This is a genomic window from Candidatus Defluviibacterium haderslevense (assembly GCA_016712225.1).
In the GTDB taxonomy this organism is placed as follows: Bacteria; Bacteroidota; Bacteroidia; order Chitinophagales; family Saprospiraceae; genus Vicinibacter; species Vicinibacter haderslevensis.
This window is the reverse complement of sequence record JADJRL010000003.1, coordinates 2,357,914-2,415,584: the sequence shown is the minus strand read 5'-3', so window position 1 is coordinate 2,415,584 and position 57,671 is coordinate 2,357,914. Positions and strand designations below refer to the sequence as shown.

61 protein-coding genes and 1 pseudogene (1 of these 62 running past the window's edge) are annotated in these 57,671 nt (G+C 32.9%); all 62 read left to right on the top strand.

Features of this window, described 5'->3' with window-relative positions; all coding sequences use genetic code 11:
• Positions 1 to 763: the 3' portion of a DUF262 domain-containing protein gene (locus IPK88_09565; protein MBK8243662.1), read on the top strand. 401 nt of this gene lie to the left of the window's left edge; the window shows 763 of its 1,164 coding nt (coding positions 402–1,164); its start codon lies beyond the left edge, outside the window; it ends in the stop codon at positions 761 to 763.
• A 124-nt stretch (positions 764 to 887) separates the two neighbouring features.
• Positions 888 to 1,628: a hypothetical protein gene (locus IPK88_09560; GenBank protein ID MBK8243661.1), complete on the top strand. Its 741-nt coding sequence runs from the start codon at positions 888 to 890 to the stop codon at positions 1,626 to 1,628.
• Positions 1,629 to 1,818: 190 nt separating this feature from the next.
• Entirely contained in the window at positions 1,819 to 2,121 is a 303-nt protein-coding gene (locus IPK88_09555) for a hypothetical protein (GenBank protein MBK8243660.1), read from the top strand.
• 178 nt (positions 2,122 to 2,299) lie between these two features.
• Positions 2,300 to 3,124: an alpha/beta hydrolase gene (locus IPK88_09550; GenBank protein ID MBK8243659.1), complete on the top strand. Its 825-nt coding sequence runs from the start codon at positions 2,300 to 2,302 to the stop codon at positions 3,122 to 3,124.
• A 341-nt stretch (positions 3,125 to 3,465) separates the two neighbouring features.
• Positions 3,466 to 3,750 (top strand): helix-turn-helix transcriptional regulator, encoded by a 285-nt coding sequence (locus IPK88_09545; GenBank protein MBK8243658.1) that lies wholly within the window; start codon positions 3,466 to 3,468, stop codon positions 3,748 to 3,750.
• A 5-nt stretch (positions 3,751 to 3,755) separates the two neighbouring features.
• Positions 3,756 to 5,732 (top strand): hypothetical protein, encoded by a 1,977-nt coding sequence (locus IPK88_09540; protein ID MBK8243657.1) that lies wholly within the window; start codon positions 3,756 to 3,758, stop codon positions 5,730 to 5,732.
• Complete coding sequence (locus IPK88_09535; protein MBK8243656.1) at positions 5,732 to 6,061, top strand: nucleotide pyrophosphohydrolase; 330 nt, start codon at positions 5,732 to 5,734, stop codon at positions 6,059 to 6,061. Before IPK88_09540 ends, IPK88_09535 begins: the two co-directional genes overlap by 1 nt.
• A complete protein-coding gene (locus tag IPK88_09530; protein MBK8243655.1) occupies positions 6,051 to 8,258 on the top strand; it encodes a DUF2075 domain-containing protein in 2,208 nt (735 codons plus the stop codon). The genes IPK88_09535 and IPK88_09530 overlap by 11 nt, the downstream gene beginning before the upstream one ends.
• Positions 8,259 to 8,361: 103 nt before the next feature.
• Positions 8,362 to 8,544, top strand: coding sequence for a hypothetical protein (locus tag IPK88_09525; GenBank protein ID MBK8243654.1), 183 nt, complete (start codon positions 8,362 to 8,364; stop codon positions 8,542 to 8,544).
• Between the two features lie 17 nt (positions 8,545 to 8,561).
• Positions 8,562 to 8,804: a hypothetical protein gene (locus IPK88_09520; protein MBK8243653.1), complete on the top strand. Its 243-nt coding sequence runs from the start codon at positions 8,562 to 8,564 to the stop codon at positions 8,802 to 8,804.
• A 3-nt stretch (positions 8,805 to 8,807) separates the two neighbouring features.
• Positions 8,808 to 9,350: an SH3 domain-containing protein gene (locus IPK88_09515; protein ID MBK8243652.1), complete on the top strand. Its 543-nt coding sequence runs from the start codon at positions 8,808 to 8,810 to the stop codon at positions 9,348 to 9,350.
• Positions 9,351 to 9,355: 5 nt separating this feature from the next.
• Positions 9,356 to 10,789, top strand: a complete 1,434-nt coding sequence (locus IPK88_09510; GenBank protein MBK8243651.1) for a hypothetical protein — start codon at positions 9,356 to 9,358, stop codon at positions 10,787 to 10,789.
• Positions 10,790 to 10,792: 3 nt separating this feature from the next.
• Positions 10,793 to 11,140: a hypothetical protein gene (locus IPK88_09505; GenBank protein ID MBK8243650.1), complete on the top strand. Its 348-nt coding sequence runs from the start codon at positions 10,793 to 10,795 to the stop codon at positions 11,138 to 11,140.
• A 20-nt stretch (positions 11,141 to 11,160) separates the two neighbouring features.
• Positions 11,161 to 13,659, top strand: coding sequence for an Hsp70 family protein (locus tag IPK88_09500; protein MBK8243649.1), 2,499 nt, complete (start codon positions 11,161 to 11,163; stop codon positions 13,657 to 13,659).
• The gene (locus IPK88_09495; protein ID MBK8243648.1) at positions 13,656 to 14,114 is read left to right on the top strand and encodes a hypothetical protein; all 459 of its coding nucleotides are present in this window, start codon (positions 13,656 to 13,658) and stop codon (positions 14,112 to 14,114) included. The genes IPK88_09500 and IPK88_09495 overlap by 4 nt, the downstream gene beginning before the upstream one ends.
• Complete coding sequence (locus tag IPK88_09490) at positions 14,107 to 14,406, top strand: hypothetical protein (GenBank protein MBK8243647.1); 300 nt, start codon at positions 14,107 to 14,109, stop codon at positions 14,404 to 14,406. The genes IPK88_09495 and IPK88_09490 overlap by 8 nt, the downstream gene beginning before the upstream one ends.
• Before the next feature lie 398 nt (positions 14,407 to 14,804).
• On the top strand, positions 14,805 to 19,466 hold the full coding sequence (locus IPK88_09485; GenBank protein MBK8243646.1) for an AAA family ATPase: 4,662 nt from the start codon (positions 14,805 to 14,807) through the stop codon (positions 19,464 to 19,466).
• A gap of 190 nt (positions 19,467 to 19,656) precedes the next feature.
• Positions 19,657 to 20,481, top strand: coding sequence for a hypothetical protein (locus IPK88_09480; GenBank protein ID MBK8243645.1), 825 nt, complete (start codon positions 19,657 to 19,659; stop codon positions 20,479 to 20,481).
• Positions 20,482 to 21,022: 541 nt separating this feature from the next.
• Complete coding sequence (locus tag IPK88_09475) at positions 21,023 to 21,373, top strand: hypothetical protein (protein MBK8243644.1); 351 nt, start codon at positions 21,023 to 21,025, stop codon at positions 21,371 to 21,373.
• A gap of 72 nt (positions 21,374 to 21,445) precedes the next feature.
• Positions 21,446 to 21,784 carry a hypothetical protein gene (locus IPK88_09470; protein MBK8243643.1) on the top strand — a complete coding sequence of 113 codons (339 nt, stop codon included), beginning with the start codon at positions 21,446 to 21,448 and terminating at the stop codon, positions 21,782 to 21,784.
• A gap of 63 nt (positions 21,785 to 21,847) precedes the next feature.
• Positions 21,848 to 24,076: a TonB-dependent receptor gene (locus tag IPK88_09465; protein ID MBK8243642.1), complete on the top strand. Its 2,229-nt coding sequence runs from the start codon at positions 21,848 to 21,850 to the stop codon at positions 24,074 to 24,076.
• Entirely contained in the window at positions 24,069 to 24,353 is a 285-nt protein-coding gene (locus tag IPK88_09460) for a hypothetical protein (GenBank protein ID MBK8243641.1), read from the top strand. Before IPK88_09465 ends, IPK88_09460 begins: the two co-directional genes overlap by 8 nt.
• Positions 24,354 to 24,675: 322 nt before the next feature.
• Positions 24,676 to 25,110, top strand: a complete 435-nt coding sequence (locus IPK88_09455) for an Rrf2 family transcriptional regulator (protein ID MBK8243640.1) — start codon at positions 24,676 to 24,678, stop codon at positions 25,108 to 25,110.
• Between the two features lie 5 nt (positions 25,111 to 25,115).
• Positions 25,116 to 25,439: a cupin gene (locus tag IPK88_09450; protein ID MBK8243639.1), complete on the top strand. Its 324-nt coding sequence runs from the start codon at positions 25,116 to 25,118 to the stop codon at positions 25,437 to 25,439.
• A gap of 11 nt (positions 25,440 to 25,450) precedes the next feature.
• Positions 25,451 to 26,182, top strand: a complete 732-nt coding sequence (ric, locus tag IPK88_09445; GenBank protein MBK8243638.1) for an iron-sulfur cluster repair di-iron protein — start codon at positions 25,451 to 25,453, stop codon at positions 26,180 to 26,182.
• A pseudogene (locus IPK88_09440) lies at positions 26,175 to 26,474 on the top strand (phosphoribosylpyrophosphate synthetase). The gene ric and the pseudogene IPK88_09440 overlap by 8 nt, the downstream one beginning before the upstream one ends.
• A gap of 15 nt (positions 26,475 to 26,489) precedes the next feature.
• Positions 26,490 to 26,945, top strand: coding sequence for a hemerythrin domain-containing protein (locus IPK88_09435; GenBank protein MBK8243637.1), 456 nt, complete (start codon positions 26,490 to 26,492; stop codon positions 26,943 to 26,945).
• A gap of 2 nt (positions 26,946 to 26,947) precedes the next feature.
• Positions 26,948 to 28,192, top strand: coding sequence for an NAD(P)/FAD-dependent oxidoreductase (locus IPK88_09430; protein MBK8243636.1), 1,245 nt, complete (start codon positions 26,948 to 26,950; stop codon positions 28,190 to 28,192).
• 197 nt (positions 28,193 to 28,389) lie between these two features.
• Positions 28,390 to 30,231 (top strand): tetratricopeptide repeat protein, encoded by a 1,842-nt coding sequence (locus IPK88_09425; GenBank protein ID MBK8243635.1) that lies wholly within the window; start codon positions 28,390 to 28,392, stop codon positions 30,229 to 30,231.
• 182 nt (positions 30,232 to 30,413) lie between these two features.
• Positions 30,414 to 31,247, top strand: coding sequence for a hypothetical protein (locus IPK88_09420; protein MBK8243634.1), 834 nt, complete (start codon positions 30,414 to 30,416; stop codon positions 31,245 to 31,247).
• A 170-nt stretch (positions 31,248 to 31,417) separates the two neighbouring features.
• On the top strand, positions 31,418 to 32,362 hold the full coding sequence (locus IPK88_09415) for a hypothetical protein (GenBank protein ID MBK8243633.1): 945 nt from the start codon (positions 31,418 to 31,420) through the stop codon (positions 32,360 to 32,362).
• A 187-nt stretch (positions 32,363 to 32,549) separates the two neighbouring features.
• Positions 32,550 to 33,320, top strand: a complete 771-nt coding sequence (locus IPK88_09410) for a hypothetical protein (protein MBK8243632.1) — start codon at positions 32,550 to 32,552, stop codon at positions 33,318 to 33,320.
• 137 nt (positions 33,321 to 33,457) lie between these two features.
• Positions 33,458 to 34,267 carry a hypothetical protein gene (locus IPK88_09405; GenBank protein MBK8243631.1) on the top strand — a complete coding sequence of 270 codons (810 nt, stop codon included), beginning with the start codon at positions 33,458 to 33,460 and terminating at the stop codon, positions 34,265 to 34,267.
• 197 nt (positions 34,268 to 34,464) lie between these two features.
• Positions 34,465 to 34,989: a hypothetical protein gene (locus IPK88_09400; GenBank protein ID MBK8243630.1), complete on the top strand. Its 525-nt coding sequence runs from the start codon at positions 34,465 to 34,467 to the stop codon at positions 34,987 to 34,989.
• A gap of 7 nt (positions 34,990 to 34,996) precedes the next feature.
• Positions 34,997 to 35,170 carry a hypothetical protein gene (locus IPK88_09395; protein ID MBK8243629.1) on the top strand — a complete coding sequence of 58 codons (174 nt, stop codon included), beginning with the start codon at positions 34,997 to 34,999 and terminating at the stop codon, positions 35,168 to 35,170.
• A gap of 177 nt (positions 35,171 to 35,347) precedes the next feature.
• Positions 35,348 to 35,956, top strand: a complete 609-nt coding sequence (locus IPK88_09390; protein MBK8243628.1) for a hypothetical protein — start codon at positions 35,348 to 35,350, stop codon at positions 35,954 to 35,956.
• Positions 35,957 to 36,119: 163 nt separating this feature from the next.
• Positions 36,120 to 36,431, top strand: coding sequence for a hypothetical protein (locus IPK88_09385; GenBank protein MBK8243627.1), 312 nt, complete (start codon positions 36,120 to 36,122; stop codon positions 36,429 to 36,431).
• 68 nt (positions 36,432 to 36,499) lie between these two features.
• On the top strand, positions 36,500 to 36,826 hold the full coding sequence (locus tag IPK88_09380) for a hypothetical protein (GenBank protein ID MBK8243626.1): 327 nt from the start codon (positions 36,500 to 36,502) through the stop codon (positions 36,824 to 36,826).
• A gap of 197 nt (positions 36,827 to 37,023) precedes the next feature.
• Complete coding sequence (locus IPK88_09375; GenBank protein MBK8243625.1) at positions 37,024 to 37,515, top strand: hypothetical protein; 492 nt, start codon at positions 37,024 to 37,026, stop codon at positions 37,513 to 37,515.
• Positions 37,516 to 37,698: 183 nt separating this feature from the next.
• On the top strand, positions 37,699 to 38,499 hold the full coding sequence (locus tag IPK88_09370; GenBank protein MBK8243624.1) for a hypothetical protein: 801 nt from the start codon (positions 37,699 to 37,701) through the stop codon (positions 38,497 to 38,499).
• A 189-nt stretch (positions 38,500 to 38,688) separates the two neighbouring features.
• On the top strand, positions 38,689 to 39,522 hold the full coding sequence (locus IPK88_09365) for a hypothetical protein (GenBank protein MBK8243623.1): 834 nt from the start codon (positions 38,689 to 38,691) through the stop codon (positions 39,520 to 39,522).
• Positions 39,523 to 39,734: 212 nt separating this feature from the next.
• On the top strand, positions 39,735 to 40,259 hold the full coding sequence (locus IPK88_09360; GenBank protein ID MBK8243622.1) for a hypothetical protein: 525 nt from the start codon (positions 39,735 to 39,737) through the stop codon (positions 40,257 to 40,259).
• A gap of 7 nt (positions 40,260 to 40,266) precedes the next feature.
• A complete protein-coding gene (locus IPK88_09355; protein ID MBK8243621.1) occupies positions 40,267 to 40,440 on the top strand; it encodes a hypothetical protein in 174 nt (57 codons plus the stop codon).
• A gap of 176 nt (positions 40,441 to 40,616) precedes the next feature.
• Positions 40,617 to 41,123, top strand: a complete 507-nt coding sequence (locus IPK88_09350) for a DUF1648 domain-containing protein (GenBank protein ID MBK8243620.1) — start codon at positions 40,617 to 40,619, stop codon at positions 41,121 to 41,123.
• 106 nt (positions 41,124 to 41,229) lie between these two features.
• On the top strand, positions 41,230 to 42,543 hold the full coding sequence (locus IPK88_09345) for a hypothetical protein (protein MBK8243619.1): 1,314 nt from the start codon (positions 41,230 to 41,232) through the stop codon (positions 42,541 to 42,543).
• Between the two features lies 1 nt (position 42,544).
• A complete protein-coding gene (locus IPK88_09340) occupies positions 42,545 to 44,299 on the top strand; it encodes an ATP-binding protein (GenBank protein ID MBK8243618.1) in 1,755 nt (584 codons plus the stop codon).
• 186 nt (positions 44,300 to 44,485) lie between these two features.
• Positions 44,486 to 44,893 carry a hypothetical protein gene (locus IPK88_09335; GenBank protein ID MBK8243617.1) on the top strand — a complete coding sequence of 136 codons (408 nt, stop codon included), beginning with the start codon at positions 44,486 to 44,488 and terminating at the stop codon, positions 44,891 to 44,893.
• Positions 44,890 to 45,246 carry a hypothetical protein gene (locus IPK88_09330; GenBank protein MBK8243616.1) on the top strand — a complete coding sequence of 119 codons (357 nt, stop codon included), beginning with the start codon at positions 44,890 to 44,892 and terminating at the stop codon, positions 45,244 to 45,246. The genes IPK88_09335 and IPK88_09330 overlap by 4 nt, the downstream gene beginning before the upstream one ends.
• 155 nt (positions 45,247 to 45,401) lie before the next feature.
• Positions 45,402 to 46,211 carry a hypothetical protein gene (locus tag IPK88_09325; protein ID MBK8243615.1) on the top strand — a complete coding sequence of 270 codons (810 nt, stop codon included), beginning with the start codon at positions 45,402 to 45,404 and terminating at the stop codon, positions 46,209 to 46,211.
• 279 nt (positions 46,212 to 46,490) lie between these two features.
• A complete protein-coding gene (locus tag IPK88_09320; protein ID MBK8243614.1) occupies positions 46,491 to 46,853 on the top strand; it encodes a hypothetical protein in 363 nt (120 codons plus the stop codon).
• A gap of 266 nt (positions 46,854 to 47,119) precedes the next feature.
• Positions 47,120 to 48,481: a TIR domain-containing protein gene (locus IPK88_09315; protein ID MBK8243613.1), complete on the top strand. Its 1,362-nt coding sequence runs from the start codon at positions 47,120 to 47,122 to the stop codon at positions 48,479 to 48,481.
• Positions 48,482 to 48,706: 225 nt separating this feature from the next.
• On the top strand, positions 48,707 to 48,988 hold the full coding sequence (locus IPK88_09310; GenBank protein MBK8243612.1) for a type II toxin-antitoxin system RelE/ParE family toxin: 282 nt from the start codon (positions 48,707 to 48,709) through the stop codon (positions 48,986 to 48,988).
• A 2-nt stretch (positions 48,989 to 48,990) separates the two neighbouring features.
• Complete coding sequence (locus IPK88_09305) at positions 48,991 to 49,290, top strand: HigA family addiction module antidote protein (protein ID MBK8243611.1); 300 nt, start codon at positions 48,991 to 48,993, stop codon at positions 49,288 to 49,290.
• Between the two features lie 158 nt (positions 49,291 to 49,448).
• Positions 49,449 to 49,673: a type II toxin-antitoxin system HicB family antitoxin gene (locus IPK88_09300; protein MBK8243610.1), complete on the top strand. Its 225-nt coding sequence runs from the start codon at positions 49,449 to 49,451 to the stop codon at positions 49,671 to 49,673.
• Positions 49,674 to 49,679: 6 nt separating this feature from the next.
• Positions 49,680 to 49,889, top strand: coding sequence for a type II toxin-antitoxin system HicA family toxin (locus tag IPK88_09295; protein MBK8243609.1), 210 nt, complete (start codon positions 49,680 to 49,682; stop codon positions 49,887 to 49,889).
• A gap of 189 nt (positions 49,890 to 50,078) precedes the next feature.
• Positions 50,079 to 50,705: a class I SAM-dependent methyltransferase gene (locus IPK88_09290; protein ID MBK8243608.1), complete on the top strand. Its 627-nt coding sequence runs from the start codon at positions 50,079 to 50,081 to the stop codon at positions 50,703 to 50,705.
• Positions 50,706 to 50,878: 173 nt separating this feature from the next.
• Complete coding sequence (gene arsA / locus IPK88_09285) at positions 50,879 to 52,657, top strand: arsenical pump-driving ATPase (GenBank protein MBK8243607.1); 1,779 nt, start codon at positions 50,879 to 50,881, stop codon at positions 52,655 to 52,657.
• 228 nt (positions 52,658 to 52,885) lie between these two features.
• Positions 52,886 to 53,374, top strand: a complete 489-nt coding sequence (locus IPK88_09280) for a DinB family protein (GenBank protein MBK8243606.1) — start codon at positions 52,886 to 52,888, stop codon at positions 53,372 to 53,374.
• A 265-nt stretch (positions 53,375 to 53,639) separates the two neighbouring features.
• The gene (locus IPK88_09275) at positions 53,640 to 53,966 is read left to right on the top strand and encodes a hypothetical protein (GenBank protein ID MBK8243605.1); all 327 of its coding nucleotides are present in this window, start codon (positions 53,640 to 53,642) and stop codon (positions 53,964 to 53,966) included.
• A gap of 274 nt (positions 53,967 to 54,240) precedes the next feature.
• Positions 54,241 to 55,089 (top strand): hypothetical protein, encoded by an 849-nt coding sequence (locus IPK88_09270; GenBank protein MBK8243604.1) that lies wholly within the window; start codon positions 54,241 to 54,243, stop codon positions 55,087 to 55,089.
• Positions 55,090 to 55,245: 156 nt separating this feature from the next.
• On the top strand, positions 55,246 to 56,337 hold the full coding sequence (locus IPK88_09265; protein MBK8243603.1) for a hypothetical protein: 1,092 nt from the start codon (positions 55,246 to 55,248) through the stop codon (positions 56,335 to 56,337).
• Positions 56,338 to 56,518: 181 nt separating this feature from the next.
• Complete coding sequence (locus tag IPK88_09260; protein ID MBK8243602.1) at positions 56,519 to 57,601, top strand: nuclear transport factor 2 family protein; 1,083 nt, start codon at positions 56,519 to 56,521, stop codon at positions 57,599 to 57,601.
• Positions 57,602 to 57,671: the final 70 nt, after the last annotated feature.

The window sequence follows — 57,671 nt, the reverse complement described above, 5'->3', positions numbered from 1 at the left end:
AACAGAAAGCGAAATAAAAGAATGGTTTAGAACCATTAATATTTCAGGTGTTCCATTAACAAATCAAGAATTATTAAATGCAGTTTATTCAGGTCCTTATGTAACACTTGGAAAAGAAGAATTTAGCAATAGCCGAAATGCTAACATTCAGAAATGGAGTGCTTACATTTCTGGTAGTGCAAACCGACAAGACTTTTTGGAAAGAGCTTTGGAATGGGTAAGCAAAGAAAATGTTGGCGATTATATGAGCAAACACCGATTTGACAACAACATTACAGAACTTAAAAACTATTTTACAAGTGTTATTGACTGGGTTTCTACAGTGTTTACAGACGTAGAAAGCGAAATGAAAGGACTTGAATGGGGCAGACTTTACGAAACGTATAAGAAACAACCATACAACTCAAAGACAGTTTCAGAACAAGTTAAAAAATTGTATGCTGACCCATACATAAAAAACAGAAAAGGCGTTTTTGAATTTATTTTGGGTGGTTCAACAGACTTTAAACTTTTGGAAGTTCGAGTTTTTGACGAAGCTACAAAAAAATCAACTTACGCTATTCAGACAGCAGAAGCTGAAAAGAAAAATATATCAAATTGTTCACATTGTGCAATCGGACACGATGCTAACAAAACCAAAATTTGGAAATTAGCAGAAATGGACGCAGACCACGTTACAGCTTGGAGTAAAGGCGGAGCAACCGACATTAAAAACTGTGAAATGTTGTGTAAATCGCATAACAGAGCAAAAGGAAATAAATAGAAAATGACGAACAAAAAACACCGAACGGCTAACAGCAGTTTGGCAAAATGGCGGGTTCAGTGCTAAATTGAACATTTGGTTTTCAAATAAACATTAGTGCTAAATTGAAAGTAAGTGCTTCAAAATCCGCCACTTCGCCAAGCTGCAAAACGTTAGCGGCAACTCTAAAACAACGACAGTGAAACTATTCAACTTTATAAACAGACAACCCAAAACAGACTTCTCACCAGAGCAGATTATTGGACGTTTGGTTGACTATATGCCCAACTTTTATAGAACACACAGACAGTTTATTAATTGTGTTGAATTTTTAGACAACAGAGAATGGGAACTTGCACTTGACAGTTTAATCGAACTTGCAGACGAAACAGAACATTATTTCTCGGAAGACTTTTGGCTCGGACTTGCAGACTCTGCCGACAAAATGGATTTAACTGACAAAGCAAACTATTGCAGAAAGCAAATCAAACGAAACGAAAAAGATATAAAATCAAAGACACCATTTGGTTGGACAACCATAAAATTTGACGACACACATTTTCAACATCATATTTCGGACAAACTAAAAGAAGAATGGGCGACCGAAAGACGAGGAAAAGATAAAGTTCAAGAATTGCTGACGAAAGAAGGAGTGCATTTAAAATCACACGGACGAAGTGGATTTTTATACATTACGGACAATGGAAAAGTTGCCGAAGTTGAATTTGAATTAGGAATGAATGGACTTATTCTTTATTTCAATAATTTGACAAGTTGGTCATTGCCGACAAAGCAAATAATAACAGTTGACGAGAAACAGAAAATAAAATTAGATATTAATAATTGGGCGAGAAACACAAAAAATGCAATTGAATTTGACGACTGAAAAAAGAGCAGCCACTAACATCGGTTTGGCAATATGGCGGCTGAAGTGCTTCTATGAAACATTTGTGCAAGGTTCAACAGTAGTAATTCTATTGAACTTTTGTGCTAAAAATCCGCCACATCGCCAAGCCGAAAAACGTTATAGGCAAGCTTCAGCAAAATTGCAAAAATAGAAAACAAATGATTTCTACATGAAAAGATATACAATAGAAAACTTACTTAGAGTTGACAAATGCATTTTGGAATTTGCAAAAGAAAGCGAAGAATTTATTAGAGAATTCAGGATAAATGAAATCTCATTAGAAACTCTAAAAACCATTTTTGTCAGTGAACCGAATGATGATGAATTATATTTAAGTTACGGTATAAATGAATTACAAGCTGAAACTATAAACAAAAATCTAAATACTCAAATAGAATTCGACTTTGGGAAGTTTGAATATTATTTTCAACAATATGGTGAATATAAAGAGATTGAAAAAGCCAGCCTATAACAGCTGTTTCTCGCAATTGCGAATTTTGTTGTAAGTTCACGTTGACGATTCGCAAGAAATATTATCTTAGTGGAAAATAATTCGTTCCGAAGTTCGCAACTGACGAGAAGCGCCAAAACGTTGTGCGTAAGCTTAAAACCCGATAACATATAGAAAAATTGAAACAAAAATTAAGAAAATGAAATCAAAATATTTTAGCTTATTACTATTAATACTTGTAACAATTTCTAGTTGTACAAATGCCAAACAATCCAAAGATAAAGTTCCAAGTCACGATGAATTTACAATAGAATCAAAACAAGTTGGCGAAACAAGAAATATTAATGTTTGGACACCACAAGAATATAAAACAGGTACAGACTCTTTGCCAGTAATGTATATGGCTGACGGAGGAATTATAGACGAAGATTTTCCTCACATTGCAAATACACTTTCAGAACTTATAATTGCTAAAAAAATACCACCAATGATTTTAGTTGGAATTGCAAACACACAGCGAAGAAGAGATTTGTCGGGTCCAACAGAAATTGAAAAAGACAAAGAAGTTGCACTAGTTGTAGGTGGTTCTGAAAAATTTAGAGCATTTATTAAAGAAGAACTTTTTCCTGAAATTAGTAAACGATATAGAACTACTTCTGAAAAAAGTATTATAGGTGAATCGTTGTCAGGTTTATTTGTTGTTGAGACATTTTTTCTTACACCTGAAATGTTTGACAATTATATTGCTTTTGACCCTTCACTTTGGTGGAACAATCATTATTTAGTGAGAACAGCAAAAGAGCATTTAGCGTTATTTCCAAAAACTGAAAAAAGAATATGGTTTGCAGGTTCAAGTGAAGAAGACATTTCACAATATACAAACAGCTTGGCTGAAATTTTAAAGACAGAAAATCTACCAAATATTAATTGGATTTATTCACCTGAACCAAAAGAGAAACACAACACTATTTTTAGAGCAACGAAAGAAAAAGCCATAATTTGGACATTTAACAAAACAAAATAAAAGCCTAACGCACAACATGGGTTTGCCAAAAGTGGGGCAGAATCGTAAGTTTGAGCATTTGGAATTCTATTGAGCATTATCGTAAATTTGAGCATTGGTATTTCAAATTCCCCACCTTCGGCAAGCCCAAGACCGTTACAAGCAACCCTAACAGACCGACAGTGCGACCATCAAACGACAGAAAAAAAGCCAGCCGCACATTTTAGCACATTTGGTTTTGCCCGACACACAAGCCGACCCTTCGCAAAACCAAAAGAGCTAAAATTTTCCAACCGCACGGACTGACATTTAGAAAATAATTATTACATTTGACACTTCTTGACAAGTCAAAATACAGAAACGTGAGTTACCTAGGACAGAAAATTAGAGAAACGAGAGAGAAGCAAAATTTGCTACTCAGACAAGTTGCTGCTCATATAGAAGTTGACACTGCATTAATGAGTAAGGCTGAAAGAGGTGAAAGGAATTTGAATAGAGACCAAGTTGTAAAACTTGCCAAATTCTTTAACTCATCAGAGGAAGAGTTTATTTCGCTATGGCTTTGCGACAAAGTAATTGAAGCGGTTGACAATGACCCTTTTGCGACTCAAGGAATAAAAAAAGCATTAACCAAAATCAAGAATTAATTTAGATGCAAATCATTCATAAAATAGACAACTTTCTTTACACGATATTTCCATCGGTCATTCAGGGCGACCAGCAATCATTGCTCAATGCTATTCAAGACTTTTATACTTATGGACCTTACAAACCTAAAGTAACAATTGACAATGACTTTGTTAGTATTGAGATTGACACACCTACCATTTTAGCTCAAGACATAGATTACCAAAAGGTTATTGCATTTTGTGAGAAAGGTAAATATGCTGATGCAAAACCTATTCTTAAAAAACTAATCGAGAAGAATCCTGCTATTTCGGAATATCACCGAATTATGGGACAAATACTTTCTGACGAAGGCGACCAAGAAGAAGCAATCAATTGCTTAATTGATGCATTACGTTGGGACTCAAAGAATGGATGGGCATTGCTTATGATGGGAAACATTTTTGCTAAATTCAAAGATGATGTTCCAACTGCTATGAAATATTACGACCAAGCACTAATTGCAAATCCAAAGGACAATATCACCATAAACAACATTGGTGCAAACCTTATGCAACAAGGTAAATTGGAAGAGGCTAAAAAATATTTTTATGAAGCATTAAAGATTAACGACAAATATGCAAATACTCATTTTGCATTGGGAATGATTGCTGAAATGGAAGCAGACTTGCAGTCTGCTTTTTACAGCACCATTCAAGCAATTAAACTGAATAAAAGTAAGGATGTTCTATATCAGAACTCTGTAAGACAAGCTTTCGAGATTTCTAAAAAAATAATTGCAACTGATAGTGGCAAAAAAATATTTAGGGAATACAGACATAAACTTGAATTTGATGGTGACAGAAAAATTGACATAATTCAAGATGAAGAAATCCCAACGGCAGCAAAATTTGAGTTTGCCGAAAACTATAACAGAGAAACTCACATAGTAAAATACAAACCAAGTTACCCAGCGGTTGAACACTTAATAATGCATGAGTTGGTGCATTTAGATTTTGTTATTGAAGCAAGAAAAGGTGAGTTAAACCAATTATTTATTTCTACTCAGAATCATAAAACAGAATTCATAAAAGGACTTGAACCGACAATCAAGAAATTCAACAAAATGGGGATTTCTGAAAAGTCAATTGCTGATTATTGTTCGAATTTATTTGAAGGCATGAACCGTCAAATATTCAATACGCCAATTGACTTGTTTATTGAAAACTTCCTTTATAATGAATTCGCAGAACTCAGACCTTTTCAATTTATCTCTCTTTACAATATGTTGCAAGAAGGACTTAAGGCTGTGACTGACAAAAAGATTGTTGAACTATCTCCCAAAGACATCATTTCAAAAAGTAAGGTATACAATATTGTAAATGCAATTCAGTTCAAAGAATTATTTGGATTTGACTTTATCAAAGACTTCAATGCTACTCCGTCAGAAATGAAACTAGCTACAGATTTTAATGACGAGTATCTTCAATACAAAGAGGACAAAGAACCTGCTGAAGAATATGAATTGGTTTTGCATTGGGCTGAAGACTTAAAGCTTGACAAGAACTTTGAACTCGTTAATGAACATGAGTATAGAACCAAAAGAACAGATATAGACAACCTTCTATCTTCAATTGAAAAAGATCCTTATGATATAGAGTCCAAAGACCCTTACAAACAAAGGGAAATGGACAAATTTCAAAAATCGCAAGAGCAAATAGGTATAAACATGGCTGTCGCCATGTTTATGGTTGATGCCTTGCAGTTTTTTGAAGCAATGCCTCAAGAGGAAATTAAGAAAATTGCAATTGAAATTGCAATGCAAGGAACTCAAGGCTATAGACCTGACAAAGACAATTATCGAATTAACTCAATAAAAGACAAGACTTTTTCAGGCTACCATATTTTAGCTTATTACTATGTGAGTTGGTCATTAGCAATTCCCGCAATGGTATCTCAATTAAACTTGCCTTATGAAGCAGAATATAAAATGGCATTGACAATGCATAAACCAAATAAGTAATGAAGGAAAGCGAAGAAATAATACAAGCACTTTTGAAATTCAGAAATGAAAGAGATTGGGAGCAATTTCACAATCCAAAAGATTTGGCATTAGCTATTAGCATTGAATCTGCTGAACTTTTAGAATTATTCCTTTGGAAGAAAGCAGATGAAGCAAATACTGAAAAGGTAAAAGAGGAACTTGCCGACATTTTTTCATTTGCATTTTTGCTTGCTGAAAAATATGGATTTGATGTAAAGGAAATTGTTTTGGATAAAATCAAAACAAATGGTGAAAAATATCCAGTAGCCAAAGCTAAAGGAACAGCAAAAAAGTATGATGAACTATAACCAAGATTTTGAAATAAACAAAATTGCGTTCAATAATAATGGATTGAATTCCATTCAATCACAATATTTCGTAAGCGAAAATTGGCCAGTCGTATATATTTTAAATAGCAATGGAGTAAGTCAAGCATATGTTGGTGAAACCATTGATACTAATTCACGAATTTTCACACATTTGCAAACACCAAGCAAAAGCCATTTACAAGAAGCCCATTTAATTTCAAGTAAAAAATTCAATAAATCGGTAACATTAGATATTGAATCTAATTTGATAAAGTATCTGCATGCTGATGGCAAATACAAATTATTAAATGGCAATCTAGGACTGGTAAACCACTCTTATTATCAAAGAGATGAGCTTTATTGGGATATGTTTAAAAATATTTGGAATGGCCTTATCAGGAATGGAATTGCTCAACATAGTTTAGAGCATATTTCTAATAGTGACTTGTTCAAATATTCGCCTTATAAAACTTTATCTGCCGATCAAAGAAAAAATTTGATGTTAATTATAGATGCACTACTGTCGGAAAATAAAAAATCAGTATTGGTGGAAGGTGGCGCAGGTACAGGAAAGACCATCCTAGCTATTTTTCTATTTAAGTTAATGCTCACATCTGATGAGGATTTTAATTATAGAGAATTTGGTGAAGACGAAAAAGATTTTATAAATAAGGTAAAGCTTTTAAAGATAAAGTTTCCTAATCCTAAAATGGGTTTGGTTATAGCAATGGGTTCTTTTAGAAAAACTATTAAAAAGGTTTTTCGAAACATTAGTGGTTTAAATTCTAATCTTGTTATTGGCCCTTCAGATCTGGAATATGAATCATATGATATTCTATTTGTAGACGAATCTCATCGTTTGCGAAAAAGAGTAAATCTTGGCCCATACTTCGCAATTTATGACAGGGTTTGTAACGCACTAAAACTAGACAAACTAAACACTTCAGAATTAGCTTGGACTCAATTAAGGTCAAATAAAGTATTATATTTTTACGATGCTAAACAATCTATAAAACCATCTGATGTTGATGCTGTTGATTTTGAAAACTTAAAAATTGCTCCTAACTCTATAAATGTCAAATTGCATTCGCAGTTCAGAGTAAAAGGAGGCAATGGATTTGTTGATTTTGTGAATAATTTATTAGACAATACTTTTAAGAATAAAGAGTTCAAATACAACGATACCAATTATGACTTACTGCTTTTTGATAATTTTTCTGAATTCGTGAATGAACTAAGAGAAAAGAACGAAAAACATCAGCTGTCAAGATTCATTGCTGGCTATGCCTGGCCATGGATAAGTCAGAATGACCCTGATGCATATGATATTGAAATAGAAAACATCAAACTAAAATGGAACTCAACTGCAATTGATTACATCAATTCTGATATTGATGCAAAAGAGGTAGGTTGTATTCATACCACTCAAGGTTACGACCTCAATTACGCAGCAATAATTTTTGGACCTGAAATAATATACAATCCAATATCAAAAGAAATAGAGATAGTCAAGGAAAATTATAAAGACAGAAATGGAACTGCAACAATAAGAGATAACGCAATACTGAAAGACTATGTAGTAAATATTTACAAGACTATAATGCTCAGAGGCATACTAGGTTGCTACATTTATGTGTGTGACGAAAATTTGCGAAATTTTTTTAAAAAGCATATTTATTTATTTAATGAAAACAAGACTCCAATTATTGCGATTGCCGAGGCAAAAGAAATTCAATTAATTCCATTTGAAAATAGCGTACCACTATACTCTTTAAAAGTGGCTGCAGGTGAATTTAAATTTAATGACAGAATCCCTGAAGAAAAATTCATTTTAGTTCCTGATGGCGTAAAAATTACACAAGACCATTTTGCGTGTAGAATAATTGGGAACTCCATGAATAAAATAGTACAAGATGGTCAAATAGCTTTGTTTAAGAGGTATACTGGCGGTAGTAGAAATGGCTTAATGGTCATTGCCGAGTATTACGACCATCAAGATTTAGATTATGGTTCTTGCTATACATTCAAGGAATATTACAGTCAAAAAGCAATTAACGAAGAAAGTTGGCATCATGAAAAAATTATTCTTAAACCAAAGTCATTTGATGCTTCATATCAAGATATAGTAATTGACCCAAATGCAATAAATGAAAAGACCTTTAGTGTAATTGGAATATTTGATAGAGTAATAGAATAAATTTCAGCCCATGCAGCAGTCACACACATTTGCAAGCCCCACAAGCCAACACACAAGCCAAAGCTTGCAAAAGAGTGTGCCTGCCCAGCCGCACCGACACAACATCACAGACGACAAACAAACCACGACAGACAGAAGGGCAGCTTGTAACAGCACCTACCCAAAAGGCGGGGTTTCGTGTTCCAAAGACAGTTTTGTGGTTAATCAAACATTAGTTTTTCAAATCAAGTTTTGTGGTAAAAGTCCCGCCCTTCGGGTAGCTGCAAAACGTTACCTGCAAGCCTAAAAGACGACACAGCAAGAATGAACGACAGAAATAAACATAAAGTGACTGGACAAATGAACCATCAGACAGCCGACCCAAAAGCCAACGCTTCTGTATTTTTATTTTTTCCAACCGCACATTTTTTAAAAACAATTTTAGCCAGCCGCACAAATGGCACATTTGGTTTTGCCCGACACACAAGCCGACCCTTCGCAAAACCAAAAGAGCCATTTTTTGCCAACGCACAGACGGAACAAACAATAAATTCAATAAACTTGTAGCATATGAAAAAACTATTCTTTTTAACTCTTTTACTTTTGACAGCTTCAGTTGGGTTCAGCCAGTCATATTTGGGCTGGGTGACAAAACAGGTCAACTTCAGACAAGGACCCGGGACTGACTACGGAGTAATTTCATCATTGAAGCAGGGAACACAAATATTTATTGTATCCCTTGAAACCGAAAATGATTTTTATAACATAATTGACATTGCAACCGACAAAGAAGGTTATATACATAAATCCTTTGTAAAACTTGGTGATATTGTAGAGAAAAATGAAAGGGGTATGTTTACTCCAAGTGGTAAGACTTCCACTTACAATCCCGAAATTGAAATATTCAATAATACTTCAATGACACTTACTTTAAAATTGAATAGTGAAACCTATTCGTTCTCACCCAAACAAAAAAGAACTATTACACTAAGTCCAGGGACATATAATTATCGTGCATCAGCACCAGGTGTTATTCCAAACATTGGGACTGAATATATGGAGAGTAATATGGGCTACACTTGGCAATTTTATATAGTAACTGAAAGAAGGTAATAGCTATGAATTTTATAAACCCAATAGAAATACTTGAATTGGAAAATACCGACATAGCGGTTATTGATAATTCAATCGTAAAAAAAGCAAAAAGAAAACTTTTTGCCGACATTGACCTTTCAGACAATGGACACCTTGATTATAAAGGTTTATCTCTCACTAAAACCGATTGCGAAAAGGTTATTGATGAATTAGAAAACACAAATGCCTTAGAGTTCTATTCACACCTTGTTTCTAATAAGTTATTAAATGAATTTCTAGTAAACGGTAATGAAAGACTTTTTGAATCTTTCAAACAGGAAAGTATTTATAAACTACCTGAATTTGTAAAATTTATCAGTCCTTACTTCTCTCCAAAATTTGACAGAGCAATTTTAAAAGCTTTTACAGACGAAGACGTGGAAAGGCTTAGGAATATTTTAAGAACACAAGTTTTAATTAGCACAGCAGACTTAAACTTAGCTTTCAAAGGCCTTAGTATTGAAATTCAAAATCGGCTGCAAAAAGTTGACGCAATTACAAAAGATATCAAGAATGAGGAATCTGATTATTCAGATGAAGACATTGATGAAGTTATTGATTTGGTAAAGGATTTATTTCCTAAAGAATTGCTTAATCAGTTGCCACCATATTTTCAAAGTCAAATAAATAAAATTGCAGCATCAATTAACTTCCTGCAATTGGCAATTTGGAATGAGTTTGGCAATTCACACGTTGCATTAAATTTATTAGAACATTTATTAGAACTAAATATTGAAAGTGTAAGCAAACCAACATTCCAAAAAAACTATGAGATAGTAAAAAGAAAGCATATTGACCAATTAGAACAAGAAAAATTCGCTCCAATTCTAAAGGTTTGGGCAGAAACATTATTAAACCTAAGGACTATACATACTAAAATTGAAGAAAGCAAAATGAAACCTAAAGATGCTTTAGGAACAATTAATTCCATTCCTATCGAAGATTTAAATAAATTGGAATCATTTGCCGATGAAATCCGAATATCAATTGCTTTTATGCTTCGTGGGATTTCAGTTTCGATGTGGAATGTTCATCACGACATAGATACCGCTATAAAAACAATTACAAAGGCTTTAAGTATAAATCTAACATCAGAAAATAAAACGAAACTAAATGCTGATTTCTCAAAACTTAAAGAACTTAAAAAAGAAAGAGATGAAATAGGTGAGCCAGTAAGTTCAGCACCCTCTTTAAGCTTAATTAATGGTTGTGGAACAACTATTTATGGAAAAACATTATACTTTGTAATTATTGGTATTCCAATTTTACCCATAGCCCGATATAATTGTGAAGAAACATTCAACGGATATAGATTTTTTGGTAAACTTAAGTTACACACGTGGCAAAAGGTGTGGAAATATGGTTTAATCGGATATGTTTCATTCCTTATTCTAAAAGCATTAATCGAAAACAATTAAAATATGAACGAACAAATAAAAGTGCCAAAAATTTACATTGACTTGATAGACCAAGTCTTTGAAATTGAAAAAAAGGTGGAAAGCCTAACAGAATCAAACTCTATAAGCCGAAATGTAAGTAGGTTAAAAGAGATATTTGAACAGCTTGAAACAGACGGAGGACTAGTATATCACAATCCAATTGGCGAAGCATACAACGAAACTCGAACCGATATAGAAGCAAGTATTGCTGGAAACTCTGCTGACAACCTAATTATTACAGAAGTAATAAAACCTATTGTTAGGTATCGCAAGGGCGGTATTACACTTATTGCCCGAAAAGGTATTGTTGTAGCTGAATCAAAATCTTAAATCTTTAAAATCATATAAAAATGGAAAATACAATCAATTTCGGAATAGACCTTGGAACAACAAATTCGGCTATCGCCAAATTTGTTAAAGGTGAAGTAATCGTTTTCAATAATCCGTTGGATTATGGTAGAGCAACTCTGCCATCTGTAGTTTGCTATCAGAAAGACAAAATAATTGTTGGTAGTCAAGCAAAAGTGATGTTTGGAAAACAAAAAAAGGATGCTTTTACGCAGGCCTTTTTTAAACGAAAGATGGGAACATCAGAAAGTTTTCAAATCAAATCACAAAATCGTTCCATTACACCAATTGAACTTTCTGCACAAGTGCTGAAAGAATTAAAAACTTTCGTAAACACAGGTGATAATTTGGAATCAGTTGTAATCACTATTCCTGCTTCGTTTGACCTAATCCAATCAAATGCTACAAAGGAAGCAGGTTATCAAGCAGGTTTCAAGCAAGTTGTTTTATTACAGGAACCAATTGCTGCAAGTTTAGCCTACGCAAATATGAAAAAATCAAAAGAACTGACAGATGGGCAATGGTTAGTTTATGATTTTGGTGGCGGAACTTTTGATGTGGCTTTAATCAGAATTAAGGATGGTGAGATGAAAGTAATTGACCACGAAGGAAATAACTTCTTAGGTGGTGCTGACATTGACCAAATGATAGTTGACAAACTCGTGATTCCTAAAATTAATGCAGAATTTTCATTTGAGAATTTAGAGGACGAAATGAAAAGTGCATCGGGTAAATACAATTCCAAATACTACGTTCTTTTAAGCAGAGCCGAAGAAGCTAAAATTAGATTGTCGGCTGTTACATCGGCTGAAATTGTAGTAGATGGTTTTGAGGATGAAGAAGGAAATGAAGTAGATTTTGAAATAACCATAACACGTTCAGAATTTAACGACCTCATAAAATCTTCTGTTGATGGAACAATTGAAATGATAAAAACCATATTGACTAGAAACTCACTTGGTTCAAAGGATATTCAATTTACTTTAATGGTTGGTGGCTCTACTTATATTCCTTATGTAAGACAAAGAGTTGAAGAGATATTACAAATACCTGCTAATTGTGAAATTGACCCTACGACAGCCGTTGCGGTTGGTGCTGCTTACTATGCTGCAACTAAACAAAAGGAAATTTCAAAATCAGATAAGCAGCAAAAAAAATCTGCAATTTCAATTAAGGCAAGTTATAATAAAGCATCAAAAGAAAAAGATGAATTGTTTGCGGCAAGGGTAACTGGTGAAACCATAAACTTATTTTATAAAATTGTAAGACAAGATGGTGGATTTGATTCTGGCTTAAAGAAATTAAGTGAAAGAATAAGCGAAGATTTACCACTTGTAGAAAATGCCTATAATTTTTTCACATTAACTGTTTATGACAGTCTAAATAACGTTGTGGAAACAGATGTAGAGCCAATCGGGATTAATAGTGGCTTTGGTATAAGTGGTCAACCTTTGCCGGAAGATATTTGCTTAGAAGTTGATGATTATGATAATCCAGGCCATACACGTCTAGCACTAATCTTTCAACGAAACACAATTTTACCTACCAAACGAACTTTGACATTCCCTATTAATAAAACAATCATAAAAGGTAGTGAAGATGAGGTAATACGTGTAAAAGTATTACAGGGCTCACATTTAGCATTACCCGAAGCAAATAAAGGACTGGGTTTTGTTTTAATTACTGGTAAAAATTTGAAGAGAGATGTTTCAAAAGGCTCTGATATTGAAATCACAATTTCCCTTTCCGAATCACAAGACTTGACAGTTGCTGCATATTTAAATATGGCTGACCAAGAGTTTAAAGAAACTTTTAATCCAAAAGAAAGACACACGCCAATTGATTTATTAAAGGAACAAGTTGAAGACCTTACTGAAAAATTGGAAGAAGAAATTGAACAAGCTACGGAAAAAGAAGATTACGAAACAGCAAGTGCATTATCCAAATTGAAAAAAGAAATGGAAATTGTAGCTGAGGAAACTGAGAAATTAAATGATGATGATGTTACAGATGATAAATATAAACTCGAAGATAGAAAACGAAAAATTGCCCAAGAGATTGACTCTGCAACAAAACACAAGCGTATTCAAAAAGTAAAAGAACACTATTTTGAAACAAAGCAAGAATGCTTAAAACTTATTGATGAAAACGGTAATGACCACGAAAGGAAAACATTTAATGATATAGTTTCTCAAGAGGAAGCATTTATGTCAACGAATAGCCCAATTAAGATTCAAGAGAAATCTGACGAACTGCAAAGCATTATTGGACAAATAAAGTGGCGGACACCTGATTTTTTAACAGGCATATTCAATTGGTTAAAAGGTGAACAAACAAAAATGAATGACCAAACACAAGCGAAAAGTCTAGTAGACGCTGGCAAATTTGCAGTGGAAAGCCAAAATTGGGACAGATTGAGAGAAATTAATTTTGGATTGCTTGATTTATTACCAAGAGGAGCTAAGGAACAAATAACAACTAAAATTGGATTTGGATTATGAAAACAGAAGCATTTCAAGACTTACTGCTTAAATCAGCAGTTTCAGTTGTTGCCTGCGATGGGAATATAGACGAAACTGAAATTTCAGAAATCAGAAATATGGCTGAAAATGAAATTTATTTTATGGGATATGACTTTGAAGAACCACTTGCGAACAATCTAAAAAATCTCAAAGAAAAAGGAGTATCTGCAATCAATGAATATCTAAAAGAAGTTTCAAATGCCAATCTAAACGACAATCAAGAATTGTTATTGATTGAAGTTCTTATCAGAGCAATTGAATCAGACGAAAAAGTCGAGCTGAATGAAATAAAGTTTCTGCAAATGGTAAAATCAAAATTGAAAACTAGTGAAGAAACCATTATCACTAAGTTTCCAAAGCAGATGAATTATTTAATAGACTTCCATAATTATGGACTTCACGAAGAATTTACAGATGAACTTAAATTTGAGTAATCTTATAAAAATTGTCTTAGCGGTTTTGTTTTTCCTATGTTTAGCAGATATGCCTTACGGGTTTTATCAGTTTGTAAGGTTCGCAGGTCTAATTGGCTTTGCTATTTTAGCATATCAAGCACACGAACAAGGCAGACAAACAGAAATGATAATTTACGGTGGACTTGCTTTACTATTTCAACCGTTTTTCAAAATTGCACTTGGCAGAGAGATTTGGAACATAGTTGATGTAATTGTAGGAATAGGACTTTTAATATCAATATTTATGAAACCAAAGGAAAGCCCACGCTAAAAGCAAGCACATTTGCAATTCGCACAAGCCAACGCACAGACCAAAAATTGCAAAAGAGCTTGCTTTGCCAACGCAGACAAAATTGTTTTTAAAAAATTTCCCAACGCTTCAAAAAAATAAAAATACACCGACACACAAACCAAAAAGCACAACAGACAATGACACTGAAACTCAATATTGACAAGGCATACAGCGACACGGTGAACAGAAGGCCAGCAGGTAACAGCGGTTTTGCAAAAAAGCGGGTTCAGTGGTTAATTGAACATTATACCTCGCATCAACATTTGTGCTATGTTGACAGTTTTGAGCTCCGAAATCCGCTTCTTCGCAAAGCCGCAAAACGTTATGTGCAATTTAACCGAGACGACCAACAATAACTGACATTCAGAGAAAAAAGTATGACGCCATTACAAAATCTATTTTACTACATAAGGGACTTGTACAACTCTTCGGACACTTGTTTTGACTTTGAAAAAGACAAAAACAATCCGAAGTCAAAAAATGTAAACTTTTGGGAAGTTGGAGAACTTTTGACACTTGCTAAAAAATGCGAACAGAAAAACATTACAGAATTTAGTTTAGCGATTAACAACAATCTAAATCCACTTGACTTTTTACTAAAGTTAAGACGAATTGCAATACCTGACGAACCCAAACAGCCAAAAGAACTTGAAAATTGGATTGAAATTAATAGAAGTAACGAAATTCCAATACTTACAATTAAGCAAGAAATTGAAACAGTTGAAAAATTTGAACAATCGACACAAAGAATAAATGATTTAGAAAAATACAAGGAACAAAGACTAACGTCTTTGTTCGATTTATCTTTACCAAATTCTTTGATTGATTGGATTGATTTAACAGACAATAAATTCTTGCGAAAACCAGAACTAAAAGTCAAAATAGTTCTTGCAGACAATCCAACATTGTTAAAAACAGCAAACAACTTTCAAAAAGAATTTTCCGAATTCTATCAAAAATTTGAACTGCCTTTTAAGACAAATAGAATTTACGATGCTTTACATACACTACATTATGAATTAAAAGGAAAAGACAACAAAAGAATTTATATATCATTTGGTTTAGTTTGTGGAAAAATTGGAAACCAAGACTATAAAAATTTTCTTTTTAATGTTCCATTAAAACTAACTCTTAAAAGCCAAGAATTCAAATTAGAATTTGACACTTTTTCAAGTAAAATATTTTGCGAACAATTCTTTGTAGAATTATTAGACAATCATTTTCAAAATGAAAATCAATTAATAATTGAAGAACGTAAAAAAGATGTTTTACTAAATATTGATAGTTTCAATTCACAGCAACGTGAATTTATTTTTGAAAGTGATTTTATAAGAACTGAATATTTTGACAAAGGTCTAGAAATATTAAGCGTTTTTACTAAAAAACAATATGCCTTTTTCAATGAAGAAACATTAAATTACTCTTTTCAAAAAACACCAATTGAAAATCAATTAACTTTTAGTTTTTCGCCAATAATTCAAACCAAAATTGTTGAAAGTAAACTTGCTATTTCAAAAGATGCAAATAATATAATCAACAAAATAAATGAATTGCAAGCAAGTGGAAATCTTCAACTAATTCCAGATTTTTTCAAAAAACTATTTTCAATAGATGGTTTAGAAATTGAAATAGAAACACAATCAAACACAAACCAATTTCAAAATAATGAAAGTAAATCTCAATCAGCAGATTTTGGAGAAGCAAAACATCGTTCCTTGTTTCCATTACCTTACAATGAAGAACAATTTGAAATTGCAAAACGATTAAACGAGCAAGATGCAGTAACCGTAAAAGGACCACCAGGAACAGGTAAAAGTCATACAATTGCAAACCTAATTTCTCACTTTGTTGCACAAGGAAAATCTATACTTGTAGTTTCACATAATGCAAAAGCATTAAGCGTATTAAAAGATAAATTGCCAATTGGAATTCAAGAACTTGCTGTTTCGTTAGTAAACGAAGGCAAAGGAAATGAAAGTTTAAAAGGTTCTGTTAATGCAATTATCAGAAATTTGGCACAGAGATATGAAGAGACAAAAGTTACAGAATTAGAACGGCAATTAACTACTTTAGAAAGTAATTACGCAAACACGTTAAATCAAATTTACAAAGCTGTTCAAGCAAACACTTTAACGCTTAAGATTTTCAACCCAATCACAAATGAACTTGAAAATAAATCAGCTTACGATTGGGCTGTTTACCATTTTGAACAAACAAATTACGAAAATCAATTATTAAAAGATACAGTTTCTTACGAAACTGAAACAAATGGCATAGCAGAAAAATTAGTTGATTTAGTAGCAATTGGTAACAATCTCAAAAGAGATGATTTTGATTTAATAAACTTTCAGTTTTTAAATGATAATGCTTTTATTGACTTAAATGAGATTAGGAAATATGATATTAAGCTAAAGGAAATTAATGAAAAAATTAATCCATTAGATTACACAAACATACCAACCAATTCGATAGACGAAAATCTAAAAAATATTATTCTCAATTATGAAAATATTTTTAGAACATTCAAAACAAACTTAATTGCAGAACAGGTATACAAGCATCCAAATTTTAGGATTGATGTATTAGTTAATATTTTAAATGAAAATGATGGATTAAGAAAACAGATTGAAGTTGGAAATAGCAGACTTTTGTCTTACGAAATTGATTTATCAGCAGTTCAAGATACAGATGCTGACATTTTACATCAACAAATAAATCAAATAATTGTAAAATTTGGTCAAAACAAAACACTTAATTGGTTTACTAAAAGCACATTAGAAAAATCATTAAAGCGTTTTTTTGAGTGTAAGCTGAATTTCAATCCAGTAAATGAAATTGACCAATTCAAAATATTAGAAATCGAAATAAACAGATTAAAATGTTTAAAACAACTTTCTATAACTTTTAATAAATACATAAATAGCTTTGGCATTACGAAGCAAAATAACATTCAAGAAACATTAAAAGAACTTGATTTTACGGTAGAATTTGCAAAAGAAATAATTGAATTTAATTCGCAATTAAAAACAAGAAATTTACCACAAGTTTCAATCATATCTGACGATTTAATAGAAAAAATTAGCTACATCAAGAATGTGAATTATTATGCTGAATTTGTTTCAATCTCAACCTTTTTACAAGAAACCAAACAGAAATTAATTACTCATTCAAAACCACATCCAATAATTTATAAGATTGCAGACGCAATTGAAAATACGGACAGGTCAAGTTACGAACTCTATTTAGACGAATATAGAAAGTGTAGAGAAAAACAAAGTCAATCATTAGCGTTTGAAAAACTCTTAAACGAAATTATTAAAACACTACCTCAAACAGCATTGTTTGTAAAAAATAAATGTTTAATTGATGACCAATACACGATTGATAAAAAAATAATTGAATTGGATATTTTCAATTTAAAACTAAATGATTTTCTAACTTTTGTAACATCACAAACCAATGGTTCGGAAAAACTTTTAGCCAATCTTCAAACTTTGAAACGAAGTATTGAAAAACAAACAGCAGAAACAATATCATACAAAACTTGGTATCATAAATCAAAAAAAGTTAGCGATACACAAAAAGCGGCTTTAAATGCTTGGCTAAACGACCTAATTAATATTGGCAAAGGTTACGGAAAAAATACAGCAAGAAATATTGCATCAGCAATAACAAATATGCAAGTAGCAAAAGGTGCAGTTCCTATTTGGATTATGCCACAAGATACAGCAGTTACATTTTTTCCTGATGCTTCACCTGAACAATTTGACTTATTGATTATTGATGAAGCAAGTCAATGTGATATAAGTAGTTTGAATTTAGTTTTTCGTTGTAAAAAATGTTTAATAGTAGGCGATGAAAATCAAACTTCTGTAGTTGCAGACAGAAGTTTATTTACTATTGATAGAACAAATGAACTACTTGACAAATATTTAATATCACATAGATTTAAAACACAGTTTGACGTAAACAATAAAAACAACAGTATTTACACAATCAGTGGAGTTATTTATCCAAACATTGTAACACTTACGGAACATTTTAGATGTTTACCCGAAATAATTGGTTATTCAAACAAGTACGTCTATAATTCTGATATTGTTCCCCTAAAAACAGCGACTGAAAAAACTTTCGGAGAACCAATAGAAATTCATTATGTCGAAGATAATTTAGACGATGAATACAAACCATTAATTGTACAAAAAGTAATTGACGAAATCGAAAATTACATTAATCAGTTTCAAGCACAGCAAATTAAGAGATTGCCGACAATTGGAATATTGACTTTAGACAGCAGTAATATAAAACACCAAAATCAACTTATTCGTCAAATATCACAGAACGAACTAATAAAACAATTTGAAGACAAACTTGAATTATTAATTGGTACATCAAGAGAATTTCAAGGCGATGAAAGAGATATTATGTATATGACAATTACAGCCAGTCATAGCATTGTTGAAAAAGAAAATCGTTTTGAGATTAAACCACCAAGAGCTGCAACAACCGAAGAATATATGCGAATTTTCAATGTTGCTGCAAGTAGAGCAAAAGAAAAATCTGTTGTTATTCACAGCATCCATCCTGATGCAGTTGGCATTATGAACCAAGATTGTTATAGAAAAAAGTTAATAGACTATTACGCTAATATTCAAAATCAAACGAATAAACCTACTTCGACAAAAAATCTACAATCACTATTAAATAAGACAGATGCGAATTCAGGCGACTTTGAAAAAAGCGTTTGCAAATTACTTTACAATAATGGATTAGGAGATTATCTATATCCTCAATTTGAAGTCGGAAAATATTGTATAGACTTTGGGCTTATTATAAACAATAAAAAAATAGCAATTGAATGTGACGGTTTCACTTATCATTCAGGCATTGTGAAAATTCAAGAAGATATAAATAGACAACTAATATTGGAAAGAGCAGGTTGGAGATTTTTTAGAATTCAAAGTACAGATTGGTTTTACAAAAACTCAAAAGTAAGTTCAGACCTAATACAATGGATAACCGACAACACATCAGAATGAAAAATAAACTGCACATAACAGGGGTTTGGCAAAAGTGGGGCTTTAGTGCTGAATTGAACATTTGGAATTCTAATAAACATTTGTGCTAAATTGAACATTTGTGCTTCGATTTCCCCACCTTCGCCAAGCCCCAAAACGTTAGCTGTCATTGTAAGACGACACCGTAAACAAAGAAAGAACTGAAAATAAAATGACATTAATAGCCTCATTTATTGGAGTTGATAGCAAGTTTCCAAAACCGAAACCTGCTTCAATATATATTGTAAGTGACAGCAGAATTAGTTGGGGCGACAATGCAAACTTTGATTATGGCAGAAAAGTATTTGGTTGCAAAAACTCACCTGATATATTTGGATATTGTGGAGACGTTTTATTTCCTTCAATTGTACTTAATCAAATAGTTGAAATTGCTGACCAAGGTTTACTTTTTGAAACTCATTGGACATGTCAGCAAAAATTTCAAGCTATTGTTGACAAATTAATCCAAATTTTCAAAAAGTATCCAGCAGAAGTTGAAAATATTACAGCAAATTCATTGCAAATAATTTATGCTTCAAGAGATGAAAATCAAAATTTCTTTTGTCACAAAATTGAATGGCAAAAGAATACAAATAAATGGACAGGTAGTGAAATAAAGTTTCAAGACCATTCAGACAAACTTTTTGTTCTAGGTTCTGGTCGGACAGAATTTCTTGAAAAATTCAAAGCATATGCAGAGAGTGAAAATCAAAAAACAAGCAGAGCTGTATTTCATTGTTTTACAGACACACTTTCAAATATAAAAGATAAATATTGTGGTGGTGCACCTCAATTAGTTGGACTTTATAGAATAAATAATGCAAAATTTTTTGGTATAATAAACGACAATAAAAGATATTTACATGGAATTCAAGTTGACGATTTGCTTAATTTAAACAATGTAGAATGGCGAAATGAATTGTTTGAAGTTTGTGATGGAATAACAATGAAAAGAAAAAATAATGCTCAAAGACAACCAAACCCTTTGTTGCATTGAAGAAGCAAATCCACATTACCGCTCAAATTAGTTGATTAAAGATAAAGCGGTGCTAGGTGCTGTCGGTGGCTTGGCTGGAAACAGTCAAGTTCACCTAATGTGGTTGAAAACTAAAACGAAGAAAAACAACGAACAGCTAACATGGGTTTGGCAAAAGTGGGGCTTTAGTGCTAGGCTGAACATTTGTGCTTTCTATTAGCTTTTGTACTAAATTTGAACTTTAGTACTTTTTAATCCCCACCTTCGCCAAGCCCAAAAACGTTACCAGCAAGCGTAAAGACAACCCCACGACCAGACAGACAGACCAAAACCGACAGACTTTTGCTTCTTGACACACCCGACCTTGCCGACACTCAAGCCGACCTAAATGTTTTTAAAATTTTTCCCACCGCACTTTTTTTAATTCAATTTTATGCCTGCCCGCATTGGCACATTGGCTTTTGCCCCGACACTCAAAGCCAACCCTTCGGCAAAAGCCAAAGAGCCAATTTTCCCTCCCACTTGTTAGATTTATAGAAATAAGTTGTAGATTTGCGGAGTAATGAAATTTTTAACACTCATATTAGCGACAACAATTTTATTCTTGACTGTAAAGCCAAGTATTGACGCTTTTTCATTGCAAACGGATACTGAACAAAGCTGTTGCGGAGGACAATGCAAACCTATTGCAGACAAAGAAAAATCATCAGACCAACAAAAACAAAAGGACGACTGTTCAGGAAAATCTTGTAATCCTTTTCAAGTTTGCGGTTCTTGTGTATTGCACTGCTTGACAAATCCATTCGTTGACTTATTAAAACCTGAAATCTCTACAAAACAAAATTTTACTTACCAGTCAGCTTTTACTTCTCAATTCGCACCTGACTTTTGGCAACCGCCTAAAATTGCTTAACACTATTTGACTTTTGCCCCGACAACATCGGAGTATCATTTCTTTATTGTTAACAATTTAAAAATCAGAAAAATGAAATTTATAAAATCATTTGTTTTGGCTTTCATCGTTTTGACAGCCACAACAAGCATTGCGTTTGCTCAAAGCACAACGCAAAAAACCGACAGCACAAAAACTGTTACTATCAAAGTAAAAGGTATCTCCTGTTCAATGGACTTGAAAATGATTTCTGCCAATGTGGAAAAATTAAAAGGCGTTAGCAGTTGCAAAGCAGGTAAAATGGGAACAACATCCTCGTTTGAAGTGAAATTTAATCCTGCATTGGTTACTGAAAAGGAAATCAATACAGCTATTGAAAATACAGGTAGTTGCGAAAACCCAGACGAAAGACCATACAAAATAAAACAGTAAACAACAGATAAGGGAAGGTTTGTTCTGCGAACAAACCTTCCCTTATTGTAAAACATTCAAACAATGAAAAAATATATCTTCATTGTTGGTTTACTGTTTCCGTATGGACTGTTTGCACAAACCATTTTAGGAAAAGTAACCAACGACAAAAAAGAACCATTGACAGGTGCAAGTGTGCATTGGCTTGGCACAACAATAGGAATATCCACTGGCAACAAAGGAGAATTTGAAATTACCACCAAAGACATTAGCAATAAAAAACTGATTGCAAGTTTTGTAGGTCATACATCAGACACCATTGAAATTACCAATCAAACATTTGTTGAATTCAAATTAGCGGAAACAAAAACGCTTGGAGAAGTTGTTGTAACAGGACAACGAGACGGTGTAATTATTTCTAACATCACTCCAATCAAAACAGAAATTATTACTCAAACAGAATTGCGAAAAGCCGCTTGTTGTGATTTAGCGGGTTGCTTTGAAACTCAAACCACCGTTCAACCTCAAACGACTAATGTAATTACAAACTCAAAAGAACTTCGCATTTTAGGTTTATCGGGAGTTTACAATCAGGTTTTAATAGACGGTTTCCCAATTATACAAGGATTATCCTATACTTATGGAATTAGCAGTATCCCTGGAACATTGGTTGACAACATCTATGTTTCAAAAGGTGCTAATAGTGTATTGCAAGGATATGAAAGTATTAGTGGACAAATAAATGTTGAAACGAAAGAACCTGATAAAACAGACAAGTTATTGCTGAATGTTTATATGAATAATTTTTTTGAAAAGCATCTTAACGCCAACTATGCATTCAAACAAGGGAAATGGAGCAATTTGACAGCGTTTCATACTGTGCAACCAGCAAATAAAATTGACCGAGACAATGATAATTTTCTTGACTTACCGCAACTAACCCGTTATATGATTTCAAACAAGTGGAAATACGGAAACGATAAAGATTGGGGTTGGAGCAGTAGAATAGGTTTGCGTTTTTTAAATGAGCAAAGAATTGGGGGACAAACATTTTATAATTCGGATAGCGACAAAGGAAGCACAAGTATTTACGGACAAACCGTGAATATTAATCAACCCGAAGTTTGGACTAAAACAGCTTATCGCCTCAATGACAACCATAAAATAATTTTCTTTGCTTCTTCATTTCATCAAGACCAAAAATCATTTTTCGGAACAGTAAAATATAATGCACAGCAGACAAATTTTTATGGCAATTTGCAATACGAATTGAATTATTCGCAAAAGCATTCATTAAAAACAGGCATTAGTTTCCGTTACTTAAACCTGAATGAAGACATTGCTTTTACCGACACAACTTTACACAGAACTTATGCAGGAAATTACAAAAAAATAGAAATCATTCCGGGCGTATTTGCTGAAAATTCAATGAGCTTTTTTAAAGACAAATTAACTTGGATTGCCGGTATTCGTGGCGACCAACATAATCAATTTGGGTTCACTGTTACACCGAGAACGTTATTAAAATATGATATTACACCAAAAACAGTTTTCCGTGCAAGCATTGGGACAGGTTGGCGAACAGTAAATTTATTCAGTGAAAATATTGGTTTGTTGGTTAGTTCAAGGGACATCGTTTTCGCAGAACAGTTAAGACCTGAAAGAGCAACAAATTTCGGGATTAACTTTACTCAAAAATTTGAAACTAAAAACCTTTCAGGTTATTTCAGTGCTGACTATTACAGGACAGATTTTCAAAATCAAATTTTCCCCGACTACGACAGCGACCCAACGAAAGCAATAATTAAAAATTTTAATGGGACAAGTGTAAGCAATGGTTTTCAGGCAGAACTTTATTTAAAAATCTGGAAACGATTTGAATTAAAAACTGGCTACAACTTTTTAGATGTTTACCGAGAAATAAACGGGGCAAAACAACTATTACCTTTTAATCCTGCACACAAATTTTTGACAACATTCAGTTACAAACCCCTGACAAATAAATTTCATTTTGATATAAATATTCACTGGTATGGTGAGCAGCGTTTGCCAGACACGAAATCAAATCCAACAGAGTTTCAACGACCTGACTTTTCTAAACCTTACACTTTAGTAAATGCACAATTTACATACAGCTTTAAAAAGTTTGAAGTATATGCAGGTTGCGAAAATGTTTTTGATTTCAGACAGAAACAACCAATTATCAGTTGGCAAAACCCATTCAGCCCATACTTTGACACTTCTTCTGTTTGGGGTCCGACACGGGGTAGAGAAATATATGTTGGTATTCGTTTCAAATTAACAAATGAATAAGCCAACACTAAAAGCAAGCACATTTGCAAACCGCTACAAGCAAACGCACAGACCAAAGTTTGCAAAAGAGCTTGCTTTTTACTACCCAAGAAAAATTGAATTAAAAAAAATTCCTTCCCTTCTAAAAATTTTAAAAACGCAACTCACAACCGACACTCAAACATACCGCCAGTTGACAGCAAAACACACGACAGACAAGGACTTCACGACCTCGACAGACAGAACGCCAGCTGGTAACAGCGGTTTGGCAAAAGTGGCGGTTCAGTGCTTCGTATGACAGTTTTTCGTAAATTTGAAGTGTGTGCTTCGTATGAACATTTGTGGTGAAATCGCCACCTTCGCCAAGCCGCAAAACGTTATAAGCAAGCCTAAAAGACGACAGTGCAACCATCAAACGGACGCTAAAACAGCCAAACTTTCGACTTCCAATATGCCTTTCGGACGACAAACATTCGGTTGACAATTTCGCTATAACTCAACATCAATCCAAGCAAAAGATGACCATAAGAAACAAATTATAGTATTTTAACAAATAATAGTGGACAAACATATCCACTATTAGAATAATTGCTTATCTTTGCCTCATAAAATGACAACAGATGTTTTCAAAAGCTTGTGAATATGGAATTAGGGCATCAATTTACATTGCTCAACAATCACTACTAGACAGAAAAGTGAGTTTGAAAGAAATTTCTGAGGCAATTGAATCGCCAACTGCTTACACTTCAAAGATTTTGCAAAAACTATCTCGGAATATTATCATTAATGCTGATAAGGGTCCAACAGGTGGTTTTTCTATGGATAGCGTGAAATTAGAAAAAGTTAACCTAAGCTCTATTGTATTCGCAATTGACGGAGAAAACATTTATAACAGTTGTGGATTAGGATTGAAAAAATGCAATGAAAAAAAGCCTTGTCCTGTACACAATCAATTTAAAGTGATACGTGAGGAATTAAAAAAAATGAGTGATACAACTACTATTAAATCATTAGCAATCGACTTTGAAAATGGATTAACTTTTTTGAAACGATAACGGAAATGAATACAAGAAAAAACATAGATATGAAATCAAATAATAATCCGAAAATGATACGTCTTGAATTAGGAAATACATTCAAGGTATTGCAAGTTAATGGAAGTGCTGGGATGAATATGCCTGAGCATATTAGCACAAAAGAAGCCGTAATCATTGTTCAAAAAGGTACAGCAATACTAAAAATGAAAGGAATTGAACATGTATTAAAGCTAAACGCATCTTTAATTATACCAGCCGGAGAAAAACATATGTTACAAATAACTAAAGATTTTCAGGCGGTTGTAATCATGGAAAATGATTCGGAAATTAAATTTATAAACAATTAAAAAATAATAAAATGAAAGAAAATCAAATTATTGGAGAGTTGGTAGCAAGGGACTACCGCACCGCATCAGTATTTAAAAAATACAGTATCGACTTTTGTTGTCAAGGCAACAGAACTATTCAAGAGGCATGTGAGAAGAAAAATATTGATACAAAGAAAGTATTAGAAGATTTAGTTGCTATTATGGAGGCAAAAAGTGAGTCCACGACCGATTATCAATCGTGGCCGCTTGATTTATTAGCAGATTATATTGAAAAGAAACACCACAGATACGTTCAAGAGAAAACATTAGAAATACAGCCTTATTTAGATAAAATATGTAAAGTTCACGGAGAACGCCATCCCGAACTACTTAAAATAAAAGAAGAATTTAATGCTAGTGCATGTGAGCTTGCAGCTCACATGAAAAAGGAAGAGCTGATTTTGTTCCCCTTTATACGGAAAATGACAAAAGCAAAACTGGAAAATACTAAAGTAGATGCCGCACATTTCGGGACAGTTAAAAACCCTATACAGATGATGATGAATGAACATACTGTAGAGGGGCATCGTTTCATGAAGATTGAAGAATTAACCAATAACTATACGCCACCTCAAGATGCCTGCAACACCTATCGTGTTTCGTTCGCTTTACTTAAAGAATTTGAGCAAGATTTACACCTACATATCCATTTGGAAAATAATATTCTATTTCCAAAAGCCATTGAAATAGAAAAAGAATTAATACAAAACCTGTATGCATAATTACGAAACAGTAAGCGAAGCAATAAATGACCTAATTAAACGAGGCTATACGCATGACTTCAATATTCATTTAGAGGAAGAATGTTTAGTTTGCAATAATACCATGACTCAACTTTCTCCTGATGATTTTGAAATTGATGAAACCTATAGATTTGAAGGGAATACTGACCCAGGAGATGAAATGATTCTATTCGCAATTTCCTCCAAAAAGCATAAAATAAAAGGCACTTTATTAAATGCGTATGGTTTGTATTCAGACTCTGTCACTACCAAAATTGTCGAAAAATTAGAAAATCATATCACAACTATGAAACCATTAAAAAGAGCAGAATATCTTAAAGCATTGAGCAGAGAACACCATCACGGTTTATTACTCTGCTGGAAAATTAAAACTGGTTTTTCAAAAGGGGTTTCAATTACAAGAATGAAATTATACCTTGATTGGTTTTTTAAAAATCATTTACAGCCACATTTTGAAATGGAAGAAAAATATATTTTCCCAATACTGGGTAATGAAAATATTCTTATCAAACAAGCTATCGAAGAACACAAATTAATTACAGGTTTATTTTGCAATACTTCTCAAATTGAAATTTCTATAAAGCAAATACAAGTTGATTTAGAAAAACACATTCGATTTGAAGAAAGAGTTTTGTTTGATAAAATTCAAAATGCTGCTTCGCCAGAGAATATGGAAGTATTCAAAAAACTTCATTCAAGTGAAAAATTTATTGAGAACACAACAGATGTATTTTGGGAATAATCATGAAAAAGATGATAATTGTTATTGGAGGCGGATTTGCGGGTATTCAGTTTATAAAAAAAATTGACGACACACTTTTTGATGTTTTACTTATTGATAAAATCAACCATCACCAATTCCAACCGCTATTTTATCAGGTAGCCACTTCGCAATTAGAACCAGCCAGCATTTCATTTCCACTTCGCAACGTATTTAAATCTAAGAAAAACCTTCAAATCCGTTTGGCAGAAGTTCACTCCATTGATTCGGTTAATAATAAAATAGAAACTACTATAGGAGAATTTTTCTATGATTACCTTGTAATAGCTATTGGCTGCACAACAAATTTCTTTGGAAATGATGAAATAAGAAGCCATGCTTTTACATTAAAAACCACTTATGATGCAATAAATATTCGAAATCATATACTCCAAACATTTGAGGATATTATTTCAGCCGAAGCAAGCGATAGAGAAGGTTTGTTAAATTTAACAATTGTGGGTGCTGGACCTACAGGTGTTGAGTTGGCGGGAGCATTTGCCGAAATAAAAAACAATATTCTGCCAAAAGATTATCCTGATATCGATTTCACTCACTTCAAAATTAGTCTAATTGAAGGAAGCAAAGATACATTGAATAGTATGAGTATTTCAGCCAAAAGAACTTCAAAAAAATACCTTCAAAAAATGGGGGTAAATATTATAACCGAGACTTTTGTAAAAAGATATGATGGAAATCTTCTTGAGCTTAGCAATGGAAATATAATAAAATCAAAAACGGTTATTTGGGCAGCAGGTGTTATAGGTAACACAATTAAAGGGCTACCAGAAAATGTTCAAGCAGTTGCCAATAGAATAGAAGTGAATCGAACTAACTTGGTTGAAGGGACAAAAAATATATTTGCAATCGGTGACATTGCATTAATGAAAACACCAAAGTATCCTAAAGGTCATCCACAAGTAGCAAATGTAGCAATCAACCAAGCTAAAAATTTAGCGTTTAATTTAAATAAAGCTAAGACTAATGAATTTGAATATAAAGACTTGGGATCAATGGCAACAATAGGACGGAACAAGGCAGTGGTTGACCTTCCACATTTTAAGTTTAAGGGCTATTTTGCTTGGTTAGTTTGGATGTTTCTCCATCTAATGCTGATACTCAGTGTTAGAAATAAACTTATTATATTTATTAACTGGGTATGGGCTTATTTAACTAAAGACACATCATTAAGACTAATCTTGAAACAAACAAAAATTAAAATGGATTGACGAATTAGACACATTAACCCATGATAGTCAATAGGCCTGCTTATAACACGGGTTTGGCAAAAGTGGCGGTTCAGTTCTCCGCAGACACATTTGTGGTTAATCAAAGTTTGGTTCTCCGCATCAACATTTTTGGTGTAAATCGCCACCTTCGCCAAGCCCGAAAACGTTATAGGGCATTTTAAGACGACACACCAACAATGACAGAAACGACAAAATACATAGGTGGAGAATATAAAGTATTGCAACAATTTGGTGGTGCAATGGGACACGTATTTCTTGTTGAGAAACAAGGCATCGGATTTCCTTTTGTTTTAAAAAGCTACCAAGACATTAAACCACATCTTGAAGAACTATTCTTTACCGAAGCGAAAAACTGGACTTCTTTTGGTGTGCATCAAAATATCGTCAAGACACTTTTTGCGGAAAAATTTGACGGAAAAATATTCGTTGCAGCAGAATTTGTTGAAGGCAATGAAAACGGAGAAAACAGACTAACAAATTACATTGGAAAAAATTTACCACTTCATTTAATTATTAAGTGGGCTGTGCAATTTTCCTATGGAATGAACCATTGTCTTGGAAAGGGAATGATAGCCCATTCGGACATCAAACCCGACAATATTCTTATTGATAAGGATTTAAATCTAAAGATAACTGACTTTGGACTTTCAAAATCTTACTTGAATGATGAGAAAGTCGGTGGTGGAACTCCTATGTATTACTCACCAGAACAAATTTTTCGCCCCGACAGCATTGACCACAGAAGCGACATTTATAGTTTCGGAATTGTATTGTATCAGCTAATCACAAAAGGTGCTTATCCTTATGTAATGTCAAGTCCTGACATAAGACAAGTTCATTTAAGCGAGCCCGTTAAGAAAATAAATCATCCACTTTTTGAAATTTGTAAAAAGTGTCTTGAAAAAGACCTTTCTAAACGATACCAGCAATTTCAGGAACTATTCAAGGACTTGGATAAAGTTGCGAAAAGCGAAGGCATTGAAATACCAAAGCAAATTATTTCGAGAGATGATAAGTTAGAAGAATTATACATTCTCTCTCGTTCTTTGTCTGCAATTGGGGAAAACAAAGAAGCACTTAGAGCAATTGACCAATATTTAAATCATCAGCCTGACCATTATTCGGCTTGGTCTCAAAAGGGACGATTAGAATATGAGTTAGGTAATCTTCAAGACGCTTTAGAAGCAACTAAGAAAGCTGTTTACTTGTATCAGTATAGTTCGACAGCATTAAACAATTTAGGTGCAATTTACTTGGAACTTGACAATAATGCAGATGCTAAAACTTGTTTGCTTCGAGCAGTTGAAATCGACCCTGAAAACAGCGGAGCATTAATGAACCTTGCTAATGCATTAGTAGAAACAGGAGATGTTAGCGAAGCATCACAATGCCTTCTAAAATGTTTTGAGTTAACTCCACAGAAAAAAAGTTTACATATAAATTCTAAGAACCTACTTCCTTTTTTTGTGCAAAATCAACTTTTTGAATTTTCTGCTGACATATACAAACAGCTTATCACTTATTCGACACTAACAGCTAATGAACATTTCAATTATGCAATGTGTAACTTTCAAATTCATAGGTTTGATGAAGCGATAAAAAGTTTTGAGATTGTTTTAAATTCCAATTCAAAAGATGCGATGGCTTTGGTAAGTATTTCCAAATCACATTTTTTCATTGGCAACGTGGACAAGGCGATATTCTATTCTGACAAATTAATTTCGGAAGAAATCAATCCTGCACAAGGAATGTCTATGAAAGCACAGTATTTACATCAATCAGGAAAATTTACCGAAGCAGAGAAATATCTTTTGGACATTCTAACCAAATTTCCAATGACAGATTATTTGTGGCTAACTCTTGGCGACATTTATTCAAAAGAAAAACTTTTCAATAAAGCTTTAAACTGCTACCAGAAAACAAGACAAATTAAAAAACAAAAAGGAGCATCTGACAGCGACAAAGACCTAATATTTATAGAACAGAAAATCAATGACACAAAGAAAAACGCCCTATAACATCGGTTTGGCAATATGGCGGCTGAAGTGCTTCTATGAAACATTTGTGCAAGGTTCAACAGCAGTAATTCTATTGAACTTTTGTGCTAAAAATCCGCCACATCGCCAAGCCGAAAACCGTTATGCGCCATCTCATATAACAAATTACTAGTAAAGATTTATAAAAACAGAACGAACCATTAATGAAATTATTACTATCTTTTGTTACACTGATTCTGATCAACCTCTCATGCTCAAAAAATGAACTTCCATATGATGAAATTCATCTTTCGGCAATAACTGACTCTTCATATATTGAGATTATTATTGAACGTGACAGCATTATTTATTACGAAATCGAGCGAAGAGATTGCGATGGTTGGGGAAATTGTGAATTTGGTCCTAGATTTAGTTGTCATAGTATTAGGGATAGTACCCAATTGATTTCCTATTTAAAGACAGTTAAAATTGTATTATCTGATACTTTTATACATCCAAGAATACAGGTTACGCATGGTTCAACCAATAGTCTTGTAATACTTTGTAAAGACAGTATACTGAAAAAATTTAGCTATTATGATATAAAAGATGAGAGTGAAATACTACGTAGTTTAGGCCATTTAATTTGTAAGGCAATTGAAACAGGAGATAAACAGGATATATCTTATAGTTCCAGACTTTTTGACTTATCCCCAATAAAATATGTTGACTCAATTAGAATTTCAAATACCCAATTACATCATCCTCCTAAAGATAGTCTCAAGCAACAACAATATTATATTAAAAATGAAAAAATTAAAACCATCAAAAATAAGGATACGATAGCAAATATCCTTACTAGAATTCCTCTACTTAGTATTATCCAATCTCCAATTCTCGAAGAAATAGACAAAACAAATTTTAATCCACAATATGTACTAGCTCTATTTAGAAATAATTTAATAAAGTATACCTTATACGCAGATGAAAAAATATTAAGTTATAATCATATTCAATGGTTAAAAGTTGACAGTACATTCATAAACTACATAAAATGACGTCGCATAACATGGCATAGACTCTACACCGCCAAGAATCGAAAATCATTCTCTTTTAATTTTTCCCGGTAATTAAAAATTAATTTCTTACTTTTGGCTGCTAAGGTTTGGCGGTGCAGCGTCTATGCCAAATCCGTTAGGCACAATAGTTAAAGACCAATACGTCTAAAATGAAACAATTAATAGCAATTTTTATTTTTACGTTTTGCATAACAACCGCAAAAGCTGATTATGGTTATCTACACCTATGTGAAATGCTGAAAAAAGCAGATTATGGCGCAATTGGAACCATTATCAAAATTGACAGAAACTACTTTTATTTAAAAGTTGACAAGTATTTATTAAACGAACTTAACAGAGACACCTTACCTATTGTGAAATATGAAAATTGGTCTTGCGGGAGGAGATATGCAGAGTACAAAGTTGGACAAAAAGAAATAGTGTTTTTCAGGAAAAGTAACTACGTCATCAACGACCATGAACTCTTGGGTTATGGAGGTGGCAATGAATATGAACTATTAATTGTAGGAGATTCGATAGAATATCAAAGTAGTTATGGTTATGTAAAAAAATATGGTTTAAATATTTTTTTGAATGCCATATCTGACTATTACAAATTATTTAAAAATAAAAATGAGAATCGTGCCACACCTAGCGAAAGTGAAAAAGTATCATTTCTAAAAATATCTCCTCTACATAAGAAATTAATAGAGTGTGAAATAAATTCACAGGAAAAGGAATATAGGACTCCACAAAAAAATAAAAATAACAAACTCGGGTTGACACCGGCCATACATTTCCCGCATCAAAAGAGAGATACAATTCAATATAGATATTTAAGAGATGCCGCTCCCTCTGTTGCCGTTTATTTGAACAACAAGCTCATTGAAGAATACTCGGAATACAGATTGTTAAGTTATGAGTATCAAATAATTTCAAATTTCAAAACAGAAACTTTTAAAGTGAAATCCGAATATGGAACACGAGATTTCCAAGATAGATTAAGGGCATTAAAGCACGGAGATAGAATAACAGTTAGCAATATTTACGCCCTTTCACCTGACAAGAAACTTATACAACTGAAAGCCACAAGTGTAATAATTAGCGTTGACTAACTACTGTGCCTAACAGCGCGCAGAACTCAAGCCTGGCTGCAGTAGCGATTCGATCGTTTGGATTTCTATGAAACATTTGTACTTTTACCAAGCTAATGACTTCGAAGTCCAGGCCTGCGTCTGCGCGCGGAACGTTAGCGGTCATGCTATGACGACACCAACAATGACAAATGAGTTGATACCAATAATGAAAAAAAATAAAAGACTGAAGCTGACAACTGTTCAGACTTTGACTCATTATGGAGTTGTCCTACTGTTATTATTTATCGTTTGCTTGACAGGATGGAGTTTAATAGAAATTTATATAACAAACACTTATACAGGTGTTCGGACTGCAGACGAATTAATCAAAAGCTCATTGCCGTTTTTATTGCTTGCTATATTGTTTGCATTTATTCAGCAGAGACGACTAAGGTTCAAAGAAGTTAATGTGACTTTTACAGACGAACAATTTCAAGAAACTATTGAGCGAACTATTAAAGAATTAGAGTGGCGTATTGACCGTAACAACAAGACTTTTTTTAGGGCATACAGACCTTGGAATTGGTCGAATAGTTGGGGAGAGATGGTAACAATCATAAAGGACAAAGACCGACTTTTAGTAAACAGCATTTGCGACCCCAACAACATGAGTTCTGTTGTTTCGTATGGCTGGAATAGAAAAAACATTAAGACATTCCTTAAAAACTTGGCTGACGTTTTAGACAACAAATCGGCAGAAATAAAAATTGAGAAAGTGACAAACGAGTGGAGTATAAAGAGAATTATAATCCGACTTTTGGCTTATCCCTTTTGTATTTTCCTGATTGTATTTGGTGTTTATATGATTATACAACCGTTGACAATTCGGTCAATCATTGCAGGACTTAGCGCAATGACGATAGCAATCATATATCTATATTCGGACATTAAAATATTGACTACAAAAAATGCCAATGACAGAAGCACGAACCGCTAACATGGGGTTTGCGATAGCGGGGGTTCCGTGCTTCGCAGACACATTTGTGCAAGGTGGAAGTTCAGTTCTCCGAATGAAGTTTAGTGCTAATTCACCCCGCCATCGCAAACCCCCGAAACGTTAATGACAATTACAAAATGAAGATACTACAGGCTTTTTGTTTCATACTTATGATTAGTTGCAAAACTAAATCAATTGAAAAAGATTTGTGTATAGAAACTTCATACGTTCAAGATTCACTCTCAGAAACAAAGGTGCCTTTAATAATTGATAGTAGTGAATGGAAAGCATTATCTAAAGGCATGATTTTATCAATTGACAGTTTAAATTTATTCCAAATATTATTAAAGCGATATAATTTTGATACAATATGTTATAGTCTTGACACTAATTCTTTACGATATAGGTTCAAAAAACGCGATTATTTAAATGAATATATTAACGATTCAATATCAATTTGCTTCATTGATGAAGAAAGGCGCAAGAAACAGTATCAATTAAATAGCAATAAGTTCGTGGCATACATGAATGATAATGGTTTTGAAACAAAAGGAACTCTATTTATTCTATTAGAAAAGATCGACTCAACGCACTACCAGTATTTCACTACTATTAATAAATACTTATTAGCAAGTATTGGTTATTCGTTCATTGATACCATATTCTATTATAACAATAATAACTTTATAGTAGGTAAATCAATTGGTGGAGATGCCGGAGATGAATGGGGTGTTTTTTGGATTGGAGTTTGGAATAATTTTGGCAATTTAGACCTAAAATATCAAAAGAAATGGGAAAACAATATGCTAGATACAATTACAAACGAATATTTTTGTAATATTAATAGCTCCAAAGGTAATATTGTATTATACCAAAAAAATAAATTAAAACAATCTGAGTTTATAAAGTTAAATGAAATAGTAAATTTCAAAAGTAACTATCATTAACATGAGATTAATGCAAGCAGAGCAATTCATTTTTCATTCCAGAAAATGTTGTAAATTTGGCTTAAGGTTTTTGCCGTTGGCAGTTATCGAAAATGCTCTGCCTGCATTAATCTCAAATACGTTAAGCACAATGCAAATAGACGCCTTAATCAATAAATTATAGCAATAAATACATGAAAAATTCGTAAATTTGCTATGTGAAAAAGGCAAAAAAAATTGGACTCGATTTTGAAGTAGATAAGCTTACAAACTCGATTGAAAATGTAATTACTGGAGACAGCTTTGCTACTGAAGTTTCCATATTAACTAAAAGCGAGCTTAAACTAGTGTCTAAGAAAAATGGTTGGCTATTCAATTGGACAGAGGAATACAAACAACCTGAAAGAGAGGTATACAAATTGACCATTGTTGGAAACTCAACTATTATACAAGGGCTTATTTGTCTTGAGATAAAACAAGATCACGTTTACATGCATATTGTTGAAAACGCACCATTCAACAAAGGAAAAAATAAGATGTATTCAGGAGTTGCGGGCAATTTGGTAGCATTTGCTTGTAAAATTTCATTTCAAAGAGGGTTTGAAGGAAATGTTTCTTTCTTATCAAAATCTCAACTTATTGAACATTACGAAAAAACTCTTGGTGCTTTTCATTTTGGTGGCAGAGTTATGATTATTGCGAATAGAGCCGCACTAAAACTAATTGATAAATATTTTAAGTAAATAGAATATGACTAAGAAGAAACAAATTTTGGAAGTAGATATTATTGGAGGACAAGGAACGTTGACAGTTGCTGAAGAAAAAGCACTCCACGATTATTTCCAAAGAACAAAATCGAATTCATCTGCAAAACCAAAAGTTAAAACCAAAGCAGAAAGTAAAAGAAAATATTCAACTGTTTAAAACGCACTGTGCTTAACATGACATTAATGCAAGCAGAGCAATTCATTTTTCATTCCAGAAAATGTTGTAAATTTGGCTTAAGGTTTTTGCCGTTGGCAGTTATCGAAAATGCTCTGCCTGCATTAATCTCAAATACGTTATGTGTAACCTTAAGACAACAACCAAACAACAAACAAAATGACGAAATTAATTCTGACAATATTATCTATATGTTCAATCGGACTGGCAATTGGTCAAACATCTGACAGCAACAAAGTTAAGAATGATTCATTCAGTAATTATGACGGGCTTAGGGACAAGCAATATAAAGCGGAAGTTGAAGTATTAACTTATGTGGACTCGACTTTCAATTTTCAAGTGATAGTTCCAAACTGGTTGCACTTATTTGAAAGCGGGATCTATGCTTGGGGTGGGACTTTGCCATCGGTTGAGGGCATTGAAAATGCGATAGTTATTAAATCATTTGACAAGAAAGTCTACAAATCTCTCAAGGACTTTAAGAAATTTATAGTGGAAGATTTTGTGTTTGGACAATCAGCAAAATGGAATAATTCACACAAATTTATGGGAAAGAAAGACCTTGGGAAATACAAAAATATTGGTGATGCTTATAAAGTATATTGGATCAGCGGTAAACTTATGTATCACTGCATGTACATTTTACTTGAAACTAAGACTGCATATTTGTGGATAGACTTTACTTCGACACAAGAAACCTTTGACAAGAATATTGACAAGTTTGAAGAGTTTATGAATGGTTTTAAAGCGACAAATTTCAAACGTTGAGAAAAAAGGCTACACATAACAGCACATTTGCAATAGGCGGGGCTTTGTGCTCCGCAGACAGTTTTATAGTTGCAGAAAGTTTGTATCTTCGAATTATAATTTGTGGCGGAAATTCCCGCCCATCACAAATCTGCAATACGTTATGAGCGATTATTAAAATAAAATGAAGTATATATTTATTATTCTATATATTAACAGTTGCTTTTCTCAAAGCACAATTCAATTTCCAGATAAAGCTGATTGGATAGATAAAGATAGTAATAGAATTTACTATATCAATAATAAAAAAATCCTAATTTCACCTGAAGGTCAAATGCTTGAACAAGTCTTCTGGGGGAGTTGCAGTGATTGTGGAGGAGAGCCAAATGGAGCTTATATTTCTTGGTTCAAAAATCATCAATTAAAAGAAATTGGTACATATGCTTGTAGCGAGAAAATAAATACTTGGATAAATTATTATGAAAATGAAAAATAAAAGCTATTTCGACTTTTATAAAGCCATATGATCAAGATTTTTATGATGATGTAGGAAACATGTTTAATTTGAAGAATAAGCCTCTAAAAAACGGAACATACATTGAATTTGATAGCTCTGGTTTAATTATTATTGAAGGGAATTATAAAATATATGAAGAATTTTCTAAAATTGATACAATAAAACTATATGACCCAGAAACATATGTGCCATATGATAGTATTGTAGTTAAAGAATGTTGGCTTCCAAAGTCAATAGAGATTGGAACTTGGCGCAAATTTAATCCTAATTTAAATGATTATGAAACCATAAATTTTGACGAATTAAACAAACATCGTAAATTACGTTCAATTTATAATCGTTATGTAGAAGTTTTTCAAAATCTATTTAAGTAAAGTAAAAATACAAATAACCGCTCATAACATGAGATTGATTCAAGCAGAGCGAAAACGTTTCATTCAGGAAAAAACCGTAATTTTGGCTTCTGGTTATTATTTTTGGCGGTTATCGAAAGTGCTCTGCCTGCATCAATCTCAAATACGTTAGCGGTAAGCCTATGACGACAAAGTTCAACGAAATATTTAAGCAACTTTTGACAGAATACAATCTGCCAGACGACTTTTCATTTTCGGTGGACTTGCCGACAGAAGTTCAAAATATTATTGACGACAAAATATTATTAACCGAACTTGGAGTTACATTAAAATCATTTGACAGACTTTACAAAGCAACGCAGGACTGGGAAAATCAATCCATAATTGAAGACAGCGAAAATCATTTTCACGTTGACTGCAATATTGAACCTGCCAACAATAAAAAAGCGTTTATGCTTGGAGTAAAAACTTTGACTTTACTTGCATACAAATTTCAAAAGGAAAAAATTAAAGGCATTAGGTTTTGGTATTCATTTCAGACACCTGAACTCGGACGACTTTGGGCTATAGAAAACAATCTTGACGAAAAAGATGACGAGCATTTTATAAGCGACAGACTAAGTTTTTATAAAATGCGTGAGGGAGAAAATATTATTTCAATGAACGAAAATGAAAATAAATTTTGTGCAATACTGACAATCGACATATGAAAAAAGGCCTAACCGCTAACAGGCGTTTGGCTCAATGGCGGGTGATGTGGTTAATTGAACATTCTACTTCGTATCATCCTTTGTGGTGTATTGACAGTTTTGTGCTCCGTAATCCGCCACTACGCCAAGCGCCAATACGTTATGTGATATTAAAAAAATATGATTAGATTCAAATTATTATTCTTGATTATAAGTTTACATTGTAGTTGTATTAAACATAAGAAATTCTATGATGAAATACATCTTTCAACTCACACTGATAGCTCATATATTCAAATATTTGTTTCAAGAGATTCAATAATAATTTTGCAATTAGAACGTGGCGCATGCGATGGATATGGGTCGTGCAAGTATGGGCCCAAATTTTATGCTCAGGCTTCCAAAATCAATAATACCTTTGATATTATTGATGAAGAAGTTCAAAGATTACTATCTGATACATTTCATCTTGAAGCAATAATGATGACACACGCTACAACATCCAGCATAAAATTTTTATCTCAAGATAGTCTAATTAAAAATTTCAGATTTTATGGCTCAGAAAACAATTCTAGAGATATTGTAGAAGTTAAAAAACAATTACTCAATATAATAAGTCAAACAAATAGGAGCAATATTAATACTACAGAAAGACTTATAGATATTTCTGACTTAACGGATATTGATTCCATTAGCATAATTAAATTGAAATCTGTTGAAATTGATGGTTATAATGGTAAGCGTTTAAACTATATTAAAGATTATGAATTAAAAATGATCTCGCGAAAAGAGCAGATTGAATCGTTTATAAACATCATTCAAATGCAAAAAATAATAGATAGAACAACTAGAAAGGGGTTTGGCAAGTTGATTCCTAAATATGAGATTAATTTCTATAGAAATAGACTTATTTGTTTTCAATTAGAAACTGATTTAGTAATAATGCCATATTCATGGCTTCAAGTACTTAAAGTTGATAGCTTATTAATAAGCAATTTCAATTAACATCACATAACAATGTACTTACGAACATGCCGCCAAAAATCATAAATTTTCACTATTGGCTTTTAATGAAAATATTTCTTACTTTTGGCTTTGGTGCAAGTGGCGGCACGTCGCAAGTACCTCTCCGTTATGCGCCATCTCATATAACAAATTACTAGTAAAGATTTATAAAAACAGAAGGAACCATTAATGAAATTATTACTATCTTTTGTTGCACTGATTCTGATCAACCTCTCATGCGCAAAAAATGAACTTCCATATGATGAAATTCATCTTTCGGCAATGACTGACTCTTCATATATTGAGATTATTATTGAACGTGACAGCATTATTTATTACGAAATCGAGCGAAGAGATTGCGATGGTTGGGGAAATTGTGAATTTGGTACTAGATTTAGTTGTCATAGTATTAGGGATAGTACCCAATTGATTTCCTATTTAAAGACAATTAAAATTGTATTATCTGATACTTTTATACATCCAAGAATACAGGTTACGCATGGTTCAACCAATAGTCTTGTAATACTTTGTAAAGACAGTATACTGAAAAAATTTAGCTATTATGATATAAAAGATGAGAGTGAAATACTACGTAGTTTAGGCCATTTAATTTGTAAGGCAATTGAAACAGGAGATAAACAGGATATATCTTATAGTTCCAGACTTTTTGACTTATCCCCAATAAAATATGTTGACTCAATTAGAATTTCAAATACCCAATTACATCATCCTCCTAAAGATAGTCTCAAGCAACAACAATATTATATTAAAAATGAAAAAATTAAAACCATCAAAAATAAGGATACGATAGCAAATATCCTTAATAGAATTCCTCTACTTAGTATTATCCAATCTCCAATTCTTGAAGAAATAGACAAAACAAATTTTAATCCACAATATGTACTAGCTCTATTTAGAAATAATTTAATAAAGTATACCTTATACGCAGATGAAAAAATATTAAGTTATAATCATATTCAATGGTTAAAAGTTGACAGTACATTCATAAACTACATAAAATGACGTCGCATAACATGGCATAGACTCTACACCGCCAAGAATCGAAAATCATTCTCTTTTAATTTTTTCCAGTAATGAAAAATTTATTTCTTACTTTTGGCTGCTAAGGTTTGGCGGTGCAGCGTCTATGCCAAATACGTTAAGCACAATGCAAATAGACGCCTTAATCAATAAATTATAGCAATAAATACATGAAAAATTCGTAAATTTGCTATGTGAAAAAGGCAAAAAAAATTGGACTCGATTTTGAAGTAGATAAGCTTACAAACTCGATTGAAAATGTAATTACTGGAGACAGCTTTGCTACTGAAGTTTCCATATTAACTAAAAGCGAGCTTAAACTAGTGTCTAAGAAAAATGGTTGGCTATTCAATTGGACAGAGGAATACAAACAACCTGAAAGAGAGGTATACAAATTGACCATTGTTGGAAACTCAACTATTATACAAGGGCTTATTTGTCTTGAGATAAAACAAGATCACGTTTACATGCATATTGTTGAAAACGCACCATTCAACAAAGGAAAAAATAAGATGTATTCAGGAGTTGCGGGCAATTTGGTAGCATTTGCTTGTAAAATTTCATTTCAAAGAGGGTTTGAAGGAAATGTTTCTTTCTTATCAAAATCTCAACTTATTGAACATTACGAAAAAACTCTTGGTGCTTTTCATTTTGGTGGCAGAGTTATGATTATTGCGAATAGAGCCGCACTAAAACTAATTGATAAATATTTTAAGTAAATAGAATATGACTAAGAAGAAACAAATTTTGGAAGTAGATATTATTGGAGGACAAGGAACGTTGACAGTTGCTGAAGAAAAAGCACTCCACGATTATTTCCAAAGAACAAAATCGAATTCATCTGCAAAACCAAAAGTTAAAACCAAAGCAGAAAGTAAAAGAAAATATTCAACTGTTTAAAACGCACTGTGCTTAACATGACATTAATGCAAGCAGAGCAATTCATTTTTCATTCCAGAAAATGTTGTAAATTTGGCTTAAGGTTTTTGCCCTTGGCAGGTATCGAAAATGCTCTGCCTGCATTAATCTCAAATACGTTATAGCCAATGCTAAAGTAATGATAAAATAAAGCCTAAATGATGGATTCTAATCAAAGAATGAAAATAGAACTCACAACCTCTGACAGAGTATTGGATTTTGCTATTTGGCTTGTGTTAGTATCGTTATGGACATTAACAATCTGTAATTATTCGAATTTACCTGAGATCTTTCCTTCTCACTTTAATGCTTCAGGTCAAGTTGATGGTTTTGCAAAAAAAGAATCCATTTTTATTTTGCCAAGTGTTATTTCTATCCTTATTATCGGAATGAAAATATTGGGTAAATTCCCTAGATTATCTAGTTATGGTAAAAACATTGCTGCCGAAAACTATAACGAACAATTAAAATTAGGAACTAGGATAAGCAGAACCATAACTTTAGGAATAGCTATGTTATTCTTTTTCATTACATTTGAAGTAATTCAAAACGGAATGGGAAAATCTGTTGGACTCGGGCGATGGTTCAATTCTTTAATTGTGCTCATAATACTCATTCCAATAACATTACTTTTATTCAAAACGAGTAAACCAAAACAAACGTAAAAGAGAAAAAGCACTGGCTATAACATGGCATAGACTCTACACCGCCAGGCATCTGAAATCATTCTCTTTAAATTTCTTCCGGTAATTAAAAATTAATTTCTTACTTTTGGCTGCTAAGGTTTGGCGGTGCAGCGTCTATGCCAAATCCGTTACCTGCAAGCCTACCGAAACCCACCAACAAAACAGAAAATTAATGGCGACAAGAACAGCAGAAGCAACAATTAAAGGATATTACTATCAATTTGACACAACAATTCTAAAATTATTAGACCTTGTTAATGATACAGATGAAGTTATAATTGAAGGAGTTGAGGATATCGACATTAATTCAACAGACGAAACTACTATTCAATGTAAATATCTTTCAAAACCAAACTTTATCAACTCTGCTGTAAGAGAACCAATAACATTAATGCTTGACCATTTTGTAAATCCCAAAACTAGCAATAATTACAAATATATTTTATATGCACATTTCGAGAATGAAATTCCAGGGAATGAACCAATTATTGATTTAAAAAAACTGAAAGAAATACTAACATACAAGGAAAATAAAATAGAAAAGCATTATGAAATTGAGAAAGGCATCTCCGATGCTCTCCTCAATTCATTTTTACTTCAATTCAATTTCCTTTTTGGTTTTGAATTTTACAATCAACAAGCCCAAGTAATAAGTAAGTTGAAAAATATTTTCAACTGCTCTAGTTTTGAAGCTGACACTTTGTTCTATAATAATGCATTAAGAATTATTATAGATAAAGCAATTCAAAAAGGCATAACAAATAGAAAAATAAACAAGCTTGATTTTTTAACTACAATAAATTGTAGCCAAACTTTATTCAATGAATGGTTTATAAAACTTCGTTCTAAATCAGAATACTTAAAATTAGTTTCTCAAAATTTAAAATCCACCAGTGCATTAAGAGCCAATAAATTAAAGTATATTTTTATAGGAAAAAATATTTTAAATTCTAACAATTCAGAATTACCTATTGTAAGTTTAATTGAAAATTTAATAACTAAATTTTATAAAGCAAATAATTCGCTTCGTGATGCAAAAGTTCCAACTGTAATTCTTGACTGTGATTTGACTGAAATTAGAACTATTAAGAAGGAACTAATCAATAATAAAATAATCTTTAACGATGGATTTGAAGAAATTCAATTTTCAAATTTTGTATTCAATAAAGAACCTATTATAAATACAACAAAGAATGGATTGAAAATTTCAAAAAGTTCTTACCAATTGAGGATTTTATCAAAAGAAACATTTGAGAAAAACTTTGTAGAAATAAACGAACCTAGCGTATACTTTTACTTCTCAAATGAAAACAATATATTGAAATTTTCTAGTGGTCAATTTTTTGACATAAAACATTGTAATAATCTCAAAGACATCAATAAACTCTTAACAATATAATATGGCAACCACAAACTCTGATATTTTTCGTATTTTAACGGTATCACCAAACTTAATTCAAGTTGAAGTTTTGGACGCTGATAAATTTAAACAAGACACTTCTGATTTTACAATTGGAAGTTATTTAAAAATTTCAGACGACTCAAATACCTCCATAATCGCATTGGTTCAAAGTTTCAAAATAAAAGAAACTAATCTAATTGGAGAAACTACAACCCCAAGCACTCCAACATTTATTTTGGATTCTCAACCAATCGGATTTTTAGATGACCAAAACAAATTCAGAAGAGGTGGACAACAAATTGCTATACCACCAAATAATGTCGAAATTGCAGATGAATCAATTTTAAAAATAATATATACTTCCATAGACTCTGAAAAAGAATTTTGTTTTTCAACACTTGCCCAAAACACTAAAATAGATATAAGTGTAGATGGAGATAAATTTTTTAGTAAACATATTGCTGTAGTTGGCTCTACAGGTTCAGGCAAGTCAGGAACAGTTGCTAGAATTTTACAAGAAGGTATAAAGCCTAATTCTGAACAATCTTCTAAAGGTATTCTCAACAATACTCATATTTTATTATTTGATTTACACGGAGAATATGCTACAGCTTTTCCTAAATCAAAAAAATTGAATGTTTCAAATTTAGTTTTGCCCTATTGGCTTATGAACTCTGAAGAGTTAGAAGAAATGTTTATTGAAAGTAGGGAAAGCAATTCACACAATCAAGTTTCACAATTTAAAACAGCAGTTACTCTAAACAAAAAGAAACATAATTCAACTCTAAAAAAAGTAAATTACGATACACCAGTTTACTTTAGCATTGATGAAGTATTTAGATATATTTCTAATCAAAATAGTGCTACAAAAGACGCAAAAACAGGAGAACTAAAAATAAAAGCAAAAATAACAGGAGTTTCAGAAGAACATCAACTTTTTGAGAAAATTGAATTCGAAGAAAAAAAACAAGGTACTATAAATGGTGGTCCTTACGCAAACGAGTTTGATAGATTTGTACCTAGACTTGAAACAAAGATTGCAGATGATAGATTAGCGTTTTTATTGAAGCCAAGGAAAGCAGATTTGACTTCTGAATATAAGACTGATGATTTATCAGAAATTTTAAAACAATTTATTGGATATGAAGACGGTGCTAATGAAAATATAACCATTTTAGATTTGAGTGGTATTCCATTTGAGGTTTTAAGTATTGTAGTTTCATTAATTAGTAGATTGGTATTTGATTTTTGTTTCCATTATAAAACATTAAAAACTGATGCTATTGAAATACCTTTCTTGCTAGTTTTAGAAGAAGCTCACAATTATATTCCTCAAAGTGAAGGTGCAAAATATCATTCCGTAAAGAAGTCTATAGAGAGAATAGCTAAAGAAGGAAGAAAGTATGGATTGTCGTTAATGATAGTTAGTCAAAGACCTTCTGAAATATCAGAAACGATATTTTCTCAATGTAATAATTTTGTTGCTATGCGATTAACTAATCCATCAGACCAACAATATGTAAAGCGACTTATGCCAGATAGTGTAAGTGCAATTACAGACACATTGCCAGTTCTTGAAAGACAAGAGGCATTAATTATTGGAGATTGTATCCCAATTCCGACAATAGTAAGAATTAAAGACTTAACTGATAAACCCGACTCTAATGACATTGACTTTAGAACCGAATGGAAAAAGGATTGGAGTAATATTGCATTTGATGACATTATTAAAAAACTTAAAAGAGAAATCTGAAAAAGGCCAGCAGGTAACATGGGTTTGGCAAAAGTGGGGCTTTAGTGCTAAATTGAGCACTTGTACTTTCTATTAGCTTTTGTGCTAAATTTGAACTTTGGTACTTTTTAACCCCCACCTTCGCCAAGCCCAAAAACGTTATAGCCAATTTTAGGACGACACCAAACAAACGACAGAAACGGAAAATTGAAACGAAAAATCACATTCGGACTTTTGACAATTCTACTACTTGGTGGACTGTATTTAGGACTTCGTTTTGCGTTCGGACTTTTTACGCCTTTCAACTTTTGGGCAGCTCGACAAGACATAAAAAATGGAAAAATTCAAATTGCTGAAATTGGGGAAATGCCATTGAACTTCGAACAAAAACAACATTTAGCAAACTCCTACGGCTTTGACTTTTATTTATACGGTTGCAAAATGTCCACCGAAATTATCAATGGGACAGAATATTACAATAGGAAAATGGCTTACAACTTGGAAAGCAAATATGGTAAAGGTTGGTGGACTAAGTTTCAAGCTCAACTTGACAGCATTGACAACACAAACCCAGTGAAAATTATTAAAACTGAAAACAAACTTCACGGACAATGAAAATAAACTTGACTTTTATTTTACCTTTATTTTTTATTGTTATTGGATGCAGACAGGACAAACAAACTGAAAACTTAAAATTTAATAGGGAAGAATGGCTTCAAGGAGATATTAGAACTCGAGGAAAAATGGTGGAAAATATTATAGATGACAACATACTAATTAACAAATCAAAAAGTGAAGTGTTAAGTTTATTGGGTGACCAAGGAGATACAACCGGAAATTTCAGTTATCAAGTCGACATTGGTAAAACAACAGGTCCATTTGGCTGGGGAGGAATTTGGCCTTTCGCTTTGAACATTCATTTTGACACATTGAGCAGCAAGGTAATTGAAGTAAGGTGTAATGACTAACAGAAAAACTGGCTATAACAGCACATTTGCAATAGGCGGGGTTTCGTGCTTCGCAGACACTTTTGTGCAAGACAATAGTTCAGTTTTACGTATGAAGTTTGGTGGTAGAAATCCCGCCCATCGCAAATCTGCAAAACGTTAATGACAATTACAAAATGAAGATACTACAGGCTTTTTGTTTCATACTTATGATTAGTTGCAAAACTAAATCAATTGAAAAAGATTGGTGTATAGAAACTTCATACGTTCAAGATTCACTCTCAGAAACAAAGGTGCCTTTAATAATTGATAGTAGTGAATGGAAAGCATTATCTAAAGGCATGATTTTATCAATTGACAGTTTAAATTTATTCCAAATATTATTAAAGCGATATAATTTTGATACAATATGTTATAGTCTTGACACTAATTCTTTACGATATAGGTTCAAAAAACGCGATTATTTAAATGAATATATTAACGATTCAATATCAATTTGCTTCATTGATGAAGAAAGGCGCATGAAACAGTATCAATTAAATAGCAATAAGTTCGTGGCATACATGAATGATAATGGTTTTGAAACAAAAGGAACTCTATTTATTCTATTAGAAAAGATCGACTCAACGCACTACCAGTATTTCACTACTATTAATAAATACTTATTAGCAAGTATTGGTTATTCGTTCATTGATACCATATTCTATTATAACAATAATAACTTTATAGTAGGTAAATCAATTGGTGGAGATGCCGGAGATGAATGGGGTGTTTTTTGGATTGGAGTTTGGAATAATTTTGGCAATTTAGACCTAAAATATCAAAAGAAATGGGAAAACAATATGCTAGATACAATTACAAACGAATATTTTTGTAATATTAATAGCTCCAAAGGTAATATTGTATTATACCAAAAGAATAAATTAAAACAATCTGAGTTTATAAAGTTAAATGAAATAGTAAATTTCAAAAGTAACTATCATTAACATGAGATTAATACAAGCAGAGCAATTCATTTTTCATTCCAGAAAATGTTGTAAATTTGGCTTAAGGTTTTTGCCTTTGGCAGTTATCGAAATGCTCTGCCTGCATTAATCTCAAATACGTTAGCGGCTATTATTTAACGTGAGAATATTAAAAACATTACAGCGAACAAATTAACTATGACAATTTAAAACCTACACAACATCGTGACACTTGTTCAGATTATAAAAAAGATTTTTGGCGGCTTTAGCGGCTTAAACAGCAACAGAGCAATTGACTGGATGAACCAGTTAAACAATCTTGGTTTTGACAAAGTTACATTTCCTATACTGATTCAGGACGGTGCAGACCTAAACATGGTTTACTTGGAAGAGTTTGCAGGCGACCCTGACTTGCATTATTGGGAGTTTGATAGCGACTATAAATTAATTGATAGTAATGGACAACTTTGGACTTGGAAATATGACCATACAAACAAAACAAATCTTCCAGGGACATTTATTCGGACAATGACTTTAGACGAAGTAAAAAAAATAGTTTCTGATTATTTCCGGGACAGTAAAATCCAATCAGAACTTGAAACATTAACAAAAGAGATAAAAACTATTATTGACTTGTTTGAGAAACTTGAAGACAAATTTTAAAAGGAGATTAATTTGACAACAATGCTACGAACATCAGACAATATGAACTTCAATCATCCGACTGACGAGTATCAGAAGGAAAGTATAACAGCCACTAACAGCACATTTGCAATAGGCGGGGTTTCGTGCTCCGCAGACAGTTTTGTGGTAGACGAAAGTTTTATGCTCCGTATAAAGTTCAGTGGTAAAATTCCCGCCCATCGCAAATCTGCGAAACGTTATCGGCAAGCGTTCACGACACACTCTAACATTAATTAAATGTAAAAATGATAAAAGTATTTATAAGCCATAGTTCTCAAGACAAAAAATTTCTGGACAGACTCACCATCGCACTTAAAAATGATGGTGTTCAGACTTGGAGAGCTGATAAGGAAGTAACTGCTGGAGAAAACATTCAAGAGAAAATTAATGATGCAATTTCGAATACTGATTACTTTATTGTACTTCTATCAAAGCATAGTACGAGTTCAAATTGGGTCAATTTTGAATTATCCGCAATACTTAATCGGGAAGTTTCAAAACAACAGAGAATTATTCTTCCAGTTCTTATTGAAGATTGTGATATCCCATTTTCACTTAGAGACAGATTATTTGCTGACTTCAGATTTTCGTTTGAGGAAGGGTACGAAAAATTAATTAGGGCACTCAAACAGAAAGAAACTAAAAGCTATCAAGGAGTAAAGCGTGAGGTTGAGAAGTTTCAACCAGATTCCTATGAGTTTCAAATCCGAAATCTTAGAGAAGAATACAATAGAGGAAACTTGACTCTATTCTGTGGTGCTGGAATTTCTTATGACGCAGGTATTCCAACTTGGAACACTCTTTTAAAATCACTTCTTAAAGAAGTCTATTCTGATAATACTGATGTTCCAGACATAGACACAAGACTTGCCAATTTATTTCAGAAGAGAATAAATGTCTCACCACTTATACTTGCTCAATACTTAAAGACACTTTTGGGAAAGAAGTTTACATCGACTGTAAGGGATACCTTGTATAAAAATTGTACCGATAAGAGTTCCACAGTTGATGCTATTTCTGAACTAAGCAGACCAAAGCGTGAAAGAAAACCATTAAGAGCAATAATTACGTTTAATTTTGATGACTTAATTGAAGAAAACTTAGCGAAGGAAAAAATCGATTTTAAATGCATTTTTTCTGAAGGAGAACGTTTTACGGACAAACAAATACCAATTTATCATCCCCACGGCTGCTTACCAAGAAAGAAGAACTTAACCTCAAAAAACGAAATTGTTTTTAGTGAGGACGCATACCATTCTCAGTTTATAGACCCGTTTAGCTGGAGCAATCTAGTGCAACTAAATCATCTTAACAATTGTACCTGCCTTTTTACAGGGATTAGCCTGACTGACCCTAATATGCGCAGACTATTAGATGTTTCTATCCGTAAGAACGGCAAAGGTGAAAAGAACCATTATATAATCAAAAAGCGGTACTCAATTGAAGATTTATATCCCGAAAATGAAGTCGTAAAAATTAAAGACCAGAAGCTAATTCCTGTAATAGAAAATATTGAAGAACAAGACGCCAATAATTTAGGATTCAACGTAATTTGGATAAACTCATTTAAAGAAATTCCTGAAATCCTCAAAGAAATTGGCAAATGATGACTTCTGACAATACGCCAGCCGATAACAGCACCTACCCAAAAGTGGCGGTTCAGTGGTTAAATCAAGCTTTGTGCTTCTATAAAAGTTTCTGCTTCGTTGACAGTGAAGTGCTTCGAAATCGCCACCTTCGGGTAGCTGCAAAACGTTATGCTCAATCAATAAAAAACAACTTAATTTGAAACATCTTAATATCTTTATGCGTTAGTAACGTTATAGGGTAGCATGATTTTAAGTTTTGGAGATAAATATACTGAGGAAATTTGGGGAGGGACTCTAGTTAAAGGTGTTCCCCAAGCCATCCAACAAGTAGCAAGACGAAAGCTGAGAATGTTGAACAACTCACAAAATATCAATGATTTAAGAGTACCACCTTCAAATCATCTAGAAAAGCTAAAAGGAGAATTAAAAGATTTTTATTCTATAAGGATTAACGATACCTGGAGAATAATCTTCAAATGGGAAAACTCAAATTCCGAATTTGTAAAAATTATAAATTACCATTAATTATGTCAAAATTAAAGAATATTCATCCTGGAGAAGTATTAAACGAAGAGTTTCTCATACCTATGGGAACAACTGCTTATAGATTGGCCAAAGCTATTCAAGTTCCTCAAACCAGATTATCCGAAATAATTAAAGGCAATAGAAGTATCACAGCAGATACTGCAGTTAGATTATCGATTTATTTCAACAATTCGCCTAAATTTTGGCTTGGACTCCAAAATGAATATGATCTTGAAGAAGAAATGAAACAAAGTAAAAAAATATTCACAAAGATTAAGGAAAACCTTATTGACTGGGCATAACATGAGATTAATGCAAGCAGAGCAATTCATTTTTCATTCCAGAAAATGTTGTAAATTTGGCTTAAGGTTTTTGCCTTGGCAGCTATCGAAAATGCTCTGCCTGCATCAATCTCAAAGACGTTATGGGAGATATCAAAAAAATACATTAAATTTGCTTTATGAATAGAAAAATAGAATTAACAGCAGTAATAGAAAAGGAGGACAATATGTATATATCTCTTTGTCCTGAATTAGACATTGCCAGTCAAGGTGATACTCCTGATGAAGCTAAATCTAATCTTATTGAAGCACTTGAATTGTTTTATGAGACCGCATCCGAAACTGAAATATCTAAGAGATTGCACAACGAATTGCAAATTTCAAGAGTTACAGTTAACATCTAATTTTTAATGAGAACATTATCAGGTAAGGACATCTGCGTAATATTGTCAAAGCATGGATTTATAAAAGTGAGACAAAAAGGAAGCCATGTAATAATGCAAAAACTTACTGAGGATTCAACTATAACAGTTCCAGTGCCGATGCATAAGGAAATTAAAATTGGAACATTGCATTCAATAATAAGACAATCAGAACTCACTAAACGGGACTTTGAATGATACCTCCCCTAACACGGCATAGACTCTACCCCACCTATCATCTACAATCATTCTCTTTTAATTTTGTCCGGAAATAACAAATTAATTTTTTAGTTTTGGCTTCTAATGGTATTGCGGTGCCGCGTCTATACCAAATCTGTTATGGGCAAGCGTACCGAACCCGACACACATTGACAAAACAAAATAATAATGACAGAATTTTGGGAGACCAGTTTTAAAGAAAAACAAGAAATGTGGGGATGGGAACCAGCAGACTCAGTTCGCAAAACCTTGGAATTGTTTAAAAACAAAAACATTAATGATATTTTAATACCAGGATTTGGTTATGGTAGAAATGCCAAATATTTTATAGACAATGGACTTATAGTAACAGGTATTGAAATCTCTGAAACTGCAATAGATATAGCAAAGAAACACTTTGACAAAAGCGTTAAAATTTATGAAGGTTCAGTTTCTAAAATGCCTTTTGACAAAGAATTATATGACGGAATTTTCTGTTACTCTTTAATTCATTTGCTAAACGAACAGGATAGAATAAAACTAATCGAAGACTGTTATAAACAACTTAAACCAAATGGAAATATGGTTTTTGTAACTATCTCAAAAAGTGATTTTAGATTTGGACAAGGGACTGAAATTTCCAAAGACACTTTTGAACCTTGGAAAGGACTAAATTTATTTTTTTACGATTTAGATTCCATTAAAGTAGATTTTGAAAACTTCGGCTTAATTGAAAACGAAGAAATTAATGAACCAGAAATAAACATTGAAGGAAAGCCAAAACAAAAATTTTGGTATATAATATGCCAAAAATAGATATATCGCCAGCCACTTACAGGGGTTTTGCAATAGCTGGGCTTCAGTACTAAATTGAACATTTGGAATTCTAATGAACATTTGTGCTAAATTTGAACATTCGTACTTCTAATCCCAGCCTTCGCAAAGCCCCAAAACGTTATTCCTCACCCTATTAGACGACATTAAAAAAAATGACTGATATAAAAACAAAATATTTATTCTTTACTGGAAAAGGCGGAGTTGGAAAAACATCTCTTGCCTGTGCAACAGCAGTTGAAATGGCCGATGCAGGAAAAGTAGTTCTTCTTGTAAGCACCGACCCAGCCTCAAACTTAAAAGACGTATTAGAAAGTCAAGTTGATGAACAGATAAAACCAGTAAAAGGTATTGACCGCCTTTTTGCAATCAATATTGATCCTGAAAATTCAGCAGAAGAATATCGTAATAGAGTAACTCGACCTTTAGAGGGAATATCTTCAAAGGAAGAAATAAAGAAAATACGAGAAGACCTTTCAGGTGCTTGCACTACTGAGATTGCTTCTTTTGATGAGTTTTCCCGTTTTGTGTCAGGAGAAACTGAAGGAACTCAATTTGATGTAATCATTTTCGACACAGCACCAACAGGGCATACCTTGCGACTGCTTGAACTACCTGCTGCTTGGTCAAGTTTCACAGATGAAAATCCTGATGGTGCGTCTTGTTTGGGTCCAACTTCTGCATTGAAAAGTGGAAAAGAAAGATATCATACCGTAGTAAACAGACTAAGAGATGTATCATTAACCAGTTTTTATATCGTTGCAAGGTCAGACAAAGCATCACTGAAAGAAGCTTCGAGAACCAGCAATGAATTGAATGAACTTGGGATGAGCAATCAACTATTATACATCAACGGTGTTTTCAAAGCAATAGACAAAAACGACTTGCTTGCTCAAAAAATTGAAGCAATGGGCAACTTGCAACTCAATTCTATTCCTGACAATTTAAAGACCTTGCCATTAAAGACTTTTCCTCTTTTACCTTACAATGTGTTGGGAATTGTAAAACTACGTTCACTGTTTAACGCGGAACTTCAAAAATCCATTTCAGATAATAATCTACTGAAATCAGAAACGTCCGTTCAGGTATTAAAGGGATTAGACCAACTCGTTGATGAACTTTGCGCAAATCAACAATATGGACTTATTATGACAATGGGCAAAGGTGGCGTGGGCAAGACAATTGCCGCTTCTGCCATTGCTGTTTTACTGGCAAAAAAAGGCTTTGAAGTTCTGCTAACTACTACTGACCCCGCTGCACATATACAAGATTTTATTGAACAGTTAGGCGAGCTCCCAGCTACATTAACGGTGGAACGCATTGACCCTAAAGTAGAAACACAGCGATACACAGAAAAAATATTAGAACATAAAGGTCAAGGACAATCCGAAGAAGCTAAAAAGCTGATTCTTGAAGATTTAAAATCACCTTGCACAGAAGAAGTAGCCGTTTTCCATGCATTTTCCAAAGCCATTAGTATGGCAAAAAGAAAATTTGTGATAATGGACACAGCCCCCACAGGTCATACACTTTTGTTGTTAGATACTGCTGGAAGTTATCATCGTGATATTATGAGAAACAATATTAATGCAGGTAGACTTCGAACCCCATATATGTCTTTGCAAGACCAAACACTATCAAAAATAATTTTGGTGTCCTTACCAGAGACAACTCCAATGAGGGAAGCAGGTGCCTTACAAGACGATTTAAAAAGAGCCGGCATAAACCCCTATGCTTGGTTAATAAACCAAAGTCTTTCTATGCTTGGCAGAATTTCAGACCCTTTGCTTCGAAGTCGGGCAAGTGCGGAAACAAAAGTTATTGAAACCATAAAATCAAACTATTCCGCAAGGACATTTGGTATTCCATTCATTGCCGAAAAAAAACTACTTCCTGCACTTTTAGACCGAAACCTTAATTCAATAACCGTTTGAAATGAAGAATGAAGGGCGAATGCATAACAGTGTGTTGCCTCGATTGGCGGTGACGTGCGTAATTGGAACTGAGTGCTCCTATCAAACTTTTGTGCAAGTTGACAATGAAGTGCTCCGAAATCGCCAACTGAGACAACACGCAAACCGTTATGTGCAACCAATTGGAGGCCTGCAAACATCAAACGACCGAGCAATAAACGAGCTAAAAAATTCAACAAACTGATATACATGAACGCAACAATAAAAGAATCTTTATGGAAACAATTCGGAGCAAGTATTGACATGCTTGAAAATGCAATTAATTTATGTACGGACGAACTCTGGGAGGACAGGATGTTTTGGTATAGCTCTTATCATTGCCTTTTCTGGTTGGACTACTACTTGACACCTGAGCCGAACACATTTACTCCACCATCACCGTTTAGACTTTCGGAATTTGACCCAGAAGGTGCATTACCTGACAGAGTATACAGCAAATCAGAATTACTTTCCTACCTTCAACACAACAGACAAAAATGCCATCAATTAATTGCAAGTATGACAGACGAAGTTGCAAACAGCCGTTGGATAAATGAGTTTAAAAATTATTCAATTTTTGAAATTACACTATACAACATGCGACATGTTCAGCATCATGCAGCACAACTAAATTTGCTTTTAAGGCAAGGAATTAAAAACGCACCAAATTGGGTTGGACAAACAAAAGAAAACCTCTGAATATATAACAACCGTCAAAACAATGAATGTAAATTGCCTTGAACAAACAGTATCGAAACTTCCAACAGTTGTGTTCCGAACAATCAGCTTTTTTGGGTAAAACAGCACATTTGCTATAGGTGGGGTTTCATTATCCGAAGACAGTTTTGGAGTTACAGAAAATTTGTATCTTCGAATGAATATTTGTGCTGAAAAGCCCGCCCATAGAAAATCTGCAAAACTTTATGCGCTAGTTACAAACTAGATAAAAATTAAACTTCTAAAAATGGAAATATCATTTCAGCAAATCATACTTCCAAATAATTGTATCGTTAATAAAAATGTGTTTTCGACATATGACCCAGAAATCGAATATTCAGAAGAAAAAAGTCTAGCTTATTTACAAGAAGATCTATTACAACTAGAATTCAAAAATTTAAATTTAGTAATTGATTTAGGTTGGTATGGAGAGTCTCGAGGAAATCTTGGAGCGTTTAAAATTTATGTAATTAAAGATTTTGATTGGGAAAATCCAATTAAAATCGAGACATCCAAATCTCAAAAAGAAATTACACTTAAACTTGAACAGATCTTATCAGAAATACCAAATTAAAAATCGCCAGCGCATAACATGGCATACACTCATTCCCACCATAAGTCATTAATCATTCTCTTTTGATTTTTTAGTTTAATAAAATTTATTGTTATATTTTTGGCTTTCGGAATGTGGCGGGAATGCGCGTATGCCAAAACCGTTAGCGGAAATTTAACAGTAACAGATGAAAATTATTTTTCACATTGGTTTATGCATAATATTGTCGAGCTGTAATACTAGAAATTCTGTTCCAAAAGAAGTATCGAAGTATCTAACAGAAACCTTTGATTTATTGGAAGAAAATTCTGTGTATAAAAATGAAATTGACTGGAAAGAGTTTAAAAGTGACGTTTTAAAAAAAGTATCGAATGCAAAAAAAATTGAAGATACTTATCCCACAATTAGCTATGCAATTAAAAAGCTTAATGACAATCATAGCTACTTCAGACCTATAACAGAGTCAGAAGCTAATTTTGAAAACAAACCTTTGCCTATATTAGCTGATGAAATCACCCCAGATGACATTGGATACATTAGGATACCTTTTTGTATTGGGAATGAAAGTGTGTACAATGATTACATTATGGAAATAAGAGCCAAAATAGAGAAAGAGTCGCAAAATAAGTTGAAAGGTTGGATATTGGACCTGCGTGGTAATTTTGGTGGAAATATGTGGCCAATGCTTCTTTCAATTGAACCATTAATTGGAAATGGGACATTTGGCTACTTTATAGATGCAAATGAAAATAGTGAAGCCTGGAAAATAATCGAAGGCAAAGCTTACATAGAAGATCAATTTGTAATGGAAACAAAAATTTTATCAAAACAAAATCTTAGTTATCAATTTTTAGCTGTATTAACGGACCATCAAACAGCAAGTTCAGGAGAAGCGGTGGCGGTAGCCTTAAGGTTGAGAGAAAATTCAAAATCATTTGGACAATCAACTTTTGGTGTTTCAACAGGTTGTGTTTCACACGAATTATCAGATGGTTCAATAATAAATCTGGCTGAATCTATATTTGCAGACAAGAAAAAGACAAAATTTGGAAGTAAGATAATTCCTGATTTTCAAGTTGAAGAGAACCAAACTTTAAAAGCTGGAATTGAATGGATTTACGAAATGAATAAAAACTACCACTAACATTGTACTTGCAAACATACCGCCAAATATCATAATTCTTCACTATTGGTTTCTTATGAAAATATTTCTTACTTTTGGCTTTGGTGCAAGTGGCTGAACGTCGCAAGTACCGCTCCGTTATAGCCAACTTAAAGACCGAAATAAAAATTAATAGAAATGAAAATTAACTCAGTAAAAATAGTCTTACTAATTTTTGCATCAAGTAACTTCCTTTCTTGCAATGGACAAGTTAAATCTGAACACAAACAGACTGAATCAAAAACGCTTGAAATAGGCAAGACAACTTCTGAACTTGATAATCAAATTTGGAAAATATTTCAAGACTCAAAAGGAAAATATTGGTTTGGTAGTAACGGAAAAGGTATCTATTATTTAGACGGAAACAATTTGAAACTTTTTACAACAGTAGACGGTTTAGTTAGCAATTCAATCCGTGGTATTCAAGAAGATATTAACGGAAATATATACATTGAAACACACGAAGGAATTAACAAATTTGACGGAAAGCAATTCACTACGTTAAAGGCAATAAAATCATCTTATAACCAATGGAAACTGAATCCTTCTGACTTGTGGTTTGGTTACAATGCAGACGACTTATATCGTTATGATGGAGATTCTCTTTTTGAATTAAAATTACCTCAACAAGACTTAAAAAAAGCATTTGGAATAGAACCAGAAGGAGTTCCTTTTAAAGGACTCAACAATACCCCTTATGCAGTTTTCGGAGTTAACAAAGACAAACGTGGTAATATTTGGTTTGGAACTGCTACTGCTGGCGCCTTTCGATACGATGGCAATTCATTTTTATGGTTTGGAGAAAAGGAACTTTCAACTCTTCCAGACGGACGAGTTCCTGGTGTTCGTTCAATGATTCAAGATAAGAACGGTTATTTTTGGTTAAGTAATTTTTATAGTAAATACAAAATTAACCCAGCCTTTCCAAATGGCTATGAAAAACTAAAAGCAATTGATTTACCCATAGAGAACACCAAAGATAAAATACTTTATTTCAACGCTGGAATAGCAGATGAAGATGGTAATTTATGGATGACTACTTACGGTGGTGGTGTTTGGAAATATGACGGTAAAACACTCACCAACCTTGAAGTAAAAAAGGGCACAGAAAATGTTTTGCTAGTATCTGTCTACCAAGATAATAACGGAACAATTTGGCTTGGAACTGACAATGACGGAGTTTACAAACAAAATGGAGATACTTTTGAAAAGTATTTAATAAAAAGATAATAAGCAGCCGTTAACAGGCGTTTGGCTCAATGGCGGGTGACATTGTTAATTGAACATTCTATCTTGCATCAACTTTTGTGCTAAACTGAATATTTGTGCTTCTAATTCCGCTTCTTCTCAAAGCCCCAAAACGTTAGCGGTCAGGCTAACGCAGAATCAAGAATCAAATAAAATTAAAAAAATGAAATTAAATAATTTAATAATCCTATTTTTCTTTTCGTTAATACTTTCAGCACAAGAAAACGCTTCATTAGTACTTAATAAATATTTTCAAGCTATTGGAGGAATAAATTCAATTAACCGAGTACAAAGTATCTACTCATTTGCTAATTGTATTGGACCAAACGGAAAATATGAAACCGAAATCCAATCCGCAAAAGATAATAAAACAATTTTTAGACAAATAAAAGAAAACAAACCTGACTATATTGGTATTGTAAACGGTGATAATTATTGGACAAAAGGTATTGAAATAGAAATATCTAACAAGAATTCAGCTTTTATATGGCCTTCGCATGAACTTCAATGGATTGCTACTCATTTAACTGAAAGATTTCGTGATGCAAAATTTATTAGGAATGAGGATTTCGAAGGAAAACAAGCTGTAAAGATTTCTGTTATTGATGAATTGGACAAAACTGCATATTTGTATTTTGAAAAAAATACTAATCTATTACTTGGGTTAACTATTTTTAATCCATTTGAAGAAAATCAAGATACGATTCGATTATCAATAAACGATTGGAAAAAAGTGGATAAATTATTACTTCCCTCAAAAGTAACATTTAGTGACAAACAAGGGGATTTTATTTTGAACTTTCACACCATAAAAATAAATCAGATTAACCAAGCGAATTTTAACATCCCAAAGAAAATTATTGCTATAAAAAAATTATTAGAATTACACGAGCTGCAAAGAAACGCACATTTCAACCGTGATGCCAAATTATTGACATCCATTATGGCAGATAATTTTACCGAAGTGCGTAACGGTAAAATAAATACACCAAAGAAGGAAGAACTTTTCAAGCGATTTCAAGGTTACTTTGATTCAGTAACATTCATTGAATGGGATGATATACAACCACCTATCATCAAAATTTCAGATGATGCAACATTAGCCCAAATATTTGTACAAAAAAGAGTAAAATTAAAGACCAATGAAAACCAAGTTGAATCAACAATATATGCATGGACGGCTACTTTCAAAAAAAATCTAAATAATTGGGTTATGACAAGTATAACATCTACCGAAAATAAATAGAAATAATTCAAGTATAAAAGGAAGATTATTAATTAAATTATCTTAATAAAAAGCACAAACCATTTACAGT

Excerpts from the sequence above, each read along its gene's own strand:
- IPK88_09555 (MBK8243660.1), top strand. The coding sequence starts at position 1,819 with ATGAAAAGATATACAATAGAAAACTTACTTAGAGTTGACAAATGCATT.
- IPK88_09550 (MBK8243659.1), top strand. The coding sequence starts at position 2,300 with ATGAAATCAAAATATTTTAGCTTATTACTATTAATACTTGTAACAATT.
- IPK88_09540 (MBK8243657.1), top strand. The coding sequence starts at position 3,756 with ATGCAAATCATTCATAAAATAGACAACTTTCTTTACACGATATTTCCA.
- IPK88_09535 (MBK8243656.1), top strand. The coding sequence starts at position 5,732 with ATGAAGGAAAGCGAAGAAATAATACAAGCACTTTTGAAATTCAGAAAT.
- IPK88_09530 (MBK8243655.1), top strand. The coding sequence starts at position 6,051 with ATGAACTATAACCAAGATTTTGAAATAAACAAAATTGCGTTCAATAAT.
- IPK88_09520 (MBK8243653.1), top strand. The coding sequence starts at position 8,562 with ATGAACGACAGAAATAAACATAAAGTGACTGGACAAATGAACCATCAG.
- IPK88_09515 (MBK8243652.1), top strand. The coding sequence starts at position 8,808 with ATGAAAAAACTATTCTTTTTAACTCTTTTACTTTTGACAGCTTCAGTT.
- IPK88_09510 (MBK8243651.1), top strand. The coding sequence starts at position 9,356 with ATGAATTTTATAAACCCAATAGAAATACTTGAATTGGAAAATACCGAC.
- IPK88_09505 (MBK8243650.1), top strand. The coding sequence starts at position 10,793 with ATGAACGAACAAATAAAAGTGCCAAAAATTTACATTGACTTGATAGAC.
- IPK88_09500 (MBK8243649.1), top strand. The coding sequence starts at position 11,161 with ATGGAAAATACAATCAATTTCGGAATAGACCTTGGAACAACAAATTCG.
- IPK88_09495 (MBK8243648.1), top strand. The coding sequence starts at position 13,656 with ATGAAAACAGAAGCATTTCAAGACTTACTGCTTAAATCAGCAGTTTCA.
- IPK88_09485 (MBK8243646.1), top strand. The coding sequence starts at position 14,805 with ATGACGCCATTACAAAATCTATTTTACTACATAAGGGACTTGTACAAC.
- IPK88_09480 (MBK8243645.1), top strand. The coding sequence starts at position 19,657 with ATGACATTAATAGCCTCATTTATTGGAGTTGATAGCAAGTTTCCAAAA.
- IPK88_09475 (MBK8243644.1), top strand. The coding sequence starts at position 21,023 with ATGAAATTTTTAACACTCATATTAGCGACAACAATTTTATTCTTGACT.
- IPK88_09470 (MBK8243643.1), top strand. The coding sequence starts at position 21,446 with ATGAAATTTATAAAATCATTTGTTTTGGCTTTCATCGTTTTGACAGCC.
- IPK88_09465 (MBK8243642.1), top strand. The coding sequence starts at position 21,848 with ATGAAAAAATATATCTTCATTGTTGGTTTACTGTTTCCGTATGGACTG.
- IPK88_09460 (MBK8243641.1), top strand. The coding sequence starts at position 24,069 with ATGAATAAGCCAACACTAAAAGCAAGCACATTTGCAAACCGCTACAAG.
- IPK88_09455 (MBK8243640.1), top strand. The coding sequence starts at position 24,676 with ATGTTTTCAAAAGCTTGTGAATATGGAATTAGGGCATCAATTTACATT.
- IPK88_09450 (MBK8243639.1), top strand. The coding sequence starts at position 25,116 with ATGAATACAAGAAAAAACATAGATATGAAATCAAATAATAATCCGAAA.
- ric (MBK8243638.1), top strand. The coding sequence starts at position 25,451 with ATGAAAGAAAATCAAATTATTGGAGAGTTGGTAGCAAGGGACTACCGC.
- IPK88_09435 (MBK8243637.1), top strand. The coding sequence starts at position 26,490 with ATGAAACCATTAAAAAGAGCAGAATATCTTAAAGCATTGAGCAGAGAA.
- IPK88_09430 (MBK8243636.1), top strand. The coding sequence starts at position 26,948 with ATGAAAAAGATGATAATTGTTATTGGAGGCGGATTTGCGGGTATTCAG.
- IPK88_09425 (MBK8243635.1), top strand. The coding sequence starts at position 28,390 with ATGACAGAAACGACAAAATACATAGGTGGAGAATATAAAGTATTGCAA.
- IPK88_09420 (MBK8243634.1), top strand. The coding sequence starts at position 30,414 with ATGAAATTATTACTATCTTTTGTTACACTGATTCTGATCAACCTCTCA.
- IPK88_09415 (MBK8243633.1), top strand. The coding sequence starts at position 31,418 with ATGAAACAATTAATAGCAATTTTTATTTTTACGTTTTGCATAACAACC.
- IPK88_09410 (MBK8243632.1), top strand. The coding sequence starts at position 32,550 with ATGAAAAAAAATAAAAGACTGAAGCTGACAACTGTTCAGACTTTGACT.
- IPK88_09405 (MBK8243631.1), top strand. The coding sequence starts at position 33,458 with ATGAAGATACTACAGGCTTTTTGTTTCATACTTATGATTAGTTGCAAA.
- IPK88_09395 (MBK8243629.1), top strand. The coding sequence starts at position 34,997 with ATGACTAAGAAGAAACAAATTTTGGAAGTAGATATTATTGGAGGACAA.
- IPK88_09390 (MBK8243628.1), top strand. The coding sequence starts at position 35,348 with ATGACGAAATTAATTCTGACAATATTATCTATATGTTCAATCGGACTG.
- IPK88_09385 (MBK8243627.1), top strand. The coding sequence starts at position 36,120 with ATGAAGTATATATTTATTATTCTATATATTAACAGTTGCTTTTCTCAA.
- IPK88_09365 (MBK8243623.1), top strand. The coding sequence starts at position 38,689 with ATGAAATTATTACTATCTTTTGTTGCACTGATTCTGATCAACCTCTCA.
- IPK88_09355 (MBK8243621.1), top strand. The coding sequence starts at position 40,267 with ATGACTAAGAAGAAACAAATTTTGGAAGTAGATATTATTGGAGGACAA.
- IPK88_09350 (MBK8243620.1), top strand. The coding sequence starts at position 40,617 with ATGATGGATTCTAATCAAAGAATGAAAATAGAACTCACAACCTCTGAC.
- IPK88_09340 (MBK8243618.1), top strand. The coding sequence starts at position 42,545 with ATGGCAACCACAAACTCTGATATTTTTCGTATTTTAACGGTATCACCA.
- IPK88_09330 (MBK8243616.1), top strand. The coding sequence starts at position 44,890 with ATGAAAATAAACTTGACTTTTATTTTACCTTTATTTTTTATTGTTATT.
- IPK88_09325 (MBK8243615.1), top strand. The coding sequence starts at position 45,402 with ATGAAGATACTACAGGCTTTTTGTTTCATACTTATGATTAGTTGCAAA.
- IPK88_09320 (MBK8243614.1), top strand. The coding sequence starts at position 46,491 with ATGAACCAGTTAAACAATCTTGGTTTTGACAAAGTTACATTTCCTATA.
- IPK88_09315 (MBK8243613.1), top strand. The coding sequence starts at position 47,120 with ATGATAAAAGTATTTATAAGCCATAGTTCTCAAGACAAAAAATTTCTG.
- IPK88_09310 (MBK8243612.1), top strand. The coding sequence starts at position 48,707 with ATGATTTTAAGTTTTGGAGATAAATATACTGAGGAAATTTGGGGAGGG.
- IPK88_09305 (MBK8243611.1), top strand. The coding sequence starts at position 48,991 with ATGTCAAAATTAAAGAATATTCATCCTGGAGAAGTATTAAACGAAGAG.
- IPK88_09300 (MBK8243610.1), top strand. The coding sequence starts at position 49,449 with ATGAATAGAAAAATAGAATTAACAGCAGTAATAGAAAAGGAGGACAAT.
- IPK88_09295 (MBK8243609.1), top strand. The coding sequence starts at position 49,680 with ATGAGAACATTATCAGGTAAGGACATCTGCGTAATATTGTCAAAGCAT.
- IPK88_09290 (MBK8243608.1), top strand. The coding sequence starts at position 50,079 with ATGACAGAATTTTGGGAGACCAGTTTTAAAGAAAAACAAGAAATGTGG.
- arsA (MBK8243607.1), top strand. The coding sequence starts at position 50,879 with ATGACTGATATAAAAACAAAATATTTATTCTTTACTGGAAAAGGCGGA.
- IPK88_09280 (MBK8243606.1), top strand. The coding sequence starts at position 52,886 with ATGAACGCAACAATAAAAGAATCTTTATGGAAACAATTCGGAGCAAGT.
- IPK88_09275 (MBK8243605.1), top strand. The coding sequence starts at position 53,640 with ATGGAAATATCATTTCAGCAAATCATACTTCCAAATAATTGTATCGTT.
- IPK88_09265 (MBK8243603.1), top strand. The coding sequence starts at position 55,246 with ATGAAAATTAACTCAGTAAAAATAGTCTTACTAATTTTTGCATCAAGT.
- IPK88_09260 (MBK8243602.1), top strand. The coding sequence starts at position 56,519 with ATGAAATTAAATAATTTAATAATCCTATTTTTCTTTTCGTTAATACTT.